Annotated in this window: 37 protein-coding genes and 2 tRNA genes (1 of these 39 running past the window's edge); 16 read left to right on the top strand and 23 right to left on the bottom strand. The window is 69.7% G+C overall.

The window, feature by feature from the left end; translation table 11 throughout:
- The 3 genes in view from IT355_20550 to IT355_20560 are tightly spaced (each overlapping or abutting the next) and all read right to left on the bottom strand, a layout consistent with a single transcriptional unit that may run on beyond the window.
- Positions 1-886 carry the 5' portion of a hypothetical protein gene (locus tag IT355_20550; protein ID MCC7055674.1) on the bottom strand. 224 nt of this gene lie to the left of the window's left edge, so the window shows 886 of its 1,110 coding nt (coding positions 1-886); it begins with the start codon at positions 884-886; its stop codon lies off the left edge, out of view.
- Positions 883-2,247, bottom strand: a complete 1,365-nt coding sequence (locus IT355_20555; GenBank protein ID MCC7055675.1) for a B12-binding domain-containing radical SAM protein — start codon at positions 2,245-2,247, stop codon at positions 883-885. Before IT355_20555 ends, IT355_20550 begins: the two co-directional genes overlap by 4 nt.
- Positions 2,244-3,671, bottom strand: coding sequence for a B12-binding domain-containing radical SAM protein (locus IT355_20560; GenBank protein ID MCC7055676.1), 1,428 nt, complete (start codon positions 3,669-3,671; stop codon positions 2,244-2,246). The genes IT355_20555 and IT355_20560 overlap by 4 nt, the downstream gene beginning before the upstream one ends.
- A gap of 374 nt (positions 3,672-4,045) precedes the next feature.
- Between IT355_20560 and IT355_20565 the strand changes: the two genes are divergently transcribed.
- From IT355_20565 to IT355_20585, 5 genes are all read left to right on the top strand, one after another.
- On the top strand, positions 4,046-4,594 hold the full coding sequence (locus IT355_20565; GenBank protein MCC7055677.1) for a fasciclin domain-containing protein: 549 nt from the start codon (positions 4,046-4,048) through the stop codon (positions 4,592-4,594).
- A gap of 87 nt (positions 4,595-4,681) precedes the next feature.
- A tRNA-Gly gene (locus IT355_20570) sits at positions 4,682-4,754 on the top strand.
- A gap of 221 nt (positions 4,755-4,975) precedes the next feature.
- Entirely contained in the window at positions 4,976-6,589 is a 1,614-nt protein-coding gene (locus tag IT355_20575; protein ID MCC7055678.1) for a hypothetical protein, read from the top strand.
- Between the two features lie 137 nt (positions 6,590-6,726).
- Positions 6,727-7,737, top strand: a complete 1,011-nt coding sequence (locus IT355_20580; protein ID MCC7055679.1) for a DNA-processing protein DprA — start codon at positions 6,727-6,729, stop codon at positions 7,735-7,737.
- Positions 7,715-8,458 carry a phosphoribosyltransferase gene (locus IT355_20585; GenBank protein ID MCC7055680.1) on the top strand — a complete coding sequence of 248 codons (744 nt, stop codon included), beginning with the start codon at positions 7,715-7,717 and terminating at the stop codon, positions 8,456-8,458. Before IT355_20580 ends, IT355_20585 begins: the two co-directional genes overlap by 23 nt.
- Before the next feature lie 147 nt (positions 8,459-8,605).
- Here IT355_20585 and IT355_20590 read toward each other — a convergent pair whose 3' ends face one another.
- Together IT355_20590 and IT355_20595 are read right to left on the bottom strand one after the other, a co-directional pair.
- Entirely contained in the window at positions 8,606-9,715 is a 1,110-nt protein-coding gene (locus tag IT355_20590) for an ImmA/IrrE family metallo-endopeptidase (GenBank protein ID MCC7055681.1), read from the bottom strand.
- Positions 9,715-10,350: a hypothetical protein gene (locus IT355_20595; protein MCC7055682.1), complete on the bottom strand. Its 636-nt coding sequence runs from the start codon at positions 10,348-10,350 to the stop codon at positions 9,715-9,717. The genes IT355_20590 and IT355_20595 overlap by 1 nt, the downstream gene beginning before the upstream one ends.
- 281 nt (positions 10,351-10,631) lie before the next feature.
- Between IT355_20595 and IT355_20600 the strand changes: the two genes are divergently transcribed.
- Positions 10,632-10,784 (top strand): hypothetical protein, encoded by a 153-nt coding sequence (locus tag IT355_20600; GenBank protein MCC7055683.1) that lies wholly within the window; start codon positions 10,632-10,634, stop codon positions 10,782-10,784.
- 4 nt (positions 10,785-10,788) lie between these two features.
- Positions 10,789-11,247 (top strand): DUF2283 domain-containing protein, encoded by a 459-nt coding sequence (locus IT355_20605; GenBank protein ID MCC7055684.1) that lies wholly within the window; start codon positions 10,789-10,791, stop codon positions 11,245-11,247.
- A gap of 156 nt (positions 11,248-11,403) precedes the next feature.
- Here the strand turns inward: IT355_20605 and IT355_20610 are convergent, their stop codons facing one another.
- The gene (locus IT355_20610; protein ID MCC7055685.1) at positions 11,404-12,207 is read right to left on the bottom strand and encodes a hypothetical protein; all 804 of its coding nucleotides are present in this window, start codon (positions 12,205-12,207) and stop codon (positions 11,404-11,406) included.
- 500 nt (positions 12,208-12,707) lie between these two features.
- Entirely contained in the window at positions 12,708-12,929 is a 222-nt protein-coding gene (locus IT355_20615; protein MCC7055686.1) for a helix-turn-helix domain-containing protein, read from the bottom strand.
- Between the two features lie 150 nt (positions 12,930-13,079).
- On the opposite strand from IT355_20615, the gene IT355_20620 reads away from it, so the two are divergent.
- Positions 13,080-13,493, top strand: a complete 414-nt coding sequence (locus tag IT355_20620; GenBank protein MCC7055687.1) for a hypothetical protein — start codon at positions 13,080-13,082, stop codon at positions 13,491-13,493.
- 264 nt (positions 13,494-13,757) lie between these two features.
- On the opposite strand, the gene IT355_20625 is transcribed toward IT355_20620, so the two are convergent.
- The 6 genes from IT355_20625 to IT355_20650 all read right to left on the bottom strand — a co-directional run bounded on the left by IT355_20625 (position 13,758) and on the right by IT355_20650 (position 21,033).
- Positions 13,758-14,231: a hypothetical protein gene (locus IT355_20625; protein MCC7055688.1), complete on the bottom strand. Its 474-nt coding sequence runs from the start codon at positions 14,229-14,231 to the stop codon at positions 13,758-13,760.
- A 61-nt stretch (positions 14,232-14,292) separates the two neighbouring features.
- Complete coding sequence (locus IT355_20630; protein ID MCC7055689.1) at positions 14,293-15,543, bottom strand: hypothetical protein; 1,251 nt, start codon at positions 15,541-15,543, stop codon at positions 14,293-14,295.
- 401 nt (positions 15,544-15,944) lie between these two features.
- Positions 15,945-19,391 (bottom strand): phage tail tape measure protein, encoded by a 3,447-nt coding sequence (locus IT355_20635; GenBank protein MCC7055690.1) that lies wholly within the window; start codon positions 19,389-19,391, stop codon positions 15,945-15,947.
- Positions 19,391-20,212, bottom strand: a complete 822-nt coding sequence (locus tag IT355_20640) for a hypothetical protein (protein MCC7055691.1) — start codon at positions 20,210-20,212, stop codon at positions 19,391-19,393. Before IT355_20640 ends, IT355_20635 begins: the two co-directional genes overlap by 1 nt.
- Positions 20,213-20,243: 31 nt before the next feature.
- A complete protein-coding gene (locus tag IT355_20645) occupies positions 20,244-20,861 on the bottom strand; it encodes a hypothetical protein (GenBank protein ID MCC7055692.1) in 618 nt (205 codons plus the stop codon).
- Positions 20,848-21,033, bottom strand: coding sequence for a helix-turn-helix domain-containing protein (locus IT355_20650; protein ID MCC7055693.1), 186 nt, complete (start codon positions 21,031-21,033; stop codon positions 20,848-20,850). Before IT355_20650 ends, IT355_20645 begins: the two co-directional genes overlap by 14 nt.
- A gap of 122 nt (positions 21,034-21,155) precedes the next feature.
- Here IT355_20650 and IT355_20655 point away from each other — a divergent pair, with 122 nt between their 5' ends.
- A complete protein-coding gene (locus IT355_20655) occupies positions 21,156-21,896 on the top strand; it encodes a hypothetical protein (protein ID MCC7055694.1) in 741 nt (246 codons plus the stop codon).
- 116 nt (positions 21,897-22,012) lie between these two features.
- Here the strand turns inward: IT355_20655 and IT355_20660 are convergent, their stop codons facing one another.
- The 7 genes from IT355_20660 to IT355_20690 all read right to left on the bottom strand — a co-directional run bounded on the left by IT355_20660 (position 22,013) and on the right by IT355_20690 (position 28,817).
- Positions 22,013-22,393, bottom strand: a complete 381-nt coding sequence (locus IT355_20660) for a hypothetical protein (GenBank protein ID MCC7055695.1) — start codon at positions 22,391-22,393, stop codon at positions 22,013-22,015.
- Between the two features lie 29 nt (positions 22,394-22,422).
- Positions 22,423-22,692 carry a tyrosine-type recombinase/integrase gene (locus tag IT355_20665; protein ID MCC7055696.1) on the bottom strand — a complete coding sequence of 90 codons (270 nt, stop codon included), beginning with the start codon at positions 22,690-22,692 and terminating at the stop codon, positions 22,423-22,425.
- Positions 22,693-22,709: 17 nt separating this feature from the next.
- Positions 22,710-23,105 carry a hypothetical protein gene (locus IT355_20670; protein ID MCC7055697.1) on the bottom strand — a complete coding sequence of 132 codons (396 nt, stop codon included), beginning with the start codon at positions 23,103-23,105 and terminating at the stop codon, positions 22,710-22,712.
- A 29-nt stretch (positions 23,106-23,134) separates the two neighbouring features.
- A complete protein-coding gene (locus IT355_20675; protein ID MCC7055698.1) occupies positions 23,135-24,643 on the bottom strand; it encodes a site-specific integrase in 1,509 nt (502 codons plus the stop codon).
- A 376-nt stretch (positions 24,644-25,019) separates the two neighbouring features.
- A complete protein-coding gene (locus IT355_20680) occupies positions 25,020-25,397 on the bottom strand; it encodes a hypothetical protein (GenBank protein MCC7055699.1) in 378 nt (125 codons plus the stop codon).
- Positions 25,398-25,529: 132 nt separating this feature from the next.
- Positions 25,530-26,276, bottom strand: a complete 747-nt coding sequence (locus IT355_20685) for a hypothetical protein (GenBank protein MCC7055700.1) — start codon at positions 26,274-26,276, stop codon at positions 25,530-25,532.
- 36 nt (positions 26,277-26,312) lie between these two features.
- Positions 26,313-28,817, bottom strand: a complete 2,505-nt coding sequence (locus IT355_20690) for a serine/threonine protein kinase (GenBank protein ID MCC7055701.1) — start codon at positions 28,815-28,817, stop codon at positions 26,313-26,315.
- A 138-nt stretch (positions 28,818-28,955) separates the two neighbouring features.
- Here IT355_20690 and IT355_20695 point away from each other — a divergent pair, with 138 nt between their 5' ends.
- From IT355_20695 to IT355_20705, 3 genes are all read left to right on the top strand, one after another.
- Positions 28,956-30,272, top strand: a complete 1,317-nt coding sequence (locus IT355_20695; protein ID MCC7055702.1) for a dipeptidase — start codon at positions 28,956-28,958, stop codon at positions 30,270-30,272.
- Between the two features lie 93 nt (positions 30,273-30,365).
- Positions 30,366-31,841, top strand: coding sequence for a CRTAC1 family protein (locus IT355_20700; protein ID MCC7055703.1), 1,476 nt, complete (start codon positions 30,366-30,368; stop codon positions 31,839-31,841).
- Positions 31,838-34,297: a CehA/McbA family metallohydrolase gene (locus IT355_20705; GenBank protein ID MCC7055704.1), complete on the top strand. Its 2,460-nt coding sequence runs from the start codon at positions 31,838-31,840 to the stop codon at positions 34,295-34,297. Before IT355_20700 ends, IT355_20705 begins: the two co-directional genes overlap by 4 nt.
- A 23-nt stretch (positions 34,298-34,320) precedes the next feature.
- Here the strand turns inward: IT355_20705 and IT355_20710 are convergent, their stop codons facing one another.
- The 3 genes from IT355_20710 to IT355_20720 all read right to left on the bottom strand — a co-directional run bounded on the left by IT355_20710 (position 34,321) and on the right by IT355_20720 (position 39,336).
- On the bottom strand, positions 34,321-35,697 hold the full coding sequence (locus tag IT355_20710) for a HEAT repeat domain-containing protein (protein ID MCC7055705.1): 1,377 nt from the start codon (positions 35,695-35,697) through the stop codon (positions 34,321-34,323).
- A 166-nt stretch (positions 35,698-35,863) separates the two neighbouring features.
- Positions 35,864-38,356 (bottom strand): TonB-dependent receptor, encoded by a 2,493-nt coding sequence (locus IT355_20715; GenBank protein ID MCC7055706.1) that lies wholly within the window; start codon positions 38,354-38,356, stop codon positions 35,864-35,866.
- Positions 38,353-39,336, bottom strand: a complete 984-nt coding sequence (locus tag IT355_20720) for a FecR domain-containing protein (protein ID MCC7055707.1) — start codon at positions 39,334-39,336, stop codon at positions 38,353-38,355. Before IT355_20720 ends, IT355_20715 begins: the two co-directional genes overlap by 4 nt.
- 100 nt (positions 39,337-39,436) lie before the next feature.
- Here IT355_20720 and IT355_20725 point away from each other — a divergent pair, with 100 nt between their 5' ends.
- The 4 genes from IT355_20725 to tuf form a co-directional block, all read left to right on the top strand.
- Positions 39,437-40,042 (top strand): RNA polymerase sigma-70 factor, encoded by a 606-nt coding sequence (locus IT355_20725; protein MCC7055708.1) that lies wholly within the window; start codon positions 39,437-39,439, stop codon positions 40,040-40,042.
- 202 nt (positions 40,043-40,244) lie between these two features.
- Positions 40,245-41,252: a hypothetical protein gene (locus IT355_20730; protein MCC7055709.1), complete on the top strand. Its 1,008-nt coding sequence runs from the start codon at positions 40,245-40,247 to the stop codon at positions 41,250-41,252.
- A gap of 363 nt (positions 41,253-41,615) precedes the next feature.
- Positions 41,616-41,688: transfer RNA gene (locus IT355_20735), tRNA-Thr, on the top strand.
- Between the two features lie 151 nt (positions 41,689-41,839).
- Positions 41,840-41,965 (top strand): elongation factor Tu (gene tuf, locus IT355_20740; GenBank protein ID MCC7055710.1); only part of this gene is annotated, 126 nt, incomplete at its 3' end.

Genomic DNA, 41,965 nt, shown 5'->3' on the forward strand with positions numbered 1-41,965 from the left:
ACACCGCACCATCGCGGGTGGATGCACCCAGCACCGCCGCCTGCCGCAGCGCCGTGCCCGGTGCCGGCAGCGGCGGGCGGCCGAGTGCGTGCTGCACGAGGTTCACCATCAGCCGCCCCTTCTCCAGTGTGCCGGTGTAGCCGTCGATCACGGTCTGCCGGAACGCCGACTGGTCCCACAGGGCCGCCGTCGCCACGATGCCGCGCCCGTCCCTGATCATGTGAAAGTGCTGCGGCGTGATGCCATGCCGTTCGAGCGCCGCCCAGCGGGCCTCGTCCCAGGTGGGTGTCAGCTGTCCGTCTCGTGCCGTTGCCTGCAGGAATGCGGTCAGCTCGTCGCGATCGACGGGCGCTTCGGCGCGCAGCGTCGCATCGCGGTGCGGGTCGGCTCCCTTGGCTGCCACCAGCAGCGTCTCGAGATCGGCGATGTGCGTGTACGCTGGCGCGCCGAGTCGCCCGCCCAGCTCCAGCACGCGGCGCGCGCGGGTGTTGTCACTGGCGATGCTGGTGAAGTACCCGCTCGCGTCGTCGCCCGTCAGCACCTCGCGCAGGTAGGCATACCCGTCGCGCAGCACCTTGGCGCCGAGGCGCACGTCCGGGTGCACGCGAAGCTCGCTGAGGTAGCCTACCCGGCATGGTGCCCCGTTGCGATGGAGCGTGCGGGTGCTGCTCCGGCCGAGGGCCACGAGCTGGCCGCCGTTCCGCGCGACGATGGTGTGGTCCACGGCGCCACCGAGACCCTCGCCCAGGTCGTAGGAAGGTTCGCGCGTGAAGGCCACCCGCACGCTGCCCGGCGTGACGCTGGCGCGGAGCAGGGCGCGGATGCCCGCGTCGTCGTCGGGACCGGCCACCGCGAAGTCCAGTGCGGTGCCGCGGTCGGCGCTCACCCCGCGCGCAGCAACGTGCCCTGCCACGCCTGGTCTCCGAGCGGATAGTGGTCGCGCAGGCTCACGTCGTTGCGGTGCATGGCGTTGATCATGTAGAAGTTGCGCCACATGAAGGCGTTGCCCCGGTTCACGCGGTCCATGCCGCGCTGCAGGATGCTCGGCCAGCCGTAGAAGGTCTTGCGCGCGCTGAGGCACGCCCGCTGCAGGTCGTCGGGGGCCATCCCCCGCGGCTGGAACGGGATGCGGTTGTAGCTGTAGCGGTCGTCCAGCCACCAGGCGTCGTACAGCATCCGCCCCTCCTGCACCAGCCGCGTGTAGAGCGGCGTGCCGGGAAAGGGCGTGAGGTGATTGAAGGCCGCGATGTAGAAGGCGTGCTCGCGCGCGAACTCCACCGTCGGCCGGAAGCTCTCGGCGGTGTCGCCGTCGTAGCCGAAGATGAAGGTGCCGTACACGCGGATGCCGAAGCGCCGCAGGTTGCCGAGGGCCTGCTCGAAGCCGCCCTTCGCGGTGTTGAACGTCTTGTTCATCGTCTCCAGGTTCGCCGGGTTCAGGCTCTCGAACCCGATCAGCACCCCCTGGCAGCCGCTGCGCACCAGCAGGTCCAGGAACTCCTCGTCGTGGGCGGCATTGATGCTCGCCTGGCTCACCCACCGGATCTGGAGCGGGATCAGCGCGCGGAAGAACTCCTTCGCCTGCCGCAGGTTGCTGGTGATGTTGTCGTCCACGAAGAAGAACAGCTTCTTCGATCCCTTCAGCAGGCGCAGCTCGGCGAGGATGTCGTCGGTGGGGCGGCGCGTCTGCGACGACTCGAAGACGGTCTGCACGGCGCAGAACTCACACTTGAAGTGGCAGCCGCGCCCGGCCTCCACCAGTCCCACCGGCAGGTAGCGCTTGCCGCGGAAGATCGAGCGGTCGGGGCGCAGTCCGGCCAGCGCGGTGCGCCCGGTCGCGCGGTAGAACTTCTGCAGCGTGCCGTGCCGCGCGTCGTCCAGCACCTGCGGCCACAGCACCTCGGCCTCCCCCGTCACCACCGCCTCGGCATACTGCGCCACCTCGTCGGGGCAGAGCGAGGCGTGGAAACCGCCCATCACCACCGGCACGCCGCGGCGCCGGTACTCGCTGGCGATCTGGTAGGCGCGCTTCGCCGTGTACGTCTCCACGCTGATCGCCACCAGGTCGGTCGGCTCGTCGAAGGGCACGACCTCCATCCGGTCGTCGTGGAACCGCACCTCGATGTCCTTCGGCGTGAGGCCGGCCAGGGTGGCGGCCGGCAGCGACTCCATCTGCCAGGTGCGCACGTACTGCTGGCCCGGCTTCCGGCCCACGCAGGGATGCACGATCGTGACGCGGAACGGCCTCACGACACCTCGGCGGGCAGCGCCGCCTCGTCTGCCGGTGCCGTCACGCGGGCCACGGGTCGCGACGGCGCGCGCCCGATGATCCAGTCGCAGTTGTAGAAGCTCGACAGGTGGTGCGCATAGAAGCGATAGCCCAGGTTGGTGCCCAGCCGCACCGGCCACGGGGCGGGGGAGTGCAGCAGGCGCCGCGCGATGCTCGTGTAGCTGTACGCGTGTTTCCACGCCGACTCGATCCCCAGTTGCAGCTCCTGCACGCTCATGTGCTTCGGCTGGAACACCACGTGCTGGGCATCGTACAGCTCCCAGTTCTTCGTCAGGATGCGTCCCTCGCGCTCCAGCCGGTGGTAGAGCGGCGTGTTCGGGAACGGCGTCACCACCGCGAAGCGCGGCAGGTCGATCCGCGCCTGCACCGCGAACTCGGCAGTCTTGAGGAAGACGTCGGGGTGATCGTCGTCCAGGCCGAACACGAAGCAGCCCTGCAGCGCGATGCCATGGTCGTGCAGGCGCTCGACCACGCGCGCGTAGTGCTCGGGTGAGTTGAACCCCTTCCGGTTGCCCTTGAGGTTCGCCGGCGACATCGACTCGAGCCCCATCAGCAGCCCGCGGCAGCCGCTGCGCGCGGCGAGTGACAGGAGCTCCGCATCGTCCACCAGCAGCACCGTGCTCAGGCCGTACCATTGCAGCCCGAGTGGGATCAGCGCGGTGAACAGCGCCTTCGCGTAGGCGCGGTCGGCGATCAGGTTCAGGTCCACGAAGATGAGCTTCGTCGCGCCGTGCTGGCGGATGTCGGCCACCACCTCGTGCACCGGCTTCTGGAACGGTCGTCGCCCCCAGGCTGTGGGCACCACGCAGAACTCGCAGGCGTGCACACAGCCGCGCGTGGCCTCGAAGACGTTGTTGGTGAGGAAGTGGCTGGACGGCAGCAGGTCGCGGCGCGGGAACGGGCGGCCGCCGATCTCCAGGCCGGGTGCCTGCGCGTAGCGCGGCTGCAGTGCGCCGGCCGCGAAGTCCCGCAGGAGCTGCGGCCAGGTCTCCTCGGCGTACCCCGTCACCACCGCATCGGCGTGCGGCTGTGCGTCGTCGGGGATGAGGGTCGGGTGCGGTCCGCCGAGCACCACCGCGATGCCGCGGGCGCGGAAGTGGTCGGCCAGCTCGTAGGCGCGGACGGCGGTGCCGGTGATGACCGTGATGCCGACCAGGTCCACGTCCAGGTCGCGCGGCACGTCGGTGATCCCCTCGTCGTGGAGCGTGACCGTGTGTGGCAGGTCGGCCGGGATCAGTGCGGCGAGGGTGGTGAGCGTGAGCGGCTGGTAGCGGAGCGACTTCTTCCAGATGCCGCCGCGATGGCGGTAGAGCGGCCCCTTGGGTGAGATGAGGGCAATCCGCAGGTGACGTGCTGGTGCGCCGGGTTGGCTGGTACCGTGCATCCGTGGCCCCGTGGTGGTGGTGGCGTGCGGTCGCGCTCCTCCGGCGTTCAACATGCCCGCGCGGCGGTCCGGGCGACAGGGCGTGACACATCACGCGCGAAAGGCTGACCACATGGCCGGATGCGGCGCGGTGGCGGCAGCGAGGGGGCGCGCCGTGGCAAGGTCCTTGCCTCGTATTCCCGCGGGACGGTGCCGTGCAGGTCGCGCAACGTGCCCCGGCGCCATCGTGGCGCCTGCATCGAACGGGTCACCGGTTCGCATGCGTTGCAGCGACGCCCGTCGCGCAACACGACGCGCACGTTGCCGCACGGCACACCCCGCCATCCGGTGTGGGCTGGCGCAGCCTGCGTCCACTCCGGACACGAGGACAACACATGACTCATCATCGCACCCTGGGACTTGCCACGCTGGTCGCGCTCGCGGCCTGCTCGAAGCCCGACGGCGCCGGCAGCGCCGTGGCCGACACCGCGGGGGCTCCCGCGGCTGCCGCGTCGCAGTCCGAGCTCGGTCCCCGAAACATCATACAGGTCGCCGAACAGGCCGGTTCCTTCAATACGCTGACCAGTGCCCTGCGCACCGCCGGCCTGGCCGACTCGCTTGGTGGCGAGGGTCCGTTCACCGTCCTGGCGCCGAGTGACGCTGCGTTCGCCAAGCTCCCGCCCGACCAGCTCAACGCGCTGCTGGCGGACACGGCGAAGCTGGCACGCGTGCTCCGCTACCACGTGATCGACGGCAAGGTGAGCAGCACCGACGTCGCGGCGATGAAGGAGGCCACGACGCTGAGCGGCGAGAAGGTGGGCATCACGGTGGTGAACGGGGCCGTGACGCTGAACAAGTCCGCCACCGTCACCTCGCCCGACATCGTGGCCTCGAACGGCGTGATCCACGTGATCGACAGGGTGCTGGTGCCGCAGAGGCCCTGAGCCGTGGGGCAGGGCCGGTGGCGGGCCGTTCCCGGACGGGGCGGCCCCGCTTGTTCCGGCGGGCGGCGACCGATAGCCTTCAGGGATGCGGGAGTAGCTCAGTTGGTAGAGCGCTAGCCTTCCAAGCTTGATGTCGCGGGTTCGAGTCCCGTCTCCCGCTCTCGTAAGTCCCTGTGAATCAATGAGATGTGCCCCGGTCAGAAGTCAGACCGGGGCGCGCTCATATCTGGCCGCTGTCGAGTCAACCACTACAGTCATCCACGTGCCAAGCGAGTTAACCGTCTCGTTTCGGAAGCGCGTTGCCGTGCTGCGCTAGATGAGCTCTCTCGCGCACTCCGGTTTCGGATCGAGTGCTTCCAGAGGCGGCGTGATCGGATCGGTGTGCCGATCTCTCGCGTCTACCATAGGTTGCGCGACCGCAGACTCTTACCGGTCAGAGTGGCTCGTTCTCACAGGCTGCGACGCGGAGTGTGCGAGATGGAAGTGATGCTCGTTGTGGCGCTTGTAGCCATGGGTGCATGGGGCTGCTGGCGTCTGATGGGTGCGAAGGCCGGCGACAAGACGGCGCGGGCCGATCCCATTCCGTCGCGCCTGCCCCGGAAGGCCGCGCAGCTTGCGCCTGATTCGGCACCGGTCGCCACGCCAGCGAGTATCCCCTTTACCATCACGGTGTCCCATGAGGCCACGGTCGAGGATGATGACCGGGCTAGTGAGGATGAGTGGGCCGCCGTGGCGTCGCAGCCGGTCCGCTGCACCGTGGATGTGGATCTCCGGTACCGTGATGCGGGTGGCACGGTCACCCGGCGACGCGTGACCGTGCAGGAGTTCGACTACGCCGCGCCGCGCTACATGTTCGCGTACTGCCACCTGCGCCGCGCGCGCCGGACGTTCTACCTGGCGCGCGTCGAGGAGGCTGTCGACCCGGAGACCGGCGAAGTCCTCGACTCCCTGCACGAATTCCTGCGCGGGAAGTACGAAACCTCTCCCGAGGTCTCGCTCGACCGGCTCTTCGCCGTGCAGCGCAACGCGATGCGGGTGCTCCTCTACGTCGGCAAGGCGGACGGTCGGCTGATGGCCGCCGAGCGCGCCATCATTCATCGTGTCGCGCGCGAGCTCACGGGCGACGACCGACTGACGGACCGCCAGATCGACAAAGTGCTCGGCGAATTCACGGCGCCGTCGAAGGCGGTGTTCCAGACGTGCATCCGGACGATGGTGAAGGAGGAAGCTCTCGAGCGGCGCTTGCTCGTGCTCCGAGGCGCGGAGGACATGGTGGCCACGCAGGCCACCGTGCATCCGGACGAACAGAGCGCGCTCGACTACATGCGCGAGAGACTGACGAAGCGCACCGACGTCGCGATCAGCGTCGCCCGTGAGCCGGTTGCCGGCCTCGGCGTGTCGCTCGAAGACCGGCAGCGCGACGCGGCGGCGCAGCTGGCGCAGCAGCGAGAGGCCTGGCGGCAGCAGGAGGAGCGGGAAGCGGCCGACGCGGCGGCTGAGGCGCTCCTCCCAACGCGCTGCGGGTACTGCTTCTTCATCACCGGGTCACGGCTGCCCGTGCCGGTGGGCGCGCCCATTGGGACACGCGCCCGGTGCGATCGCTGCGGGTTCGAGCAGGTGCTGACCGAGGACGGCGCAAAGCGGCCGGAGAAGTTCCTGATCGCGTACCGGTACCGTGGCGTGCCCGTACCCGCCGGTGTGACCGTGCCGCACGCGCTGCCCCGTGGTGGCTACGGGGAGCTCATCGGTGCGATCGAGCAGCGTCGGATCGACACGGAGGCGGCGCTGCAGGCGTTGATCGAGGCGTTCTCGGCGCGCACGATCGCGGAGCCCGCGTACTCAACCGAGAAGGCACGTATCATCCGGCAGGGCGACGAGGAAGTGGTGGGCCTGAACGCCAAGATGCAGGACGAGATCGACTCGCTCTACGCCGAGGAACACACGGCGCGGCAACGGCTGAAGGACGAGCTAGAGGCGGCCACGGCGACCGGGTGAGCCGGCCGCGCGCCGCATCGCTTGACGGCACCAGTCGACCCCCGTCCTGCGTTCGATGAGTATGGGCATGCGGATGGAGGGCGGTGCCGGCCCGTCCGCGTCTGCCTGGCAAAGCGAGGGCGACCCTTGCCCTGCCAGTGAACCGCGGCCAGTATGTGGTGTACCCCTCATTTCCCGAACACACCCCGAAGATGGTTGATTGCGCCCAGATGTCGCCTGTCGCGTGTGCCGCGGCATTGCTGACACTGGCCCGTGAGCGGGCCAGTGAGGATCTGACGCGCACCTACTCGCGGATCTGCGGGATGATCGCAGCCTATGGGGCGGCCCGGGACGTGGTACTGGCGATGCGGAGCGGGGAATTACCCGTGCCGCTGGCGCCGGAATCCCTGTTCGTGGCGGAGTTCGTCGACGCGGCCGTAGCGGCGGCGGCGCAGCTGGTGGAGGGGTGGTCCGCCGCCGGGCTGCAGGCTCACGCGATTGCGACGGTCACCTATCCGCGTCAGCTCGAGGAGATCGTGGATGCGCCGCCCATCGTCTTCCATCACGGCGCGCACGAAGCGATTCACACCTTTGGCCTGGCAGTGGTCGGCACACGCAAGGCGTCGCCCGACGGCCTGAAGCGGGCGCGCCGGGCCGCGACGGCGCTGGCGGAGAATGGCATCACCGTGGTCTCCGGCATGGCGCTGGGAATCGATACGGCGGCGCATGAGGCCACGATCGCGGCCGGCGGCGTGACGGTGGCCGTCATGGGCACCCCGATCACGAAGCGGTACCCGCGCGAGAATGCGGCGCTGGCCGACGCGATCGTGGCCGCTGGCGGCGCGCTGGTGACGGAGTATCCGCCCACGTGGACGACCCAGCGCTGGGACTTCCTGCGGCGCAACCGGACCATGTCTGGCATTGCGGCCGCGACGCTCGTCATCGAGGCATCCGAGACCTCAGGCGCGAAGTCGCAGGCGGTCGCCGCCGTCCAACATGGCCGGTTGGTGTTCTTGCCGTCCTCGCTTGTCCAGGCACACCGGTGGGCGCACGCGCTCGTGACGGACGGCGTCAATGGGGTGCGCGCGATCGAGATCAAGGACATCGACACGCTCATCGCCATGATCGTCCCTGGCGCGGGGCAGGATGTCGAGCTCGCCGTCATCTAATGCGCTGCAGAACATCGCAGCACGTCGGGCGTTTCTGCACGCGGCAACGCTCGTCGATGCGGCCTCGCAGTGCCCGCACTGCTTCGGCATCAAGTCGCCGAACTACGCGACCTGCCACGGCTGTGGCTTCCTCGACGTCGCGCCGTGGGGCCGCGCCGCGGCGTGGTACGGCACGATCGTCGTCAAGGGATCGGCGCTGTACTGGGACTTCAACAACTACAAGCGCTTCGGGCCGGCGACCCTCGGAGAGTCATGGCAGCGCGTCACATCGCTCCTCTCGCTCGCGACCTGGACGCACGCGGAGGCCATTGCCACGCACCTCGGAGGCGAACCCACGATCGTGTGCCCGGTCCCATCCTCCCGCGGCATGACGGTGGAAGCGCAACCGCTCACCGTGGCGATCCAGCACTGCGCGCTCATGAAGCACCACTTCGTCCCCGCGCTGCGAGCGCACCCCACGCTGCGGCGCGACAAGGGGCTGTTTCAGCCAGAGTACTTCGTGCCGGCGCGCGACGTTCGCGGGGAACGCATCGTCTTGGTTGAGGACCTCACGGCATCGGGGAGGACGGCGTACTCGGCGTGGTACGCCCTCCGGAGTGCCGGCGCGCAGGTCGCGATGCTCTCGATTGCGCGCCTCATGAGCCCCGACTTCCGCAATGCGGACGATGTGCTCGCACGCCTGCCGCGACCGGCATGGTTCGACCACATCCCGCCGGAATGACGCTCGCGTGACGAGGGGGCCCATGCTGTGTGCATGCGCCCCCACGCTGACATCCTCCTCGACCTGATCACCGACCAGTCGCTGAACTGCGACGACCGCTGGCGTCTGGTGGTGCCGATCCTCCGGCTCCTGCGCCGCGCCGGCTAGTCAGCGGACCAGCTTCAGCGCCGGCGGTGCAGCCATCGCGGGGAGACGGGCGGCCCACGCGTCACCGCCAGTCTGCGCCGTGAGCGGCAGCATCCCTTCGATCCTCGCTCGCACATCCGCTGCGCCGAGTATGGTTTCGCCACCGATGAACGCAAAGGTTCGATCGGCGTGACGCTGGCGAAGGTGCTGCACCAGCTGCGTGAGCACCTCGCTGTGCTCGCGCGGTGCCCCGTCGGGCTCACCGCCACGGTAGCCGTTCGCGCTGAGCTGCTGCCACAGCGCCCTGGCTGACCAGTCCGAGATGAGCTTCAGGTGTGTCATGCGCTTCAGCATGAAGGCCGCCGAGACGCGCCAGAGGCGCTTCAGTGCGATCAGATCCGCGAGCGAGTTCACGCGGGCGTCTTGGCGCCACAGCGACTCGGATGGGACGAGAAATTCCGCCGCGAAAGCCACCGCCTCTTTCTCCGCGACATCCCCACTTGGCTGCTTGTGCCGGTGCATTGTCAGATGGCCGAGCTCGTGTGCCGCATCATTTCGACCGCGCTCCGCGGACTTCGCGGTGTTGAGCAGGACCAGCGGGATCCCGTCAACCCAGGCGGACAGCGCGTCCGCCTTAAGCATGTCGACGCCCAGCGCGAAACACCGCACACCACTTGCCTCCAAGAGGTGGACGATGGAGGGCAGCGGGCCGGAGCCGAGCTGCAGCACGCGCCGCATTTCCGCCGCCGCCATGTCCGGCGACATGTCGGAGAGGTCCGGCAGGGCGACGTCAGGGAGCACGAACTTCTCTGCGATCCACTTGCCGAGCATGCTCGCGACCTCCGCCGCGGCGCAGGCGCGATCGCGGTCTCGGCGTGCGAGAGTGCGGAGCGAGCGGAAGCTCACGGTATCGGCCTCGAGGAGCGTCGGCATTGCGCCGGCGAGGAATCCCACGGGAACCGCGAGCGCCTCCGCGAGCCTGTGGATCGTCCCACCGTCCGGCGTGCGGTGCGCACCTTCCCACTGCGTGACGGCAGCGGGCGTGACGCCGATCCGGCCGGCGAGATCAGCCTTGGTCAGCCCACGCAGCTGGCGCGCCAGCGTGAGGCGACTCGGTGTGATCGCCGACACTACCGCGGCACCAGGGTAATGGGGCGCAGGCCGCCGCCGTTCGGCGTGTCGTCCGGGAAATCGAACCGGGTGGTCGTGTCGTCCTGACCGAAGCCGAAGCTGCCGAGCTGAATGCGTGAGGCCCAGCGGGTGACCTGACCGTCCGGCCCGATGGCGGCCGGCAACGCGAGTTCCATGCGCATCACCCCGAGCGCGGCATAGTGCACCAGCATGTAGAGCAGCGGACTCCGCTTCTCCTTCGGTGGTGGGGCGATGCTCGTCATCGAGAGCTGCGATCCATTGCGCGTCACCCACGAGATGGTCGCGGCCCCGCGCGGCCTGCGCGCACCCATCGCTTTCGATGGTACGCCCACGCCGGAGTCGCCCTGCACCACGGCAACCGAGATGGTGCGAGCCGGGTTCGTCAGTGCCTCCAGCGCCCCTTCAGCCGTCCAGCCCTTCGGGGCCAGATGGACGGCGAGGGCGGTCATGCCGGCGAAGTACTTGCGACTCCCCGCCTCCGACCGCACGCCAAGCGGATGCGCCGCGGCCGCACCCTCCAGCATTGCCACACCGGTGTACGCGAAGAGCTGCGCGGTGAACCCGAGCTTCGCGAGTTGAGACTCGTCTGCCGGGGAGGGTGAACTGAGACACATAGCTCGCATTGAAACCCCGTGTTAAGAATCACACAACCGACCGCGTTGTGTGGAATACTTAACACTTCTGCCGGGTTTCGCCACTGCGGCGTCACTTTGCTAAGTCTCGGGCCATGCCAAGAGGATTAACAGGCGTGCAAGTTGGCCGTGGCGGCAGCTTGAGGGCGGGGGGTGACAACCTAAACGCGAGCGTTTAGAGTTATGGCATGACGCACAGGGCCATCCGCTACTCGATCCACGCTGCCAACCGCCTGCAGTTGCGCCAGATCAGCTGAGCGACCGTGCGCCGGGCGCTGCCGGTCGGCGAGATCACGCCGGCGGGGGATGAGGGGGTGCGGCAGGCGCGGCTCCGGACGCGGCAGGGCACTCTCCTCCCACACAACAAGGAAGGGGCGACCGGGATCTACATCATCACCAGCTACTTCGAGGACTGAGGCGATGAACCTGCACCCCACGTACGACCCCGAGGCGGATGCGCTGTACGTGCGCCTCGGCGACGCGCCGCGCACCGTCGCCCGCACTCGCAGCGTGGCGCCTGGGATCCAGTTCGACGTCGATGCCGACGGCAAGCTCCTCGGAATCGAGATCCTCCGGGCGTCGACCCAGGTACACGCGGACGCCCTGACCGCCGAGGGCCCCGGCGAGGAGTGGCTCACCCTGGTCGAGGCAGGGAAGCATGCCGGTCGAAGCCCCAGCACCCTCCGCGTACTCCTGCACACGGGCAAGCTCACCGGCCGCAAGGTGGGCCGGGATTGGCAGATCGCGCGCCACGTGCTCGAGACGTACGCGGAGGCGGTCTACTGGCGCGAGCAGCGCGCGTTGCAGCGTGAGGCCGGGCTGGAGCGCACGTCGGCGAAGCGAGTCCGCACACCAGGGAAGCGCGGCCGCGCGCAGTAGGGCGCTCCATCAGGCGCCGCGGAGTCTGCGGCGCCTGATGGAGCGTGACGTCGGCGCCGGCCGACACGAGCCTCTCAGCGCCGAGCTCCGAGCAGGCCAACAGTTCTCGCGGTTCAGCACGGCGCCGAGTGTGTCGAACAGCGCACAGATTTGAGGCTAACCCTGACCGCCGTGCGGTGTGTACGAGACCGCGGGCCCGCGGTTGAGGTTGACCTCAACGACTGTGATCGATGGCGCAGAGGTCTCCTCGCACTCTCGCCGCGCTACGGCCCCCGGTTCAACGGATGGTGCTCGGCTTGGAGAGGCAAGACTGCTTGTGCCGCGCAAGTGTGCTGTGACGTCCGCGAAGTCTTCCTGCAGCGATGGCTGCTTCACCAGGTCAACTGTGCCATGGCCATCGGAGTTGAAGAACACGTCGGATCCATGTCGCCGCCAGAGCAGCGACCGGATACGGCGCGCGAGCTGGAGCGGAACGGGCGTCGACGACCGGGACTTGAGGAGCGCCGCCGCGGCGGTATCGTAGCCGTGCTCGACAATCGGGATGGCCTCTGCGAGCAGCTCGATGGCGCGGTCGATGTTCGCGAGCGCTGGCGCCAGCGCGTCAAGCTCGCGCACGGCCTCGGATCGCCGTAGCTGCTGAAGGAATGGCGCAACGGCGGCCACGGCGCTCGCGGCGACTCCTTTTGCGCGGGCGTGCGCTGCGACGGCGGCAGAATGGCGCGCGCGCGCAGCCGCGACCGCGCCCATCACGTCAGCGTCGCTCGTGTCGTCGAAGTCTGGCGAGGCAACCGCATCGGTTGCTCTCGCTTCAGCGTCGCCCACCGCGCGCAACGCACTTTCGATCAAGGCGGCGAGCCGGATCACGTCCGCCGCGGCCGCATCCGCGCGTGCCTTTGCATCCGTGTACGCGCGCTCAATTGCGTTCTGGGTCATCGAAGGAAGATCGAGGGAATCTGTCATTGAGGTACTCGGGTGTGTGGATGTACAGCCACTCCGCGCCAGCGTTAGCGCTGACGCCGAGGATTTCGCCACTCGTCTGCGGCGTCGTCTGCAGCAGGGCGCGCGCCGCGCACTCCCAGCGGGAGCACGGTGAGCGCATGTGCTGCGTCGCGGATCGTAGCTCCGCGGCTCCCTTCTGTCGCACTCGCTGTACGCATCATTGAGCGTAGCTCCTGCTGGCGCAGCCGGACGAGGAACTCTCCCGGTGACCAGCCGTGTGTGATTGCCTGGACGAGCAGCGGCGGGGGAGGCAGGCCAGCGGCAGTGAGCAGTGAGAGAATGCGCCGCCGGTCTCTGCGGATCCTGCAGGTGATGCGCTTCAACTGACGCGGAGTGAGCGTGGACACATCGATAGCGCGCAGCGCATCTCGATAGTGTTCGGGTTGCATGCTCATGATCGCCTGAAGCGGATGCGTGGATCCTCCCGGGTTGTCGGTTGTCGTGCTTAGCTCGCCAGCGTGTCAGCTGTCGGTTGGGTCGGCCTGTACGCCGGGCGTGCGCTTCGGCTGCCGAGTGACCCACCCTCGCACGTCAGCCTCTTCGTAGAGACACCGGCGGCCAACCTTGCGATACGCCGGTCCCTTCCCGGTGCTGCGCCAGCTGCGCAAGGTCTCTGCGCTGACCTGCAAGAGCTCTGCGACCGCGACATCGTCGAGCAACCCAATGCCGTTGGCTTTCCCCATACTCTCTCCAAGTACTGAAGCGTTGTCGGTTGCTGTGGAGCGAAGTGGCGCTAAGGAAAAGCGTACATCGTGAACCGTGTTTCTCAAAGACCCTGTCTCACGTGTGCGCAAAATGGCGTACGACCATCCGCGCGATAGCTTCACGCATTCGTGATCCTGCAGACCAGCGGCAAGCGCAACGCGATTGACGAGATGCGATCCTACTTCTGTCACGCCCCTCACCGGCACGCGAAGCGACCTGCGTCCGCGTGCGGTCAAATCCTGCTCTGCATGCCCTTCGAGGGCGCATTCAGCGCCACCGCGCAGCGTCTGCCGGAGAATGTCAGCAACGATCTCTGGGTTCGTTGCACGAAATGCGGCAGCTGGAATTGCTTCACGCTGCTCGAGGTCGGGCGGCCGGCTGCGTCGCCGCTCACCGCAGGGGTGACGGCTCGCGGCACACCCTCGCGTGTACCTGGCGTGGCAATGTCCGGCGCCGCCGCTCGTGGTCCGGCATACCCGCTGGTGGTCACCGCCTGCACGGCGCACGCCGGAAGCGCTCCAGGGGACCACCGCGGTCCCTGAGTGTCCCGCGGCATGAGACAACTGCGATGCAGCATCTTTAGGGCTCGCAGACGGAGAGGACGCGGACCGCCCGAGCGGCGAGGCATCCGGAAAAGGTTGGGTCCTCCCGCCCCGGGTACCCCCCCCATCAGGGATCAGGCGACCCCTGCCGTTTGTGCAGCCACACGGGGCCGTAGCTGATGCCGTGTCCGTGTCCGACTCTGGCGCGACACAAATACGCGATATCTCGCGCCAGCACTGGCGATTCCGACCTCATGAACGGCATCAAAAGCCGGACCTTCGTCCTCGAGTCGTCGCCGACTGCGTGTTCGGCAACGCGCACGCCGGGAGGCGCCGTGCGCGCTCCTGATAGCTCGCGAGCAGTGGCGGGAGCGGATCGCCCGCGCGGTCCGGGATCACGCCGAGGTGGCGGAGCACGTCCCCGACGGCGAGGAGTTCCGCGATCGCGTCCAGCATCCCTGGGGCGGTGCTCCGCACGGCCGTGCGCGTCTCAAAGAGCGCCAGCTCGTCGTCTTCGAAGTTGCGGAGGGCGGCGCATCGGGAGGCGAGCCAGAGCAGAGCCGCCGGCGATCGCTGCGCCGCACGCCAGGCGGCCGGCCACCGTTCCTGCGCATCGTCGAACCATGCCTCGAGGAGTGCCGGCACGGGGACGCGCCGCGGCAGCTGCGTTGAGACCTGCTCCAGGGCCCACTCGATCACGTGCGTCGCCTCAGCGTGCGTCGCTGGGAGCATCACCATGGCGTGCCTCCGGAGTTGGTGTCGAGCGCCTTCAAGGATGACGCGCACGGCGCGGTCTGCGTCATGCGGCGCCTTGCCTCACGACGTGGCCGAGGAGCCGCTCAGGCACCCTCGATGCTCCCTGCTCGGCATCCTCCTGGACGCCGAAGCCCGCGAGCTTCCGGCGCCCCGACTCGAACTCATAGGCAATGCCGGCGGCGACCCGCCGCGGGTCGCCCGCGTCCGCCTCATTCGCCAGCAGTTGCAACGTTGTGGCCGCGATTGCCCGGAGTCGGAGCGGGGAAACCAGCGTCGGAGTCACGTTCGCCCCGTGAAGGGCCAAAGCGACAGCGCGCGGCGCGTGCTCGCGAGGGATCAGTCCTGCCCGACCTCCTGCGCCGTCCAGGATCGAGCGAACCTCGTTGACGAGGGGTCGGTGTGCCTCAGAGCCTCTCGCACGCTGGTGCTCAGCGCAAAGGGCGTACAGCGCGCGTTCGACGTCGACACCGGTGTCGGCGCCGGCGAGCACCTCAACGAGCTGCGCCACATCCGCCTGCATCCATCCCGCCGGCGGCGCCGCAGCGGCGACGCGCTCCTCGCAGGAAATCTGGCGCCAGTCCGGCACGTTCCGCTCAGGCAGCGAGCCGACCACCGTGAGCGCCGCGGCCGCGCCGTCGGCGCGGCTGGCGGGCGCGTCGCTCACGGCAGCGCCGACCGGCGCTGCGGGAACTACACCACCCTCACCATCCAGCACTGAAGGTGCTGGTGGTGAGTGGTGTAGTTCTCCTTCCTTCCTTCCTTCCTTCTGGTGGGCAATTGGTGAGCAATTGGTGAAAGCGTTATCTGACAACACTTTGCCGCCGCCGTTTGTGTTTCGCGTTTCCTCAACTGGGACACTCTGAGTGCGCCGTGTACGTGCGCGCTTCGTCGGTGCGGCCTTCGCACGACGCTTCGCGACGGCGGAGTGTGCCGCCTTGGTCCGCTCCTCGACGATGCGATCGACCCGGCCGCGCAGGTGGAAGAGGCAGGCCGCTTCGATCGTCAGCTTGTCCTCGGTGAGCCTCCAACGGCCGGAGCCCTGCAGCTCTTTCCATACCGCCTTGGAATCGATGCCCTCTTTCGTGCAGACGAGGTGTAGCGTCTTGGCTGGCACGGTGCACGAACCGTCCTCGTTCGACCAGGCCGTATTCCGCAGGAAGCGATCGACGCCCGCGGCCACGAATGACAGGAGGCTCATCTGGGCGAGGTCGTGCGCAACGTCATGCTTCAGCCACTGATAGGCCGTCGATCGGCGCGGGGCAGGCGCCGCGCTCTCGTCACCGGACTCGCTCACGGGACCCTCCTGGCATGGGGAGTCCTCCGCACGGCGGGGGTAGGCGATCGGTACCGGCCCCGCATCACGCGGCCCGCCCCGTGCTGGTCGCCGCGGCGTCTGTCTGCAGCCGCAACACGCATGCGCGCACCCGGCACATGAGCCGGCGCCGGTGAATCTCGAGATCAGCTAGGAGCAGGACCGCCTCCGAGGCAGGGCATCGAGCATCCTCAAAGAGGTGCACGAGATCGCGCACGGCGGCGGCGTCAGCGCGAGACGTGGCGAGGTAGGCCCGTGCCGCTTCTCGGACGATCCTTGTAGATTGACGCTCTGTCATTTCACTGCCTGGTGTAGTGTCCAGCGAATAGCGCTCCGCCTTGGCCGGCGAATGGGGCGCTATTCGCGTTTCAGGAGTCTGCGAATTACCTAGAGAGCGTGGCGTTCCCTGTTACCAGCCGCTGGCGAAGCTGGCGATCCCGGAGTGCAATGTCGATCTTCGACATCAACTCTTTGCCGAGGGCATGGCCAAGTGCCGTTCCTGCGGTCGCCGCTCGGCCAGCGTCGACGCCGAGCAAGTCGGCGGTGAGGGTCAGGTTCACCACGACACTCACGGAGCCGATGCTCAGGCCGCCACCCGCGAGTAGGCCGGCAATCGCACCCGCAGACGGAGCCTGCAGACTGAATGGCGCCGGCGTCACGAACGTCGCTCGAAGCGCCGCGATGTCAGTTGCGATGCCCGCGAGGTAGGTGTTCGCGCTCCCCAGCAGTCCCGCAAGGCGTGAGCCGGTGACCTCAGTGATCGAGCGCGTCACGTTGAAGCCACCGGTCCCGGCGGCATCGCCGTCGTTCAGCTCCATCACGGAGGTGATGAAATCAATGAGCGCCTGACTCCCTTCCTGAATCGAGAGACCGCCGAACTGACCGAGCGAGACGCGCCCGTTCACGACGTCGTCGTACAGGGCGCGTGCGCGTGTGCGCGCCTCGTTCCGCCCCTCGACCGTGTCGAGATCCAGACCTGTGATCGCAGACGTCAGGGCAGGAAAGCCCGTCTTTGGATCCGTGAGCACCGCCACGCGGCGCCGGAAGATCTCAGCACCGTCCGTCACACCGTCGGCGCGCAGGGTGTCGTCGAGGCGCTGCAGACTGCCGGCGTACGAGTCGATGTAGCCGTTGAGGTCCGCTTTCATTACCAGGTCGCGGAATCCGCGCATCGATTCGTTCGTATCCGAGAGGTCGATACCCAGCGTGCCGGCCAGCGACATCACCTCGGCCACGCTCACGCCGGCGCGCGAGGCGATCAGCGCGGGCAAGTTCTCGATGGTGGCGAGCCACGGCGTATTGGCGAGCTCCGTGAAGAACGATCCGGAGAGCGTCGAGCGAATTTTCTCGGTGGTGCTCCCGGCGAGCGTGGATCCGGCCAGATCGCCGACGCGCGAAGTGAGCTGCCGCAGGGCGCTGGTATTCGCCTGCAGATCGGCCCGACGCTGCTTGTCCGCGGGGGACTCGGAGAAGAGCGATTGCGCCAGCGACGCAATGCCGCCGGCGACGCCGATGCCGATGCCGATCTTGCCCAGCGTGCCGGTGCTGCTCCCGACCTTTAAGGCGTCCTGCAGCTTCGATCCCTGCTCGGCCAAGGCGCCGATCCCTCGCAGTGCATCGACGGCCGCGCGGGGTAGGAGGCCGAGCTTGTCGCCCACAGTCGCAATCTGCTGCGCGAGATCGCCCATCAGCCCGACCTGTGACATCAGCTCACGCGATCCGTTTTCACCGAGCGGCGCCGCATCGAAGTCCTTCGGCGAGCGCGCCGTGATGATCTCGTTGAGCTGCTCCTCGTACTGCTTGCGCAAGGCGAGCGTCTGCGTGGTGTCGATCAGCACGCGGAGCTCGCGTGCGCGCGCATCGAGGATGCTCCGAGAGGTCTGCACGGCCTTTGCTGGATCGGTCTCGCCGGAGAGCTTGTCGGCGCCAACGAGCGCCGTGCGCTCTTTGCTGGCGGCAGCATCCAGCGCGGCGCGCGTGAGGCCAGACTGACGCTCCGCGGCGATCATCTCTTTCTGGAGCAGCTCGAACTGGGTGAGCTGCTTCTCGAGGGCTGCCGAAGCCTTAGGACCGAGCACGCCATCAGAGAGTCGGCTCGCGCCTTCATTTAGGGTCCGCTCCATCGCGGATTGCAGCGCGGCCGCGCTGCCCTGTGTCGCCTCGATCGCTGCGGTCTGCAGCTTCTGGGTCAGCTCCGATGCTTCGGAGACCAGGCGCTCGCTCTCGCGACGGTACTCTTCGGCGCGCCGCTTTGCCTCGGCGGCTGCGGTGCGCAGCTCCGTCGAGCTCCCGCCGGTTCCGCTTCCTTTTCCGTCGCCCTTGCCCGGCTTCTCCTCGCCACCGGCATTCGCGAGCGCGGCCTGCTCCGCACGGCGATTCCGCTCAAGCACAAGTGCCGTATCGAACGCTTCGAAGCTGCCAGGGAAGCGCTCTCCGGGCTGAGCTGTGTCATGGATGAGGCGCATCTGCTGACGCAGGAATCTGAGCTCATCGTCGGTGATACTTCGAAAGAACTCCGGGTTGTCCCGGTTGGCGCCGAACTGCGTCAGGATGCTCGCCGCGGCTCCGCGGCGCTGACGTTCCTCCATGGTCGAGAGCTGCTTGGGTCCCAAGGTGGACTGCAGAATGTCGATATCGCTCTTCAGGAACGCGGCGCCACCCTTCGCGCGATTCAGGGCACGAGCGACGCCCTCGAGCAGGGGTATCGTAGTGCGTCGGAGGAGGTCGCCGAAGTCCGTCCAGGCGCCAGTGAGCTGGTTGCGGATCAGCCGTTCTTGCGCCTCGGACGAGCCGTTGACTTTGGACAGCGCGTCGTTCGTCTCGCCGGTGGACTCGCCCATCCGCTTCAGAGCCGCGGCGGCATCGTCGCCCTTGTTCTTCATCAGACCGAGCACCGCCAGAACGCCAGTAGCGTCTGTGAAGAGCGCGTTCAGCGCTTTCTGGGATCCACCACTCCGCTCTTGGAAGTCCTGCAGGAACTTGACGAGGCCATCGCGAGCCAGCTTTGAAGCGTCGAACTCCGCGGCCAGCGCCCCGTACTTCTTCTTGAAGTCCTCTGTCGGGCGCTGAATATTGAGGATCGCCGAGCGGAGCCCCTCAAAGATCGAGGATGTGACCATGCCGCCATTCGACAGCACGGCTGTTGCGGCGGCGACCTCCTGAAGGCTTACGCCAGCCGATGCTGCCAGCGGCGCGACGAGGCCAATGCTGTGTGCGATCTGCTCGAACGTTGCTTTGCCGAGATTGACGGCGGTGAAGAGCACGTCGCTCGCCTGCCTCGTCGAGATCTGCGATTCCTTCCAAGCGTTCGTCACGGTCGTCAGGCCGTCCACGGCTGTCGTCACGCTTGTGTAGCCGGCGACGCTCGCTTCAGCGGCGGTGCGCAGGTCCGTGATTGCTTCGCTCGCAGTGCGCCCGCTGGACTGCAGCAGGTAGTTCGCTTCGGCGAGATCCTGCACGGATCCCGTCACGGGCACGGCGCTGAAGGTGTCGAGGATCGCCTGGCGCGTTGTGCTGAGGTTGCGCTGCGCGTCCGGTCCCAGCGTTGAGATCTTCGCGAGCGCCGCCTCGAAGTCGACACCGGCTCGCCTCGCGGCGAGCCCCGCACCCGTGAGCGCCGCACCGACGGCGGCGATGCCCAGCGGAACGGAGGAGAGCGCGGGTGAGAGGTTCGCGGCATCGGCCGCCATCCTCCCGAAGACCGAGCTTCGCCCCGGGAGGGCGTTCGCGACGCGTGCAAACTGCTGCAACTCGCTGTTCGAGCCACGGACGGCGCGATCAAACTGCGAGGTGTCGAGGCGCATGCGCGCCAGCAGCTCGGTGCTGCGCATCAGGCGTCATCTCCGTCAGGCTTCACCCGGAGCCGATCACTCGCGAGGTATGCCATGGAGAGCACCTTGGTGATCGAGTGCGTGACGGCGAGCTCGCGAGGATCGAGGTGGGTCTGTGCGCCGACTGCCTCGAAGAAGGCTGCCCAGGATGCGCGCTTTCCACCGTCGCGCACCGGCACAGGATCGATGAGCTCTTGGCACGCGGCCAGGCTGGCGCCAAACTGGTGCGCGGCGTGGGAGATGGCGAGCAATTCGGCCGGCGTGAGCGCCACGATGCGCTCCGGGACTATCGGCTCTGAATCCGTCGGCCTGAACGGCAAGCCCGCTCCCTCGCTTGTCCAGGTCCAGACGATCAGCTGCGTGACATAGGTCACGGCGGACGCCAGCTGAATGCCGCTGTCGATCTCGATAAGCGTCGCATCATCGCCGATCATGCGCATGAGGCGTGCGACGAGCCGGTCGAGCTGCGCGTCGAGCACCTTCAGCTGGAGCATCGTCTCGAAGCTCTTCGGGTAGACGGCGAAGCCATCGAGCCCTGAGACGGGCAGGGGCGCTTCGCGAATCGCCGCGGTCACGAGCTCATCAGCGCTCGCCTCGGCATCGTTCTGTGGCAGTGGCTTCGCGAGCCACGCGCGGAGCTGGCCGTAGTACGTCAGCCAGGCGTACGGGTCGGAGTAGTCAGCCGGCGTCGCGTCGATCAGCTGCTCGGCTGGCACGATGCGACGCCGGCGCACCTGTTCGGCGAGTGGCGCGCAGACCGCATCGAGTGTCGCGGCGCTGAGGCCTTCGGCGCTGGATTCACGCGGTTCGGTGGTGCTCATGCGGAGGTACCTCGGGGAGAAGTGTGGTCGCTCAGGGCGCATGCTGCTTGGCGTAGACCCTGGCGGATTCGAGCAGCGCGAACTGCTCGAGGAGGTCGGACGAGTCGTCCGCGAGACAGAGTCCGAGCTCGGCGCAGGAGACCAGCCAGGCGCACACGTCGTCCGGGTCGCTCGGTCTCGCCCGGGCCCACCGTGCGGCGGCGTCAGGATCGACGGCGCGCATCGCCACGAGCATGGCCGCGCACTCGTGTGCGCATGCGGCGGCGGCGCTGTCCGTGCCGACCGATGCTGGCGCCGAGGAGTGGCTCGCGCGCACGGCCGTGCGCGTCGCAGCATCGAGTGCAGGCGGCACGAGTTTGGCGGGATCGGCGCCGCGTTCGAGCTGCGACTGCAAGCGCTCCCAGGGTGCACGCGCACGCCCGTGCGGCGTGATGAGGAACGCCCGCTTCGCATAGGCGTTGGCGCACGCGCGGAGCCCGCCTCGCTCCGCCTCGGACAGCAGCTGCACCGCGTTCGGCTCCGGGAGGAGGCCTCGCGCGGTCACGTCATGCGCGAGGGTGGTGCACATCTGCAGGTAGTCGGTGAGCGTCAGCGACATGCGCCGCGCGCCGGCGCTGCGATGCGGCGCGAGGTGCTCACGCGGCGGCACCGGTGCTCGGCAGGTTGTCAATCCACCGGGTGATTTCGTCGGCGCGATACCGAACCGCGGCGCCCAGCTTCACGAATGCCGGGCCCGTGCGCTTCGATCGCCAGTTCTGCAGGGTCTTGATCGCGAGGCCCGTCATGGCGGCGACCTGCCCCTCCGTCAGCAGTTGCGGCATCGCCGCGCTCTCCTGATCCTTCATGCTCCCTCCCGAGTGCCGTGATGTCGTCGTTTCGAGTGGTTACAGGGTGTCGTCGGGATGGCTAGCGGAATACGCCGTGATGTGGGTAACTTGTGGACATGAACGAGCAACTAGTTACCACCTTGGCCGGCCGTCTCGCGCACGTCGCCCGGCGTTTCGTGGATGAGCAGCGCCGGAACGGTGAGGCAAACGATGAGCTCGCCCGTATCGAGCGCGCATGCCGGCTGCTCGGCGAGGGTCGCGCCGGCTGGTCGGTATCGACCCTGAAGACGGCGATGGGGCGGAAGGCGCCGGCGCGCGAGGACCAGCTGCCGCACCTGTCCAAGCTGCTGCGCTTCTGTGAGGTGGCCGACGTCAACGCGGAGTGGCTCTTCACCGGGACTGGCCCTGAGCGTCGTTCGAGCCTGCAGGATGGCGCCACGATCAGCCAGGAGCGGCTCGCCGCTGAGCTGGCGGCCTCCCTGCATAAAGCCTGCGAGGAGCGGTATGCATTCTCGACGTATGGCGTCGAGATCGACGCCGAGAAGCTTCTCGAGCTCGTGCGCGTCGAGATCCTTGAGCGGGTCGCAGACGACGCCAGCCGCTACTACGAATGGGTCACAGGGCGGCGCGCGCTGGCAACGGTCGGCGAAGCGATGCGCGATCACTATGGCAATCGCGAGACCGCTGATTCAGAATGGGCACCCGGCGAGGTTGCGCTGCTCGACACGGCCTACCACCTGCAGGTTCTGCAGCATCGCGCTCCGCGGTTCGTCACGCGCGCGCCGATCTATCCACTTCCCGTTTCGGAGCGTGGCGACATCGACGTGCGGCCGGCTGCGGAGGCATCACCGGCGTAGAAACGAGAAACGGCACCGAAGCCGGTGCCGTTTCTCATGCCCCCCCCCAACCAGGTGCCTCCGCGGGAGAAGGGCCCGGGACACCTGACGTCTGGCACTGGTGTGAAGCGCGCGGCTCAGCCCACCAGCGCCGGGTAGCTGTCGCGGTAGTGCTTCTCCGCGGCAGGCGTGTTCACGAGCGCGCGGAGCTGGTCGGCGCGATCCGCCGTGACGAGCATCACGTGCGCGAGCTGGCGCATGGTCTCTGTCGTCATGAGCCCGAAGTGTGCGCGACCGTCCTGCTCCCAGCACGGCATGAGCTGGCCATCGTCCTTGGATCCGTCGGGTACGTGATAGCGGCCGACGGAGAGCATCTGCTTCGAGTGCAGGGCGGACTCCCCGCCAAACGTGACGTTGAACTCGGCTGACGTCTGCTCGATGGTGAGTTCGATGAACTCGTGCAACTCGTTGCTGCTGGCGGTTGTCTGCTTCGCGGCCGTGCGCTTCTTCGTGGACATGGTTCGGTGGGTTGGGGAGGGCAGGATGATCACGCGCGCCGGCGCCGTGCGCTGGTGATCGGTGTGACGGTGGGTACTGGCGCCTTGGCTGCAGCGTCGAGGGCGACAGAGAGCTTCTCCGCCGCACGGACGCCGGTCGAGGGGATGAGCTTCGCGTAGCGCTGCGTCGCGCGTGCGCTTTTGCGGCCGAGCATCGCTTGCACTTCGACGAGGCTGGTGCCCGCATTGATCGCAAGGGAGGCGGCCGTGTGTCGAAGATCGTGCAGCCTGGCGCCGCGAAGATCCGCGGCGTGCCGCACGGCCGCCTTTCCTGCGCCTACAGCCCGAGCTCACGCATCCAATGCAGAACGCTGTCTCGGTCCGTGTCCGTCTGCGGCCACAGGCTCCCGGAGTGACAGAGGCGCAGCAGTGCCTCCCACGACTCGCGGGAGTGAGTGTACTCGCGAAAATCACCGGTGAAGGCGCCGCGCGTGCGCACCCAGCGCGAAACCTTTCCCAACGCGGTGTGCAGCATGATGTAGTCGCCAGGCTGCGCAGGGTGTGGCCAGACCACCGCTTCTCGGACTTCGAGCGATATCAACTCGCGCCAGTCGATCGCGACCGGCGCCTCAGTGAAATCGCACGATCGAACCACACGAAGCGCTGAAGGTGATCGACCGGCGCTGGTGGCGGTGGCGAGCTGCTTCGGTGCGCCGCGCTTCTTGGTCGTCATGGTCTCGGGGCGTTGGGAGGGCGGGATGGTCACACGCGCCGGCGGCGTGCGCTGGTGATCGGTGTGACGGTGGGTACTGGCGCCTTCGCTGCAGCGTCCAGGGCGGCGGAGAGCTTCTCCGCGGCACGGAGGCCGGTCGAGGGGATGAGCTTCGCGTAACGCTGTGTGGCACGTGCACTCTTGTGGCCCAGCATCGCCTGCACTTCGACGAGGCTAGCGCCCGCATTGATCGCAAGCGAGGCGGCGGTGTGTCGAAGATCGTGCAGCCTGGCGCCGCGAAGATCCGCGGCATGCCGCACGGCCGCCCAGAGGCGCGTGATTGTGCGGAGGTGCGTTCTCGGGCTCTTGGGCGAGGGGAAGCACCAGCGCGACGCGACCAGGCGCGGAACCGCTTCGAGGATCGCGAGCGCTTCCGGGGAGATCGCGCGCACGGACTCGTCGGTCTTGGTGTCGGGCAGGATGATCACGCCGAGATCGCGCCGGATCATGCTCCACTCGAGCGAGAGAATCTCGGTGCGGCGCCAACCAGTCAGCAGCGCGAAGCGCAGGGCCGCGATCGCGACGGGGCTCGCTGAGAATGGGGTCTCGACGCCTACCGAGGGGCGGTGCTTCGCCGTCGCGCCGGTCGCTGGCGTCCGTCGGAACTCCGGCGCCGGCGGGATGCCGACGGTCGCGGCGAGCTCGATGGTGCGCAGCAGTCGCGCGCACTCTTCGGGCGAGAGGAAGCGCTCCTTCTCACGCTCGACGAGGCCAGCGGACTTCGCCGACGGTACCGGGCACCGACCCGTGACGAGCTCGCGCTCATCCGCGGCGTAGCTCCAGACGGACTTGAGGAGGCGCCGGAGCGTCCTGGCGGCACCTTCACCACCGGTCGCCCGCGGCCGGAGCACCTTCCCCTCGATGGTGCGGCTCGGCCGTGGCTCCCGCGTCACGCCCGCCGGCAGCTGCTTCTCGGCGACGGTGCGCAGCAGCTCGCGGACGTCGGACTGGGTCAGCTGCTGCAGCGGGGTCGCGCCGAGGTCGCCGGTCAGGGCGGTGGCGATTGCGGACTCGTACAGCGCCACCGTGCCCGCCTTGAGCTGGTGGCGCCGGTCCCGCACATAGTCCCGCGCGAGACGCTCCAGGGTGTGCAGGCTCGCGGCGCGCACGGCGTCACGCTGCTCCCTCGAGATGCGCTTCGCGGAGTCGCGCAGTTCCCGAAGCTGAGTGTTCTCCTTCACGCGCTCGGCCGCCGGATCGCGACCCGTGAGCGCAAGGCTCTTTGCCGCGAGGGCCTCGCGCCGCGCGACGTTCGGCGGGACGAGCGGGAAGCGGCCGAACGTCATGCGGAGCGTGCGCCGATCGCCGCGCACGCGATAGTCGAGGGTGTAGGTCTTCACGCCACCGGGAGACACCTGCACGGCGAAGCCCGTGAGCGCGCCGGCGCCGGCGTCGCGCACGCGGTACTGCACGCCGGTGACCGGGAGCAGGTCCACCGTTGGCGCCGTCAGGAAGTGCGGCGCGGTGGGGTTGACGACGTTGCTGGGGCGACGAGGCATTGAACGCGGGTGCGGCCGGCGGAGTGGTTGACTTGGTGGCTGACTTGGCAACCGTGACCGCTCTCGAAGCCGCCGCTCACCACCTGGTGGTGAGTCAGCCACTACAGTCAGCCACGCCCCGACGATACAGGAGGAATACGCGGGAACGCAAGGGAGGCAACGGGATTCACGCTGTCGCGTAACTCGTTGCCTCGCCGTAGTGTGGGGAAGTGCAGGGAGCCGGAGAGTGGTGTGTAACTTAGCCTTCCAAGCTTGATGTCGCGGGTTCGAGTCCCGTCTCCCGCTCTGGGCCCCGAACGACGAACGCTCCAGCCACCCGGCCGGAGCGTTCGTCGTTTCACACGCGCCCTCTCGTGCTCTCGGCGCTGCGAGCCCCCTACGGCTTCGCCGGCACCACCACCTTCTTCGCCGAGAACGACTCCTGCACCTGGCTGGCGATGTCCACCTGCCCCGACATCTCGTTGCCCGCCAGCGTCGTCGTCACCGTCATCACGATCGGGTTGCCACCGTAGTTGATCGTGTACGCGAACTTCACCGCCGTCCCCGTCACCGTCCCCACCAGCGGCGCATCGCCCGACTCCCGCTTCACCGTGCCGGTCAGCTTCTCGCCGTCCTGCAGGAACTGGATCCGGAACTGCCGCGCGCCCCCCGGCGTGTTCATCGACGCATCCCACTCCCCGGTGATGCCCTGCGCGAACGCGCTCGAGAGGGCAACGACGCTGAACGCCAGCGACACCAGCAGCTTCCTGACCATCGGGATCCCCCTGAGGAAAGCGGCGCACGGGCACCCGCCGCGCGCACGGAATGCCCGAACGCTACACAGGCGCGCCGCACACTTCAAACCACCACGCGTCACCGCCGCACAACGACGGACGCCGCGCCCCCCTCACCCCGCCCGCAGCACCCCGTGCAGCGACTGCAGCTCACCGGCCGAGAGCTGCCCGTCCCGGCGGCAGGAGGCATGGAGGTGCGGCGACACCGTCAGGAACTCCGCCGCGTTCGCGGCCCGCACCCCCCCGCCGGGCACCACCTCCACCGGCGACACCCCGTGCCGCCGGGCGGACACCCGGGCATTCTCCACGTCGCCGGCCAGCACCGCCAGCCGCTCCTGCAGCGTCAGCACCGAGGCATCCCAGCCCAGCACGCCGGCGGTCACCACCCGCACCATCCCGAGCGCCGTGATGTCGTCCATGCCACGGCGGCGGTCGGCCAGCAGGTCGAAGCAGCGCAGGAAGGCCACGATCAGGCCGAACCCGTGCGCCACCTCCCGCATCCGCGCACAGGCCTCCATGTCCACGTGCCCGTCGGGCGTCAGCAAACCGATCGCCACCGAATGTGCCCCCGCCCGCGCACTCGCCTCGATCTCGCGCAGCGAGTCCTCGAGGATCCGCGGCGTGGTCGCGAATGCCGCCACGTCGAGCGCGTCACTGTTCGTCATGCTGCGCGGCCGGATCATGCTCACGATCTTCGTCCGCGTGGGATCCACGCAGGCGCGGGCTCCGCGCACCAGCGCCATCGTCGGCGTCCAGCCTTCGCTGGACAGGTCGTCGCAGAGCTCCAGGCGATCGGCGAATGGGGCGGCGAGTCGCGCGGACTCCACGGAATCGAGCGGCACTTCGAGGGTGCGGGGCATGTCGGAACGGTGAGTGGGCGGGAGGGGGAATTGGTGCTACTGCGACCGCTGGCTGCGGACCGAGTCGATGGCGGCCAGCCGCTCACGGGCCTTCTGCGCGATCACCTTGTCCGGGCCGGCGGTGCGCAGGGCGCGCTCGGCGGTCGCGCGCGCCTGCACCAGGTCACCGCGCGCCTCGAACAAGCGTGATTCATTCAGCAACAGCGAAACGTCCTGCTCGGCGCGATCGAGTTGGAGGCTCGGCAGCAGCGTTCGCGCCCGGGCCAGCGTCCGCGCTCCGCTCGCGAGGTCACCGCTGCCGATCTCGGCGCGCGCCCGGACACCGAGGGCGAACGTGAGCTCGGACAGGTTGCGCGGCACGAGCACCTCGAGCGTGGCCAGCGAGGAATCCGCGAGTCGTCGCGCCCTGGGATAGTCCCCGGTCGCATTGAGCAGGTTCCCGAGTCGGGAGATCACGATGGCCGTCGTCAGGTGTCGCGGCCCGTTGGCGGCGGACATCATGCGCAGGCCTCGCTCGAGCACCGGCGCGGCCCGCGCGTATTCCGCGCGCATGGCGAGCATGGTCGCCCAGTTCACGAGGAGCACGGCGAGCTCCTCCCGGCTGCGAAGCGAATCCTCCGAGAAGAGGGCCGCGGCGCGCGTGAACGCGCTGTCGCTCGATTGCGGCCGCCGCAGGTAGGCCAGCCCGACCGCGCGCGTCGCCTCGATCGTCGCGATGATCGGACGGCGCGGCTGCCGCGCCCGCCCCTCCTGCGCCGCCGCCTCGGTCAGCAGCGCCACGCCGTCCTCGAGCTTCGAGAGATGATGGATCATGAGCTGCCCCATCGCGAACTTCGCGATCGTGCTGGCTTCGGGCGGCGCATCCGGCAGCCGCCCGTAGCGCGCCAGCGCCCCCGTGATCAGCCGCTGCGCCTCGGCACCGCGCCCGAGCTGGTTCTGCACGAGGGCCGCGATCGTCATGTCATTCGCCATCTCGAGCGAGGTGTCGCCCACGCTCTGCCGGTGCAGCACCTGCGCGGAATCGAGCAGCCCGATCGCCGACTCGTAGCGGTTGAACCGGCGCTGGCTGCGCGCGAGGGCGGTGTAGAGATCCGCCCGCGAGCGCGGATCCGTCGGGAAGGCCGCCGGCACCTGCACCCCCGTCGAGTCCAGCAACTCGGGCAGCGTGATGTCCTTGCTCAGGATCATCCCCCCGAACAGGCTGCCGTCTGCCGCGCCCACCACGGTCTGCAGGAACGTCACCATGCTGTTGGCGCGGGCTGCCTCGCTCGTCGCGCGCGCGGCCGCCGCCGTCGCCAGCCGCGCCGAGCGCATGGCGAGCGCCGTGCCGGCCACCATCGCCACCGCAGCCAGGCTCACCCCCGCCACCAGCGCGCGCTGGCGGCCGGCGAACTTCGCCACCCGGTATCCCAGCGTGTCGGGACGCGCCTGCACCGGCATGCCGCGCAGGTAGCGACGCAGGTCGGCGCTGAAGGCCTCCGCACTCGGGTACCGGCGTGCCGGCTCCTCGCGCAGCGCCTTCAGCAGGATGGCATCCAGCTCGCCCCGCAGCACGTTCCGCAACGCGGTGCCGGTGGGCAACTGGCACTGCCGCGCGTGCGCGTCCGTCACGACGTCACTCGGCGCCCGGAGCGGCGTGCCCGCACCGGTGTCGCGCTCGGCCCCGTACGGGGAGGCACCCGTCAGCAGCCGGTAGAGGATCACACCCAGCGAGTACACGTCCGACACCGTCGTCACGTCGTCGCCGCGCAGCTGCTCCGGGCTGGCATACGCCGTCGTCAGCGGGGTGGAACCGGCGCGGGTGAACTCCGTCTGGTCGCCGGTGCGCTCGTCGTCGCCGGCGGCCAGCTTCGCGATGCCGAAGTCCAGCAGCTTCACCACGCCGTCGCTCGTGACGAGGATGTTGTTCGGCTTCAGGTCGCGGTGCACGATCAGCTTCGCGTGCGCGAACTCCACCGCCGCCAGCACCTGCCGGAACAGGTCGATGCGCTGCGGGATGCTGCGCTGCTGGTCGTCGCACCAGGTGTCGATGCGCGCACCGTCCACGTATTCCATCACCAGGTACGGGATGCCGTCCGCGGTGCTCCCGCCGTCGTAGAGCGCGGCGATGTTCGGGTGCTCCAGGCGGGCCAGGATCCGGCGCTCGCGCCGGAAGCGCCACGCCATCTCCGGCTGGTCCAGCCCGATCGCGAGGGTCTTGATCGCGACGCGCTTGTCGAGCGACGTGTCCACGTGCCGGCCGGCATACACCACGCCCATCCCGCCGCGGCCGATCTCCCGCTCCACGCGGTACGCCCCCACCACCTGGTCCAGCAGCCGCGGACGGAGCGGCAGCCCGGCGCCTGGCCCCCGCTCCCCGGACGACACGAGGAAGTCGTCGTCGTCGTCGCCCGTGGCCAGCAGGCTCTCCACCTCGCGTTGCACCAGGGTGTCGCCCGCACACAGCTCGGCGACCAGCGCGGCCCGGCCCGCCTCGGGCGCGGACCGGGCGACGTCGAACACCTCCGTGATCCGCACCCACGCCTCGGGACTGACGCTCATGCCGGCTTGCTCCGTACGGGTCGGGATCACGGGAGCCCGGCCCCCGTCACCATCGGTCGTCCAACGCCCACACCCCCACACGCGAATATCATGGCAGATTCAGCTCATCGCCGCCGTCCGCCCCCTCGCCCCGCCCCCATGCTCCGCCGCACCTCGGTCGCCCTCGCCGCCGTCCTCACCGGCTGTGCCCACGGCCGCGCCGCCCTGCCGACCCCCGACGCCGCCATGATCGCCCGCGCGCGGGGCATCCACGAGCGCGTCCTGACCATCGACACGCACGTCGACATCGCCCCGGCCAACTTTCGCGCCGACACCCTCAACTACGCCACCCGGCTGCCCCGCACCCAGGTGGACCTGGTGAAGATGGAGGAAGGCGGGCTCGACGGCGCCTTCCTCATCGTCTACGTCGGCCAGACGCCGGAGCTGGACAGCGCCGCCTTCGCCCGCGCCAACGCCCAGGCGCTGGAGAAGTTCGCCGCCATCCGCCGGCTCGCCGAGCAGATCGCGCCGCAGCGCGTCGGCCTGGCCACCACCGCCGCCCAGGCCCGCGCCATCTACGCCAGCGGGCGCAAGGTGGTGTTCATCGGCATCGAGAACGGCTTCCCGATCGGCGCCGACATCACCAACGTGCGCCGCTTCTACGACCTCGGCGGACGCTACCTCTCCCTCGCCCACAACGGCCACAGCCAGCTCTCCGACTCCAACACCGGCGAGCGCGACGGCGTCTGGCGCTGGAACGGCCTCTCGCCGCTCGGCCGCCAGGTCGTGGGGGAGCTGAACCGGCTCGGCATCATGATCGACATCTCGCACCCGTCGAAGGCCTCGATGATGCAGACCATCGAGATGACGCGCGCCCCGATCATCGCCTCGCACTCCGGCGTGCGCGCCCTCTGCAACCACAGTCGCAACCTCGACGACGAGCAGATCCGCGCCATGGGCCGCAACAACGGCGTGATCCAGCTCGTCGCATTCAACAGCTACGTGAAGTGTGACCCGAAGCAGGACGCGGAGCGCAACCAGATCCGCGCCGCCGCGATCGCGGCGCTGCGCGCGGAGTTCGGGATCACCGCCACCGCCCAGGCCGACGTCCGTCGCGCCGTCGAGGCGCTGCCTTTGGAGCGCCGCAACACCTACCTCGCGAAGCAGGAGGAGATCATCTCCCGGCGCACGCTCGGCGACACGCCGGCCACCGTCAGCGACTTCGTCGATCACATCGACTACGTCGTGAAGATGATCGGCATCGACCACGTCGGCATCTCCAGCGACTTCGATGGCGGCGGCGGCGTGAATGGCTGGCGCAACGCGGCCGAGACCTTCAACGTGACGCTCGAGCTGGTCCGCCGCGGCTACACCGAGGAACAGGTCGCGAAGATCTGGGGCGGCAACCTGCTGCGCGTGATGGAAGCGGTGGAGCAGGTCGCGGCCGCGTCAGGCGCCAGCCCGCTGCGCCAGTAGCCGCGCCCCGCCCGTGGGTGCCGCCACGGCGCCCGCGCCGCCGAAGGTCGCCTCCGCAGGTTCACGCTCCAGACATGCCCCCGAGGCACCACGATGTCGGCCCGGTTCGCGCTGCTCGCCCCGCTGCTGCTCCTCCTGCCGTCCCGCACGGGCATGGCGCCGCCCCGGTTCACGCCGCTCCAGCCGGAGCTGCTCGGCACCGGCACCAGCTTCACGAATGCCGCCGCCGACTACGATGGCGATGGTGACCTGGACCTGTACGTGGGCTTCGGCGGCGCCCCCAACCGCCTCTACCGGAACGATGCCGGCACGCTGGTGGAGGTCGGCGCCCGCGCCGGACTGGCGATCGCCCGCGGCACCCGCGCCGCGGCCTGGGCCGACTACGACGGCGACGGTGACCCCGACCTGCTGGTCGGCTACGCGCCGGGGCCTGCATCGGTGGTGGCGCTCTATCGCAACGATGCCGGCACCTTCGCCGACGTGACCGCAGCGGCCGGCGTCGGACTGGCCACCGGCGGTGTGCGCCAGCCGTCGTTCATCGACTTCGATGGCGACGGCGACCTCGATCTCTCGATCGCCTTCCGCGATCGCGCCAACGCCCTCTTCCGCAACGAGCGCGGCACCTTCCATGAGATGGCCGACAGCGTCGGACTCGCCGATCCGCGCAAGAGCGTCGGCGCGCTCTGGCTGGATGCCGACGAGGACGGCGACCTGGATTTCCTCGTCGCGAACCAGGACGGCGACGCGAACGCGCTCTTCCGGAACGACGGCGCGCGGTTCACCGACGTGGGTGAGGCGATGGGCGTGGCGTGGGGCGGCCGTGCGCCGAAACTGGCCACCAACGGCAGTGTGCGGCCATGCGCCGCCGATGTGGATGGCGACGGTCACTTCGACCTGGCGTTCGCCAACTACGGCCCGAACGGCCTGCTGCTCCGGCGTGGACCGGTGTTCACCGACGTCTCCGCCGCGTGGGGAGTGGGTCGGGATGGCCGCTACGACACCTGCGCCTTCGCCGACTACGACCACGATGGCCGGCTGGACCTCTACGTGAACGGCACCGTCACCGGCGGCACGAGTTATCCCGACGTGCTCCATCACCACACGGGGACGGCCTACGCCGACGAGACCCCGGAGAACATCAGTGCACTGCAGGCCGATCACGGTGCCCTCTGGTTCGACATCGACCGCGATGGCGACCTCGATCTCGCGCTCACCGGTGCCCAGGCCGCCGGCATGCACCTGGTGCTGCGCAACGACCTGGACGCCGCCGCGGCCCGCCGCTCACTGCAGGTACGCGTGCTGGATGGCGCCGGACGGGCAACCCGCGCCGGTGCCGAGGTGCGCGTGTATGCGGCCGGCACGCGCCGGCTGCTCGGCGCCGGCCTGGTGGACACCGGTTCGGGTTACAACGCGCAAAGTGACATGTCGGTGCACATCGGTCTCGCGCGCCTGCAGCGCGTGGACGTCGAGGTCACCTGGCCGTCGCGCGGCACCCGCCGTGTGGTGCACGCACGCGGCATCGCACCGGGCCGGCACGCCGGTGGTGCCCTCGTGGTGCGTGTGCCATGAGCACGCGGCGACTGGTGCACTGCGCTGCGCTGGTGGCAGCGCTGCTGCCCGCCGTGGCACACGGGCAGTGGAGCAACCGGTATCCCAAGGTCGCCGGCTTCAGCCACCACGTCTATCTCGAAGGCTACGAGCTTCCGCTGCTCACCAACGGCCCGATGGATCCGGCCCCGTCGCCCGACGGACGCCGGGTGGCGTTCGCCTCGCGCGGCTGGCTCTGGCTCCTCGACCCGGCCACCGGCGTGGCGCGCCGCATCACCCGCAGCGGTGGCATGGATTCGCGGCCGCGCTGGAGCCCGGATGGCCGCTCCATCGCCTTCGTGCGCGATGACGGGCGTCTGCTCTCGATTCGCGCGCTGGAGGTGGCCAGCGGTGTCGAATCGGCCCTCGTCACCGACAGCGCGATCGTGCTCGACCCCGCCTGGGCGCCGGACGGGAAGTCGCTGTTCTACAGCTCCGGGATCGCCGGCGACATCGACGTCTGGCGGCTGGACCTGGCCACGCGCGAGCGGACGCGCATCACCGACGCGCAGGGCAGCCTCGAGCTGCAGCCACTGCCGACACCCGACGGCCTCGCGATCGTGTATCTCGCCAAGACGCGGGCCGGTGCGGACCTGGTCCGCCGGCGCACACTGGCCACCGGCGAGGATCGCGTCCTCGCAGCGGGCAACATCCTCTCCATGACGCGAGGCGCGCTGAGCCCCGATGGCCGCACGCTGGCACTGAGCTGGCCCACGCAGGAAGGGTACGAGCTTCGCCTCACCAGCGCGCTGCAGCAGGGGGCGACGGTGGCGCTGTTCCGCGACGAGCGCACGGTGCCGCTGGCACCTGCGTACAGCGCCGATGGGGCGACGATCTGGTTCGCGCGCGCCGATGCAGCGCAGCGGCTGGCACTCATGCGCCAGCCTGCGGCCGGCGGCGCCGCGTCCATCGTGCCGGTGACATCGTGGGACTGGGGCACGCGGACGGCGCGGCTCCGCATCGTCACCCGCATCGGCAGCGGTCCGCCGGTGCCGGCGCGGCTCGCCGTGGCAATGCGCGACGGCCATCCGATCCTCGCCGACAGCGGCCACGTCCGCTTCGACGGACAGAACGGCATCCCGTTCTTCTACAGTGACGGCGCCACGGAACTGACGCTGCCGGCCGGTGACGTGGTCGTGACGGCGGTGCAGGGGCTGGCCACGCCGCCCGCCTCCGCGCTGGTGACACTCGACCCCGGCGAGGTGCGGACGATCACGGTGTCCATGACGCCGGTCTGGGATGCGCGCGCGAACGGCTGGCTCAGCGGCGAGCATCACTTCCACCTCAACTACGGCGGGCCGTACCACCTCGCCCCCGACCTGCTGGTCCAGATGGGGCGTGCCGAGCGCCTCGACGTGCTCACACCCATGCTCGCGAACCTCGCGCAGCGGTTCGAGGACCAGCCCCTCTTCGACTACCGCCACACCCGAGGCACGCCGTGGATCGTGTGGGCGCAGGAGGTGCGCGCACACTTCTTCGGCCACATCGGGCTGCTCAACGGCAGCCGCCTGTTCTGGCCCTGGATCTGGGGCCTCGGATACGACGTGAACCAGCGCGACGACCGACCCAACGGCGCCGCCCTCGACTTCGCGCGCCAGCATGGTGGTCTCACCACGTACGTGCACCCGGTCAGCGCGCCGGGGCCGTTCGCGACGCCCGCCTCCATGCGCGGCATTCCGCTCGGCTTCATCGCCGACGCCGTGCACGGCAAGGTGGACGCGATCGAGCTCGCCTGCCTCTGGAGCGACGAGCGCGGTACGGCCGAGCTCTGGTACCGCGTGCTGAACGTCGGCATCCCGATGGCCCTGTCCGCGGGCACCGATGCGATGAACAACCTGTACCGGACCATGGCCATCGGCACCACGCGGGTGTACGTGCACCCCGAGCGTCCCGCCTCACTCGCCAGCTACTTCGCCGGCCTGAAGGCGGGACGGAGCTTCGTGACCACCGGGCCGTTGCTGGACTTCCACGTCGGGCGCGCGGGACCGGGCCAGGTCGTCTCGCGCGGCGCGGGTGCGCAGGCGTGGCAACTCGACGTGCACTCTGCCGTGCCCGTGGACACGGTGGAGATCGTCGTGAACGGCACCGTCGTCGAGCGCCGCACCGGCTTCACCACCCCCGGCACGAGGCGCTACACCGGCACCACGCCGCTGCCAGCCGGTGGCTGGATCGCCGCGCGTGTGTCCGGACCGCCCACGCAGGCCTGGCCGGCGATGGACTCGTATGCCTACGCGCACACCTCCCCCGTCTGGATCGACCGCGTGGGCAGCACCGATCCCGCCACGAAGGCCGCTGCCGCCCGCGATCTGCTGCAGGCACTCACCGTCGCCGAGCAGGCACTGGAGATCGGGTATGCCGATGCCGACCACCCGCGCCTCCGTGCGCACTACGCCGCCGCGCGCGGCATCATCGGCGCCTGGGTGACGTCCGACCACTGACGTCGTGCGCGCCGGCCGCCGCCTCAGCTCACCGCGCGGATCAGGTGCCGCGCCGCCGCGCGCGCATGCATGTCGGGATCCTTGAGCATCGCACGCAGCAGCGGCACCGAGGCTCCCAGCCGTGCCGTCGCCAGCGCCTCCGCGGCTGCGATCCGGAAGTCGGGCGGACGATAGCGGCCGTCGGCGCTGCAGAGGCGGATCAGCTTCTGCACCGCGTCCGGCGTTGCCAGCGTGCCCAGCGCGTACAGGAACTCGAGCTGCACGTCCAGCTCCGTCTCGCGCTCCAGCGCCTGCAGCAGCTTCTCGACGTTCGTCCAGTTGCCAGCCTCCGCCAGGAAGCCGCGCACCGCGCGCCGTCGCACCTCGGGTGACGCATCGCGCAGCGCACCGCGCACCGTCGCCCGCGACGTGGCCGTGTCGAGCTGCAGCAGCGCCGTCACCACTGCCGCCCGCACCCGCTCGTCGGCGTGTGTGAGGGTCGCCGTCAGCTCCGGCTCCGACGAGCGCGATGTCATCGCCCCCAGCAGCAGCGCCGCGTTCCGCACCACGAACCACTGCTCGTGGTCCAGCATCTTCAGCAGGTGGTCGGTGCCGCGGCGCACCTCGATCGTGGCGTCGAAGCAGGCCCGCCGCACGTCCATCGACTCGGCCGTCAGCAGGTGCTCGATCAGGATCGCCGCACCCGGCTCGCCCGCGCGGCGGAGCACGGCCAGCGCCAGCTCGAAGGTCTGGCCGCTGGTGGGCAGCGCCGCGACGAGCGCACGCAACACGTCACTCGTCGCCAGGTCGTCGAAGGCCACGGTCCACGGATCGCGCAGCTCGCGCACCGTCACCGACGCCTCGATGATCGCGATGGCCGAGAGGGCGGTGGCCAGCGCCGGCGAGTCCCTGGCGTCCAGCGCGTCCTGCACCTGCACGCGGTACTCCCGCACCCGCTCGGCGATGGCCAGCGGTGCGTCGAGTCCGATGTCGTCGGCGTAGGCGGCCGCCTGGTCGGTGTCCGACTGCCGCGCCGCGGGATACACCTGCACGTCCCACAGGGCAGCGACGCGCAGCTCCTCGAAGATCGTCGGCGTATCGCCGCCCTTCACCGGCTTGCGTGCCAGCAGCATCGCCAGCTTGAGCAGCTCGCGCGGCACCGCGCCGGCCGTGATGCTGATCCGCGCCACCCCGTGCATCGTCATCGCCAGCATCAGCCGCTGGAGCTGTGGCACCGGGCGCTGGAGCTTGTGCCCGTCCACCACCATCCGCCCCTCCTGCAACTGCACCGTCAGCGAGTGCGACCGCGAGAAGCGGCGCACGCGCAGCAAGCCGCTGCGCACCATGGTCAGGTCCGCCGAGGTCTGCACCTCCTCCAGCAACAGCGCGAGCGACTTGGCGAAGAGCAGGGACTGGTGCATGGGCGGGCTGGCGGGATCCGCCGGCGCCGGTGCGCCCGCGGGCTTCCCGGGTGGGCCGGGCTGCCCCCTGAGTATCGGCCGCTCTCAGCGTTTCCTGCGTTCCTTCCACGTGCGCCCCGCACGCCGCCGCCATCCGTTCCTGTCGCGGCGGCGGTGCCGCCGACAGCTAGAACCTGGCGGCGATGCCGAACGAGAGGCTGCGGCCCGGCACGATCGTCACGTTGTCCGGCTCGCCCCGCTGGCGATCCAGCAGGTTGTCGCCGATCAGGCGCATGGTCAGGGTCCGCGTCAGGTCGTGCGACACGGCCGCCCGCACCCGGGTGACCTCGGGATACGCGATCCAGTAGCTGCGGAGCGCCGCGCCGCTCAGGGTGCGGGCGGGCGCGCCGCCGGTGATCCAGGTCGACGCCAGGGCCAGGCGGTCGTAGTTGATCCAGTCCGCCACCTGCGTGGCGCCCAGCTGCACCTGCCAGCGGCGCGGGGTCCACGTCAGGGTCACGCCGGTGGTGCGTGCCGGCACCGCGAGCATCCGGTCGCCCTGGCGCAGGTCGCCCGCGTAGCCCGGTGCCACCTGGTCCACCCGGCTCTGCACCAGCGACATCGCCGCCGACAGGCTCAGCGCCCCCATGCTCTGCCGCAGCGCGAACTCCCAGCCGCGGTTGGTGATCGCGCCCAGGTTCTCCAGCGCGTAGCCGAACCGCGGTTGCCCGGGGGCACCGCCGTACCCGCCCGCACTGTCGTCATCGGTCTCGTCGTACGCATACGGCACCTGCTGGATCAGCGACGAGGCGCGCTGGTCGAACCGCGTCACCTGCAGCGACGTGTTGCGCCGGAAGTAGAGGTCGAGTCCCGCCTCCACGCCCACCTGCTTCTCCGGCAGCAGGCCGCTGTCCACCGCACCGTAGTTGGTGCCCCGCCATGCGGTCTCGCGCATCGGGTTGCGCGCCGGACGCATGCCCGCGCCGTACGCCAGCCGGCCCTTCACCGTCACGTCGCCATACCGCTGCACCACGCTCGCGCCCACCGACGGCAGCAGGGCGAAGCGGCTGGCGCTGGTGAACCCGTCGTTGCGCTCGCCGCGCAGCCCCGCCGTCAGGAAGACGGTCTCGTGCAGGTCGATGGACGCCTGCATGCCGACTCCGGCGGTGCTCAGCCAGTGGGCATCGTCGCTGAGCCGCATCGGCCGCTGCACCCGCTGCGGCGACACCGACGTGGTGGCATCACGCAACAGCGCGGCGTCGGCGGCGAAGGTCATCGTCGCCGTGCTCGTCTCGCCCAGCGCCAGCCGCCGCACGCTGCTCGCGCGCAGCGTGCCCTTGTCGGCGCCACCCTGCGTGCTGCTGAGCGCCGAGTCGAGTGCCGAGGGCACCGGCACGTAGTCCACCGACAGCCCCGCGAGGCGGTAGCCGTCCACGCCCACCGTGAGCGTGTTCGTCCACGTGGCGTCGGGGGCGTGCGTGATGGTGGTGCCCAGCGTGTACTGCGTCACCCGCTGCCCGTCGCCCGCGAGCAGCGGCTTCGCGCCGGGTATCGTCCGGCCCAGCGCCGAGAGCACCGGGTTCGCCGGTGAGTCGGCCTGTGCCATCCAGAGCCGCGCCGTGCCCGAGACGATGGTGCGCGACGACACCCGCCGCGCGCCGGCGTCGATGCTGAACTGTCGCGTGCCGCCATCCGGCACGATCGCGCCGGTGGTGGTGAGCGCCAGCACAGCGCCGGCCGAGCGTTCCGCGCTGCCCGCGCGCAGTGACAGTGTGTGTTCCTGCATGAAGGCGGGCGCGGCCGAGTAGTCGGACCGGGCGGTGCCGGCACTCGACCGCAGGCTGGCATCGGCCCGGCCGTTGCGCGCGCCGTCGTGCCGCAGCAGCACGTTCACCACGCCGCTGATGGCGTCCGCGCCGTACAGCGCCGCGCCCTGCGGCCCGCGGATCACCTCGATGCGGTCGATCGCGTCGGCGCTGATCCGCGTCAGCAGCAGCGGGTTCGCCAGCTCGATGCCGTCCACGAACACCTTCGGCGAGCTCACACCGAACGAGCTGGCGCCGCGCATGCTGCCGAAGCGCGTCAGCAGCGTGGTGGGCGCATCGGCCCAGATCCACACCCCGGGAATGGTGCCGTTCAGCGCCACGGCCAGCGACGGCGCCGCGGCACCGCGCAGCTCGCTGCCCTGCACCACGTCCACCGCGTAGGGCAGGCTGCGCTGGGCACCACCGTTGGCACTCCCCGTCACCACCACGCGATCGAGCGTCGCGGTGTGCGCCGCCACCGCCGCCACCGCCTCGGCGCGGTTCGGCGCCAGCACCACCTGCGTGCCGCCGCTGGTGATCGGCGTCACCGCCACGTCGTGCAGCAGCGCCGCCAGCGCCGCACCCAGCGGCATCGGGCCGCGCGGCACGCAGGCCTCCCGGTCCAGCGGCAGCGACTCACTCGAGTACGACAGGCGCACTCCCGCCCGCGCCGCCACCAGGTCCAGCGCCGTGCGCAGTGAGGCACCGCTGGCCTGCAACGTCACCACGCGATCCAGCGGCGCAGGCCAGGTGCGCACGCTGTCGCGGGCCGGCACCGGACAGGGGCTGGCCTGCGCGACGAGCGCGCCGCTCGTGACCACGCTCGCCGCGCAGCAGAGCAGCGCGCGCACGGCGTGACCGGACGGCGAGGTCATGGCCGTGAGGGCGCTCCCGCCGCACCCTGCAGCACGATCGTGTCACCGTGCGAGATGGCGCGCGCACCGAGTGTCAGGCCCAGCACCGTCGCCACACGGTCCAGCGGCTCGCCGGTGAAGTCGGCCGTCACGTGCCGTGAGACCAGCGCGCTGTCGGCCAGCACCAGCGTCACGCCGTACCAGCGGTGCAGCGATTCCTGCACCTCCGACAGCGAGGCGTCGCTGAACGTCAGGCGACCCTCCTTCAGCGCCGACCCCTCGGACGCCGACACCGTGCCCGCGGACACCGCGATGCCGGCGGTCGTGGCCACCGCACCGTCGCCGGCGCGCAGCGTCACGCTCGAGTCGCGGAGGGCGCTGTTCGTCAGCCGCACCACCCCTTCCGTCACGCGCACCGTCACCCCGCTCGACGCCGACTCCCGCACCAGGAACGCCGTGCCGACGTCCTCCACCGTCGTCGTGCCGACGTGGATGGCGAACGGCTTGGCCTCGTCATGCGTGACCTCGAACCAGCCCTCACCATGCAGCGTGAGCCGGCGATGTGTCGTGCCGAAGCCGGGCTCCAGGCGCAGTTCGCTGGCGGGACCAAGGCGCACCCGCGTGCCGTCGGCGAGCGTGATGGCCTTCGATGCGCCGGTTGCGGTCACGTACGCCTCCTCGGCCTTCGGAGCTGCGGTGGAACGCCAGAGGGCGGCGGCACCGGCCACCACCAGCAGGGCGGCCGCCACGCGGAACGGCGTGCGTTGCCAGAGCGGCAGCGGACGCACGGCCTCGCGCGCTCGCGTCGCCCGCCGTGCGGCGAGGTCGTCGACGGGTGGCATCGCCTCGGCGCGACGGCGAGCCGTGACGCGCGCCAGTGCCGCCTCGACATCGATCGGCTCGGCGGTCTCGGCGACCCACCGCGCCATCATGGAGTCGAGCGCTGCATCGTGGACCGGAGTCCCCTCTTCCGGCACGAGGCCGGCCGTTTCATCGCTCATATACCTTGTTGACACCGCTGGGGTCCACTACCCCTACGCCACACCCCGAGGGGCCCAAACTGGGCTCCCACGGTTCCCCGGGTCAAGGACGTTCATCGACGTGTCGCCCAGCGCTCCCTCCAGCCCCGGGTCGGGTTTCCCGCCCGAGGATGTGCAGCGTGCCCTCTTCACCCGGCTGGCGGCGGGGGACGAAGCCGCCTTCGACACGATCTTCCGCACCTGGTACGCCCCGCTGGTGCGGGTCGCCACCTACCTCCTGCACGACGCCACCATCGCCGAGGAGGTCGTGCAGGACGTGCTGCTCGAAGTCTGGCGCCGTCGCGAGACCCTCGCCTTCGAGCAGGAGCCGCGGCGCTACCTCATGCGGGCCACCCGCAACCGCGCGCTCAACCACGTGCGGCACGAGGCCGTGGCCGCCCGAGCCGCCGCGCGCGACGTCAGTGAGGAGTCACACGCCGCCACCGCACCGGCGCTGGTGGATGCAAAGGACCTCGAGGTGGCCGTCGCGCAGGCCGTCGCCACGCTCCCCGACCGCTGCCGGGCCGTTTTCGAGCTCTCGCGTCGCCACGACATGAGCTACGCGCAGATCGCCGAGTCGCTGGGCATCGCGCCGAAGACGGTCGAGAACCAGATGGGCAAGGCGTTGCGCATGCTGCGGGTGGCCCTGGCCGCGTGGCTGCCGGGCGGCGATGCGGACGCGGAGTGATCGCGCGCGGCGTGAACGGTGTCACGGAGTGCACGTGCACGACCCGTCACATCGACGCGGTGCTGCAGTACGCCTTGCGCCGTCGTGGCTGTGACATGGGGGTATCGTGCCGGCGCGGTGTCTTCTGCTTCGACGGGCCGACACGGGACGGACTTCGCCACCTGCTGCCGGTTCGCACGTCACCATGCCGGAGATCGCGCGCATGTCCTCACTCAAGTCCTGCACCGTACTCGGTGCCCTGGCGCTGGTCGCCGTCGGGTGCACCGATGGCAGCACCCAGCCGTCGCCGGCGGAAGCCTCGCTCGTCTCGGCCGCGTTCCGCACGGCGGCGCCGGGGTACGATTCGCTTTCCAGCACCTACAGCGCGGAGGGCAACACCGGCGTGTTCGGGCCGCGGCACCGTGGCGGTCCGCGTGGTGCGGCCGGTGACACGCTCGGCCGCAGCGAGTTGATGGGCGGCGGCTTCCGCGACGAGTTCATCGGCGGGATCGCGATGGGGGCGGGGCTGGGCCGCGGCCCGTTCGGCGAGCGCTTCGCGACCTCCACCTGCACCACCTTCGACAGCACCAGCGGCATCGTCACCTGCACGCCGGTGGTGCGTGACAGCCTGACGATCAACCGCACGTTCCGGTTCCTGACGGCAGCGGGTGTGGCGCAGTCCGCGCGCGACACGCTCACCACCGACCGCATCGAGACCACGCGCAGCGTCACCGGCACGACGACGTTCACGCCGGGTCGGCGCGGCGGGTTCGGGCACGGCTTCGGCCCGCGCGGGCTGAACACCTCGGACAGCACGCGGGTGGACATCACCACCGCCCGGTCCGTGGTGAGCAGCTCCAGCGCGCGGGTCGTGACCGGCCTGGCGTCGGGGAGCACGCAGCGCACGGTGAACGGCGCCTCGAGCGGGCGTGAGACCACCGAGGGTACCAGCACGATGGGCGTGTTCACGTCGGTGCGGGTGATGGGTGACACCACCACCGGTGTGGTGATCCCGGTGGTCACGAGCGGCTATCCCTATCCCACGGCGGGCACGGTGGTGCGGTCGATGTCGGTGACGGTGACGTACGACAGTGGCACGCCGGTGAGCTCGACGCGGCGCGAGGTGATCACGTACGATGGCACCGCGACGGCGAAGATCAGCATCACGCGGGACGGGACGACGCAGGCGTGCACGCTGGCGCTGCCGCGGGGCCGGCCGGTCTGTCCGTGAGCTGAGGGGTGGGACCTGCCCGGCTGACGGGCAGGGCAGTGGCAACGCCCCGGGGCATGCACCCCGGGGCGTTGTTGTTGGCGGGGTGGGGGGGGCGGCCGGCTGCGGTGGGGGAGCGTTGTGGCGGACTCGGCTGGAATATCTGACCTCCCAGAGGGTCTGTCTGAGCCCGGGCAGGCGGGATGGACCGTGGTGGTGAGAAATCACCGGCCGAGGGTGCCCTGGCCGCTCCTCCGGAGCCAGGAGAAAGCCGAGCCCGCTTTGGCCGACGCGCCGCGCGGCCGGAAAACCGGCACCCTTGAAGCACGACCCCATCCCCCTTAGCTTCACAGACTTGCCCCGCGCCACGTCGGTTCCGGGCACGCTCGCATAGCTCAGTCGGTAGAGCACATCCTTGGTAAGGATGAGGTCATCGGTTCGATCCCGATTGCGAGCTCTGTAGGACTGTACCACCCCGGCGGATTCGACTGGTGCCTGTGCGCACGAGTGGACCCGCCGCTTGCGCTAGCCTCGGCAGCACGTCGCCCTGGCGCGCTCCGCACGATTGCACCGGTCTCTCACCACCTCTTTTCCAGGATTGCGCTGTCATGGGCAAGGCAAAGTTCGAGCGGAACAAGCCGCATCTCAACGTGGGCACCATTGGGCACGTCGACCACGGCAAGACGACGCTGACGGCGGCGATCACGGCGATCCAGGCGAAGAAGGGCCTGGCC

The organism is Gemmatimonadaceae bacterium, from assembly GCA_020851035.1.
Lineage (GTDB): Bacteria > Gemmatimonadota > Gemmatimonadetes > Gemmatimonadales > Gemmatimonadaceae > JACMLX01.

What these genes read in the sequence shown, in the direction of transcription:
- IT355_20635 (MCC7055690.1), bottom strand. Translation starts at nt 19,391, where the DNA reads ATGCGCAGCACCGAGCTGCTGGCGCGCATGCGCCTCGACACCTCGCAG.
- IT355_20595 (MCC7055682.1), bottom strand. Translation starts at nt 10,350, where the DNA reads ATGTGTCTCAGTTCACCCTCCCCGGCAGACGAGTCTCAACTCGCGAAG.
- IT355_20695 (MCC7055702.1), top strand. Translation starts at nt 28,956, where the DNA reads ATGCTCCGCCGCACCTCGGTCGCCCTCGCCGCCGTCCTCACCGGCTGT.
- IT355_20615 (MCC7055686.1), bottom strand. Translation starts at nt 12,929, where the DNA reads ATGGGGAAAGCCAACGGCATTGGGTTGCTCGACGATGTCGCGGTCGCA.
- IT355_20565 (MCC7055677.1), top strand. Translation starts at nt 4,046, where the DNA reads ATGACTCATCATCGCACCCTGGGACTTGCCACGCTGGTCGCGCTCGCG.
- IT355_20650 (MCC7055693.1), bottom strand. Translation starts at nt 21,033, where the DNA reads ATGCCGCAACTGCTGACGGAGGGGCAGGTCGCCGCCATGACGGGCCTC.
- IT355_20720 (MCC7055707.1), bottom strand. Translation starts at nt 39,336, where the DNA reads ATGAGCGATGAAACGGCCGGCCTCGTGCCGGAAGAGGGGACTCCGGTC.
- IT355_20660 (MCC7055695.1), bottom strand. Translation starts at nt 22,393, where the DNA reads ATGTCCACGAAGAAGCGCACGGCCGCGAAGCAGACAACCGCCAGCAGC.
- IT355_20715 (MCC7055706.1), bottom strand. Translation starts at nt 38,356, where the DNA reads ATGACCTCGCCGTCCGGTCACGCCGTGCGCGCGCTGCTCTGCTGCGCG.
- IT355_20610 (MCC7055685.1), bottom strand. Translation starts at nt 12,207, where the DNA reads ATGACAGATTCCCTCGATCTTCCTTCGATGACCCAGAACGCAATTGAG.
- IT355_20730 (MCC7055709.1), top strand. Translation starts at nt 40,245, where the DNA reads ATGTCCTCACTCAAGTCCTGCACCGTACTCGGTGCCCTGGCGCTGGTC.
- IT355_20685 (MCC7055700.1), bottom strand. Translation starts at nt 26,276, where the DNA reads ATGCCCCGCACCCTCGAAGTGCCGCTCGATTCCGTGGAGTCCGCGCGA.
- IT355_20560 (MCC7055676.1), bottom strand. Translation starts at nt 3,671, where the DNA reads ATGCACGGTACCAGCCAACCCGGCGCACCAGCACGTCACCTGCGGATT.
- IT355_20640 (MCC7055691.1), bottom strand. Translation starts at nt 20,212, where the DNA reads ATGAGCACCACCGAACCGCGTGAATCCAGCGCCGAAGGCCTCAGCGCC.
- IT355_20700 (MCC7055703.1), top strand. Translation starts at nt 30,366, where the DNA reads ATGTCGGCCCGGTTCGCGCTGCTCGCCCCGCTGCTGCTCCTCCTGCCG.
- IT355_20670 (MCC7055697.1), bottom strand. Translation starts at nt 23,105, where the DNA reads ATGACGACCAAGAAGCGCGGCGCACCGAAGCAGCTCGCCACCGCCACC.
- IT355_20705 (MCC7055704.1), top strand. Translation starts at nt 31,838, where the DNA reads ATGAGCACGCGGCGACTGGTGCACTGCGCTGCGCTGGTGGCAGCGCTG.
- IT355_20710 (MCC7055705.1), bottom strand. Translation starts at nt 35,697, where the DNA reads ATGCACCAGTCCCTGCTCTTCGCCAAGTCGCTCGCGCTGTTGCTGGAG.
- IT355_20655 (MCC7055694.1), top strand. Translation starts at nt 21,156, where the DNA reads ATGAACGAGCAACTAGTTACCACCTTGGCCGGCCGTCTCGCGCACGTC.
- IT355_20675 (MCC7055698.1), bottom strand. Translation starts at nt 24,643, where the DNA reads ATGCCTCGTCGCCCCAGCAACGTCGTCAACCCCACCGCGCCGCACTTC.
- IT355_20585 (MCC7055680.1), top strand. Translation starts at nt 7,715, where the DNA reads ATGTCGAGCTCGCCGTCATCTAATGCGCTGCAGAACATCGCAGCACGT.
- IT355_20605 (MCC7055684.1), top strand. Translation starts at nt 10,789, where the DNA reads ATGAACCTGCACCCCACGTACGACCCCGAGGCGGATGCGCTGTACGTG.
- IT355_20680 (MCC7055699.1), bottom strand. Translation starts at nt 25,397, where the DNA reads ATGGTCAGGAAGCTGCTGGTGTCGCTGGCGTTCAGCGTCGTTGCCCTC.
- IT355_20690 (MCC7055701.1), bottom strand. Translation starts at nt 28,817, where the DNA reads ATGAGCGTCAGTCCCGAGGCGTGGGTGCGGATCACGGAGGTGTTCGAC.
- IT355_20625 (MCC7055688.1), bottom strand. Translation starts at nt 14,231, where the DNA reads ATGGTGATGCTCCCAGCGACGCACGCTGAGGCGACGCACGTGATCGAG.